The sequence below is a fragment of the Vibrio sp. 99-70-13A1 genome, from assembly GCF_013114625.1.
In the GTDB taxonomy this organism is placed as follows: domain Bacteria; phylum Pseudomonadota; class Gammaproteobacteria; order Enterobacterales; family Vibrionaceae; genus Vibrio.
Genome location: NZ_VTXD01000023.1, coordinates 1 through 57,671 on the forward strand (window position 1 = coordinate 1; position 57,671 = coordinate 57,671).

At 41.9% G+C, this 57,671-nt stretch carries 50 protein-coding genes, 1 tRNA gene and 1 pseudogene (1 of these 52 running past the window's edge); 31 read left to right on the plus strand and 21 right to left on the minus strand.

Annotated elements, in window-relative coordinates:
• The first annotated feature begins 14 nt into the window (after window positions 1-14).
• Together F0226_RS14505 and F0226_RS14510 are read left to right on the plus strand one after the other, a co-directional pair.
• Window positions 15-99, plus strand: a tRNA-Leu gene (locus F0226_RS14505).
• A gap of 149 nt (window positions 100-248) precedes the next feature.
• On the plus strand, window positions 249-1,289 hold the full coding sequence (locus tag F0226_RS14510) for a lactonase family protein (RefSeq protein ID WP_171736310.1): 1,041 nt from the start codon (window positions 249-251) through the stop codon (window positions 1,287-1,289).
• 62 nt (window positions 1,290-1,351) lie between these two features.
• On the opposite strand, the gene F0226_RS14515 is transcribed toward F0226_RS14510, so the two are convergent.
• Window positions 1,352-2,527, minus strand: coding sequence for a 2-octaprenyl-3-methyl-6-methoxy-1,4-benzoquinol hydroxylase (locus F0226_RS14515; protein ID WP_171736311.1), 1,176 nt, complete (start codon window positions 2,525-2,527; stop codon window positions 1,352-1,354).
• A 290-nt stretch (window positions 2,528-2,817) separates the two neighbouring features.
• Here F0226_RS14515 and miaB point away from each other — a divergent pair, with 290 nt between their 5' ends.
• The 5 genes from miaB (at window position 2,818) to lnt (ending at window position 8,730) form a co-directional block, all read left to right on the plus strand.
• A complete protein-coding gene (miaB, locus tag F0226_RS14520) occupies window positions 2,818-4,242 on the plus strand; it encodes a tRNA (N6-isopentenyl adenosine(37)-C2)-methylthiotransferase MiaB (RefSeq protein WP_171736312.1) in 1,425 nt (474 codons plus the stop codon).
• A gap of 163 nt (window positions 4,243-4,405) precedes the next feature.
• Entirely contained in the window at window positions 4,406-5,494 is a 1,089-nt protein-coding gene (locus F0226_RS14525; RefSeq protein WP_171736313.1) for a PhoH family protein, read from the plus strand.
• Window positions 5,495-5,699: 205 nt separating this feature from the next.
• Complete coding sequence (ybeY, locus tag F0226_RS14530) at window positions 5,700-6,161, plus strand: rRNA maturation RNase YbeY (RefSeq protein ID WP_137374867.1); 462 nt, start codon at window positions 5,700-5,702, stop codon at window positions 6,159-6,161.
• Window positions 6,162-6,282: 121 nt separating this feature from the next.
• The gene (gene corC / locus F0226_RS14535) at window positions 6,283-7,173 is read left to right on the plus strand and encodes a CNNM family magnesium/cobalt transport protein CorC (RefSeq protein ID WP_171736314.1); all 891 of its coding nucleotides are present in this window, start codon (window positions 6,283-6,285) and stop codon (window positions 7,171-7,173) included.
• 33 nt (window positions 7,174-7,206) lie between these two features.
• The gene (lnt, locus tag F0226_RS14540) at window positions 7,207-8,730 is read left to right on the plus strand and encodes an apolipoprotein N-acyltransferase (protein WP_171736315.1); all 1,524 of its coding nucleotides are present in this window, start codon (window positions 7,207-7,209) and stop codon (window positions 8,728-8,730) included.
• Between the two features lie 159 nt (window positions 8,731-8,889).
• Here the strand turns inward: lnt and F0226_RS14545 are convergent, their stop codons facing one another.
• Window positions 8,890-9,360 carry a zinc ribbon-containing protein gene (locus F0226_RS14545; RefSeq protein WP_171736316.1) on the minus strand — a complete coding sequence of 157 codons (471 nt, stop codon included), beginning with the start codon at window positions 9,358-9,360 and terminating at the stop codon, window positions 8,890-8,892.
• Between the two features lie 117 nt (window positions 9,361-9,477).
• On the opposite strand from F0226_RS14545, the gene leuS reads away from it, so the two are divergent.
• The 12 genes from leuS (at window position 9,478) to lipA (ending at window position 22,114) form a co-directional block, all read left to right on the plus strand.
• Window positions 9,478-12,054 (plus strand): leucine--tRNA ligase, encoded by a 2,577-nt coding sequence (gene leuS, locus F0226_RS14550; RefSeq protein WP_171736317.1) that lies wholly within the window; start codon window positions 9,478-9,480, stop codon window positions 12,052-12,054.
• Between the two features lie 166 nt (window positions 12,055-12,220).
• The gene (gene lptE / locus F0226_RS14555; protein WP_171736318.1) at window positions 12,221-12,841 is read left to right on the plus strand and encodes an LPS assembly lipoprotein LptE; all 621 of its coding nucleotides are present in this window, start codon (window positions 12,221-12,223) and stop codon (window positions 12,839-12,841) included.
• Between the two features lie 12 nt (window positions 12,842-12,853).
• Window positions 12,854-13,879 carry a DNA polymerase III subunit delta gene (gene holA, locus F0226_RS14560; protein ID WP_171736405.1) on the plus strand — a complete coding sequence of 342 codons (1,026 nt, stop codon included), beginning with the start codon at window positions 12,854-12,856 and terminating at the stop codon, window positions 13,877-13,879.
• Between the two features lie 50 nt (window positions 13,880-13,929).
• Complete coding sequence (gene rsfS / locus F0226_RS14565) at window positions 13,930-14,247, plus strand: ribosome silencing factor (RefSeq protein WP_137374874.1); 318 nt, start codon at window positions 13,930-13,932, stop codon at window positions 14,245-14,247.
• A 3-nt stretch (window positions 14,248-14,250) separates the two neighbouring features.
• On the plus strand, window positions 14,251-14,721 hold the full coding sequence (gene rlmH, locus F0226_RS14570) for a 23S rRNA (pseudouridine(1915)-N(3))-methyltransferase RlmH (protein WP_171736319.1): 471 nt from the start codon (window positions 14,251-14,253) through the stop codon (window positions 14,719-14,721).
• 6 nt (window positions 14,722-14,727) lie between these two features.
• Window positions 14,728-16,620 (plus strand): penicillin-binding protein 2, encoded by a 1,893-nt coding sequence (gene mrdA / locus F0226_RS14575; protein WP_171736320.1) that lies wholly within the window; start codon window positions 14,728-14,730, stop codon window positions 16,618-16,620.
• Window positions 16,620-17,741, plus strand: coding sequence for a rod shape-determining protein RodA (gene rodA / locus F0226_RS14580; protein WP_171736321.1), 1,122 nt, complete (start codon window positions 16,620-16,622; stop codon window positions 17,739-17,741). Before mrdA ends, rodA begins: the two co-directional genes overlap by 1 nt.
• A 3-nt stretch (window positions 17,742-17,744) precedes the next feature.
• Window positions 17,745-18,551: a septal ring lytic transglycosylase RlpA family protein gene (locus F0226_RS14585; RefSeq protein WP_171736322.1), complete on the plus strand. Its 807-nt coding sequence runs from the start codon at window positions 17,745-17,747 to the stop codon at window positions 18,549-18,551.
• Between the two features lie 89 nt (window positions 18,552-18,640).
• Window positions 18,641-19,822 carry a serine hydrolase gene (locus F0226_RS14590; protein WP_171736323.1) on the plus strand — a complete coding sequence of 394 codons (1,182 nt, stop codon included), beginning with the start codon at window positions 18,641-18,643 and terminating at the stop codon, window positions 19,820-19,822.
• Window positions 19,823-20,014: 192 nt separating this feature from the next.
• A complete protein-coding gene (gene ybeD / locus F0226_RS14595) occupies window positions 20,015-20,293 on the plus strand; it encodes a DUF493 family protein YbeD (protein ID WP_171736406.1) in 279 nt (92 codons plus the stop codon).
• A 191-nt stretch (window positions 20,294-20,484) separates the two neighbouring features.
• A complete protein-coding gene (lipB, locus tag F0226_RS14600) occupies window positions 20,485-21,144 on the plus strand; it encodes a lipoyl(octanoyl) transferase LipB (protein ID WP_137374880.1) in 660 nt (219 codons plus the stop codon).
• A gap of 4 nt (window positions 21,145-21,148) precedes the next feature.
• A complete protein-coding gene (lipA, locus tag F0226_RS14605) occupies window positions 21,149-22,114 on the plus strand; it encodes a lipoyl synthase (RefSeq protein ID WP_137374881.1) in 966 nt (321 codons plus the stop codon).
• Between the two features lie 220 nt (window positions 22,115-22,334).
• On the opposite strand, the gene F0226_RS14610 is transcribed toward lipA, so the two are convergent.
• The 3 genes and pseudogenes from F0226_RS14610 to F0226_RS14620 form a co-directional block, all read right to left on the minus strand.
• Window positions 22,335-23,699 (minus strand): sodium-dependent transporter, encoded by a 1,365-nt coding sequence (locus tag F0226_RS14610; RefSeq protein ID WP_171736324.1) that lies wholly within the window; start codon window positions 23,697-23,699, stop codon window positions 22,335-22,337.
• Window positions 23,700-24,015: 316 nt separating this feature from the next.
• The gene (locus tag F0226_RS14615; RefSeq protein WP_171736325.1) at window positions 24,016-24,759 is read right to left on the minus strand and encodes a YggN family protein; all 744 of its coding nucleotides are present in this window, start codon (window positions 24,757-24,759) and stop codon (window positions 24,016-24,018) included.
• A gap of 121 nt (window positions 24,760-24,880) precedes the next feature.
• Window positions 24,881-25,355: pseudogene (locus F0226_RS14620) on the minus strand (GreA/GreB family elongation factor).
• 170 nt (window positions 25,356-25,525) lie between these two features.
• Between F0226_RS14620 and F0226_RS14625 the strand changes: the two are divergent.
• The gene (locus F0226_RS14625; protein ID WP_171736326.1) at window positions 25,526-27,442 is read left to right on the plus strand and encodes a RecQ family ATP-dependent DNA helicase; all 1,917 of its coding nucleotides are present in this window, start codon (window positions 25,526-25,528) and stop codon (window positions 27,440-27,442) included.
• Window positions 27,443-27,484: 42 nt separating this feature from the next.
• On the opposite strand, the gene dinB is transcribed toward F0226_RS14625, so the two are convergent.
• Complete coding sequence (gene dinB / locus F0226_RS14630; protein WP_171736327.1) at window positions 27,485-28,552, minus strand: DNA polymerase IV; 1,068 nt, start codon at window positions 28,550-28,552, stop codon at window positions 27,485-27,487.
• Between the two features lie 158 nt (window positions 28,553-28,710).
• On the opposite strand from dinB, the gene F0226_RS14635 reads away from it, so the two are divergent.
• The gene (locus F0226_RS14635) at window positions 28,711-29,925 is read left to right on the plus strand and encodes a diguanylate cyclase (protein ID WP_171736328.1); all 1,215 of its coding nucleotides are present in this window, start codon (window positions 28,711-28,713) and stop codon (window positions 29,923-29,925) included.
• A gap of 211 nt (window positions 29,926-30,136) precedes the next feature.
• Here the strand turns inward: F0226_RS14635 and nqrM are convergent, their stop codons facing one another.
• From nqrM to bolA, 9 genes are all read right to left on the minus strand, one after another.
• Window positions 30,137-30,391, minus strand: coding sequence for a (Na+)-NQR maturation NqrM (gene nqrM / locus F0226_RS14640; protein WP_171736329.1), 255 nt, complete (start codon window positions 30,389-30,391; stop codon window positions 30,137-30,139).
• A gap of 32 nt (window positions 30,392-30,423) precedes the next feature.
• Window positions 30,424-31,428: an FAD:protein FMN transferase gene (locus F0226_RS14645; protein ID WP_171736330.1), complete on the minus strand. Its 1,005-nt coding sequence runs from the start codon at window positions 31,426-31,428 to the stop codon at window positions 30,424-30,426.
• 173 nt (window positions 31,429-31,601) lie between these two features.
• A complete protein-coding gene (gene nqrF / locus F0226_RS14650) occupies window positions 31,602-32,828 on the minus strand; it encodes an NADH:ubiquinone reductase (Na(+)-transporting) subunit F (RefSeq protein ID WP_171736331.1) in 1,227 nt (408 codons plus the stop codon).
• A gap of 29 nt (window positions 32,829-32,857) precedes the next feature.
• A complete protein-coding gene (nqrE, locus tag F0226_RS14655; RefSeq protein ID WP_171736332.1) occupies window positions 32,858-33,454 on the minus strand; it encodes an NADH:ubiquinone reductase (Na(+)-transporting) subunit E in 597 nt (198 codons plus the stop codon).
• A 7-nt stretch (window positions 33,455-33,461) separates the two neighbouring features.
• The gene (locus F0226_RS14660; protein ID WP_008223083.1) at window positions 33,462-34,094 is read right to left on the minus strand and encodes an NADH:ubiquinone reductase (Na(+)-transporting) subunit D; all 633 of its coding nucleotides are present in this window, start codon (window positions 34,092-34,094) and stop codon (window positions 33,462-33,464) included.
• A complete protein-coding gene (locus tag F0226_RS14665; RefSeq protein ID WP_171736333.1) occupies window positions 34,094-34,861 on the minus strand; it encodes a Na(+)-translocating NADH-quinone reductase subunit C in 768 nt (255 codons plus the stop codon). The genes F0226_RS14660 and F0226_RS14665 overlap by 1 nt, the downstream gene beginning before the upstream one ends.
• A complete protein-coding gene (locus F0226_RS14670) occupies window positions 34,851-36,095 on the minus strand; it encodes an NADH:ubiquinone reductase (Na(+)-transporting) subunit B (protein WP_171736334.1) in 1,245 nt (414 codons plus the stop codon). The genes F0226_RS14665 and F0226_RS14670 overlap by 11 nt, the downstream gene beginning before the upstream one ends.
• 5 nt (window positions 36,096-36,100) lie before the next feature.
• Window positions 36,101-37,441 (minus strand): Na(+)-translocating NADH-quinone reductase subunit A, encoded by a 1,341-nt coding sequence (locus F0226_RS14675; RefSeq protein ID WP_171736335.1) that lies wholly within the window; start codon window positions 37,439-37,441, stop codon window positions 36,101-36,103.
• Between the two features lie 522 nt (window positions 37,442-37,963).
• Complete coding sequence (bolA, locus tag F0226_RS14680; protein ID WP_171736407.1) at window positions 37,964-38,278, minus strand: transcriptional regulator BolA; 315 nt, start codon at window positions 38,276-38,278, stop codon at window positions 37,964-37,966.
• A 174-nt stretch (window positions 38,279-38,452) separates the two neighbouring features.
• On the opposite strand from bolA, the gene F0226_RS14685 reads away from it, so the two are divergent.
• The 8 genes from F0226_RS14685 to F0226_RS14720 all read left to right on the plus strand — a co-directional run bounded on the left by F0226_RS14685 (window position 38,453) and on the right by F0226_RS14720 (window position 46,553).
• A complete protein-coding gene (locus tag F0226_RS14685; RefSeq protein ID WP_171736336.1) occupies window positions 38,453-39,604 on the plus strand; it encodes a methyltransferase in 1,152 nt (383 codons plus the stop codon).
• A 68-nt stretch (window positions 39,605-39,672) separates the two neighbouring features.
• Entirely contained in the window at window positions 39,673-40,242 is a 570-nt protein-coding gene (locus tag F0226_RS14690; protein WP_171736337.1) for a YajG family lipoprotein, read from the plus strand.
• The gene (locus F0226_RS14695; RefSeq protein ID WP_171736338.1) at window positions 40,242-40,790 is read left to right on the plus strand and encodes a peptidylprolyl isomerase; all 549 of its coding nucleotides are present in this window, start codon (window positions 40,242-40,244) and stop codon (window positions 40,788-40,790) included. Before F0226_RS14690 ends, F0226_RS14695 begins: the two co-directional genes overlap by 1 nt.
• Before the next feature lie 57 nt (window positions 40,791-40,847).
• Window positions 40,848-42,206 carry an MFS transporter gene (locus F0226_RS14700; RefSeq protein ID WP_171736339.1) on the plus strand — a complete coding sequence of 453 codons (1,359 nt, stop codon included), beginning with the start codon at window positions 40,848-40,850 and terminating at the stop codon, window positions 42,204-42,206.
• Window positions 42,207-42,759: 553 nt separating this feature from the next.
• Entirely contained in the window at window positions 42,760-43,566 is an 807-nt protein-coding gene (locus F0226_RS14705) for an outer membrane protein OmpK (RefSeq protein WP_171736340.1), read from the plus strand.
• A 110-nt stretch (window positions 43,567-43,676) separates the two neighbouring features.
• Window positions 43,677-44,576 (plus strand): 2-dehydropantoate 2-reductase, encoded by a 900-nt coding sequence (gene panE / locus F0226_RS14710; protein ID WP_171736341.1) that lies wholly within the window; start codon window positions 43,677-43,679, stop codon window positions 44,574-44,576.
• A gap of 60 nt (window positions 44,577-44,636) precedes the next feature.
• Window positions 44,637-45,848, plus strand: a complete 1,212-nt coding sequence (csdA, locus tag F0226_RS14715) for a cysteine desulfurase CsdA (RefSeq protein WP_171736342.1) — start codon at window positions 44,637-44,639, stop codon at window positions 45,846-45,848.
• 108 nt (window positions 45,849-45,956) lie between these two features.
• Window positions 45,957-46,553, plus strand: a complete 597-nt coding sequence (locus F0226_RS14720; RefSeq protein WP_171736343.1) for a LysE/ArgO family amino acid transporter — start codon at window positions 45,957-45,959, stop codon at window positions 46,551-46,553.
• A 79-nt stretch (window positions 46,554-46,632) separates the two neighbouring features.
• Here F0226_RS14720 and csdE read toward each other — a convergent pair whose 3' ends face one another.
• The 4 genes from csdE to F0226_RS14740 form a co-directional block, all read right to left on the minus strand.
• Complete coding sequence (csdE, locus tag F0226_RS14725; protein ID WP_171736344.1) at window positions 46,633-47,079, minus strand: cysteine desulfurase sulfur acceptor subunit CsdE; 447 nt, start codon at window positions 47,077-47,079, stop codon at window positions 46,633-46,635.
• Between the two features lie 135 nt (window positions 47,080-47,214).
• Window positions 47,215-48,021, minus strand: coding sequence for a tRNA cyclic N6-threonylcarbamoyladenosine(37) synthase TcdA (gene tcdA, locus F0226_RS14730; RefSeq protein WP_137374901.1), 807 nt, complete (start codon window positions 48,019-48,021; stop codon window positions 47,215-47,217).
• Window positions 48,022-48,112: 91 nt separating this feature from the next.
• Entirely contained in the window at window positions 48,113-49,225 is a 1,113-nt protein-coding gene (gene mltA / locus F0226_RS14735; RefSeq protein ID WP_171736408.1) for a murein transglycosylase A, read from the minus strand.
• Between the two features lie 82 nt (window positions 49,226-49,307).
• A complete protein-coding gene (locus F0226_RS14740; protein ID WP_171736345.1) occupies window positions 49,308-49,784 on the minus strand; it encodes a DUF2850 domain-containing protein in 477 nt (158 codons plus the stop codon).
• Between the two features lie 161 nt (window positions 49,785-49,945).
• Between F0226_RS14740 and argA the strand changes: the two genes are divergently transcribed.
• Both argA and F0226_RS14750 read left to right on the plus strand, forming a co-directional pair.
• Window positions 49,946-51,283 (plus strand): amino-acid N-acetyltransferase, encoded by a 1,338-nt coding sequence (argA, locus tag F0226_RS14745; RefSeq protein WP_171736346.1) that lies wholly within the window; start codon window positions 49,946-49,948, stop codon window positions 51,281-51,283.
• A gap of 313 nt (window positions 51,284-51,596) precedes the next feature.
• A complete protein-coding gene (locus F0226_RS14750) occupies window positions 51,597-51,779 on the plus strand; it encodes a hypothetical protein (RefSeq protein WP_171736347.1) in 183 nt (60 codons plus the stop codon).
• Window positions 51,780-51,880: 101 nt separating this feature from the next.
• On the opposite strand, the gene recD is transcribed toward F0226_RS14750, so the two are convergent.
• Window positions 51,881-54,172: an exodeoxyribonuclease V subunit alpha gene (recD, locus tag F0226_RS14755; RefSeq protein ID WP_171736348.1), complete on the minus strand. Its 2,292-nt coding sequence runs from the start codon at window positions 54,170-54,172 to the stop codon at window positions 51,881-51,883.
• Window positions 54,172-57,671, minus strand: partial view of an exodeoxyribonuclease V subunit beta gene (recB, locus tag F0226_RS14760; RefSeq protein WP_171736349.1) — the 3' portion only. It continues 169 nt past the right edge of the window; only the last 3,500 of its 3,669 coding nucleotides appear in the window; its start codon lies beyond the right edge, outside the window; it ends in the stop codon at window positions 54,172-54,174. Before recB ends, recD begins: the two co-directional genes overlap by 1 nt.

Below are 57,671 nucleotides of genomic sequence, written 5' to 3' on the forward strand. Positions count from 1 at the left end.
TATAAAGATTTGCTGCGGTCGTGGCGGAATTGGTAGACGCACCAGATTTAGGTTCTGGCGCCGAGAGGTGTGAGAGTTCAAGTCTCTCCGACCGCACCATTATTAGAAACCCAGCTTTTTAGCTGGGTTTTCTTCTATCTGATATCTAGTAAATCTGTAATACACATCACTAATAATTCATACTTTTTAACTCATCAACGACTGCTTTTTATTAGACAATAGCGTTCACATACAAAAGAGTGAATTCAATGAAAAGTATCCCCCTAAATATCGGATGTTACACCGACTCCCCAAGTAAGAGCAAAGGTATCTACCAAGTATTACTTGATTTAAATACAGGTGTACTTTCTGAACTAGAATTAACGGTAGCCTGCAGAAATCCCTCTTTTGTACTTTCCACTCATCTAGGCTTATACGCTATTTCAGAAGTTGACCAACAATCTAGCCCAAAACTTCTACATGTTCCAAGAGCTAGGTCTTCAATCAAAGTAAGCTCTACAGCCATTTCTGGTGATCATCCATGTCATATTGCGATATCTTCAGATCGAAAATATATAATTACATCTCAGTACTCCTCAGGATCCTTCGACATATTTAGCCTTAAGATCAATGGCAGTATAGATAAAAATTTATTGACGCTCTCATCAAATGGGAAGGGACCACATCCTGAAAGGCAGACGAGCTCACATGCACATCAATGTGCGTTTTTAGAATCTGAATCTCAGTTTGTCACCGTAGATCTAGGATCTGATCAAATTAGTTTTTATTGCTTCGATGAAGAACAGGATGAGTTTTTAAAACAGCCAATACAGACAATTGACGCACCTGCAGGCAGCGGTCCTAGACATTTAATATTCAACAAAACAGAAACTACATGCTATGTGGCGTGTGAATTATCTGAAACAATCTTAGTTTTGAGCAAAAAACATGGTCGCTGGGAGCCGATTCAAGAAGTAGACTCTCTCCCGCGAGCGACAAAAGGTGAAGCTGTGGCAGCGATAAAGATCTCACCTGACGGAAGGTTTTTGTATGTTTCAAACAGACATCAATCAGAGATAAGTTGCTTTAAAATAAGCACACAGAGTCAGAAGCTTGATTTTATAGGTAGCTACCCTACCGAAGGGGAATTTCCACGAGATTTCTTGATTACTCAAGATGGTAATTGGCTTGTTGCAGCCAACCAGTATTCAAACAATTTAGCGTCATTTAAAATTGATAAAGACTCAGGGGCTCTTTATTACACCCAGTCTTCACTCACACTTGACGCTCCTGTCTGCATCTCTGATTAAAGATACAAAAAAGGAGAGCTAACGCTCTCCTGACAATATCTAAAGCAACTTTTAATTAAGTATTAAAGGCCTAATGCATATTTTAATACTTTATCTTTAATTGGTCCTGACTGTTCCGCTACCTTTAACGCAGCGTTCCTCACAAATTTTAATGGTCCTATATCATTGCTGAAGGTCTTATAGAAAAAATCCATCCCTCCTTGCATCAATAGATTATCGCCGCGACGACGAGCTTGATAACGCCGTGCCACTAAATCAGATAAGCCGCCCTTCTCTTGGCTGATTTCTAATAATACAGACACATCCTTAAAGCCTAAATTCACACCCTGCCCAGCTAATGGATTAATAGTATGAGCAGAGTCTCCCACCAAAATGCAGTTATTTTTTGAGTATTGCTGTGCATGACGGCGGGTAAGAGGGAAAGAGCCAGACTGAAGAACCTGAATGTCACCAAGTTCAGGTGGAAAATGAGACATAATTTCAGTTCTCAATTGCTCTTTACCCATGTTTGAAAGCTGGCGAATTCTTGAAGGTGAGTCATACCAAACCAAAGAACCTTGTCCTTGTGATTTTTCAGAAACCATTAGTGAAGGAAGAGGAAGAAACGAACGAGGACCAGAGGAATTAAATTGCTGCCAAGTAATATCTTGTTGGGGTAATTCTGTTGCAACATTGATAAGCATACAATGTTGTCGGTAGTCCCAAGCAGTAATACCAATTCCAGCTTGCTGTCGAACTGCTGAATTGGCTCCATCAGCCCCTATTACCCATTTAGCAGACAATTGGGCACCTGATTGAAGCTTAACTATGTTGGTTTCACCAAATTCAATAGCATCGAGTTTTTCAGGACACAATAGTTCTAAATTATCGTAGGCGCAAAACTGAGCCCATAAACCTAATTGAATAAGCCTATTTTCTACAATATAGCCTAGACGTGGTAATTTTAAAGACTCAGCATCAAACCGTGTTCGACACTCTGGATGTTCCCAAGTTTCTAAACGACTATATGAACAAACTCGCATCGACTCAATCACATCCCATGCGCCTAATGCACTGAGCAAATCGACAGACGCTTGTGAGATAGCCGAAACTCGAATATCCATAGGCTGTGATGCTTCAAAAGGTTTAGGAGATAAACCATCAACCACCGCAACCTTCATGCCCTGTTTAGCAAAGCCTATTGCGGTTGCCGCTCCAACCATGCCGCCGCCGACAACTACAATGTCATAAGTATTCATATTGGTACTTTATCAATCTGATTTATTAACTGTTTTTAATTGTACGTTCTCATAACCAAATTGTAACCCAAAACCTTATCTCCCATATGGTCAAAGCCCTTACCTAGTTTGGCGTTAAATAGATTTGAGCCAATCACTAGTCAGTGGGTTTTTAAACCAGTACAATACGCCGCTTGCCGCTGAGCGGTCTGCTATAACAAAGAAATTTATAAAGATTATAGTTAGGCTAAGCGGATATACACTGGGCGATTTGCTCCCTTAAATTAAACTAACGATCGAGCGAACAAAAAATGAGTAAGAAACTGCTAATTAAAACTTGGGGCTGTCAGATGAATGAATACGATTCATCAAAAATGGCTGACCTGCTTAACGCTGCAAATGGCTATGAGCTAACTGAAGTACCTGAGGAAGCAGACGTACTACTCCTGAATACTTGTTCTATCCGCGAAAAAGCACAAGAAAAAGTATTCCACCAGCTTGGTCGTTGGAAAACACTAAAAGATAAAAAAGAAGGTGTGGTGATCGGTGTGGGTGGCTGTGTTGCTACTCAAGAAGGCGATCATATTCGTCAACGTGCACCATACGTTGACGTTATCTTTGGTCCTCAAACACTGCACCGTTTACCAGAAATGATTAAATCATCGCTGTCTAACGAAAAGCCAGTAATGGACATCTCTTTCCCTGAGATCGAGAAGTTCGATAACCTGCCAGAACCAAAAGCGGATGGCGCAACTGCGTTCGTTTCTATCATGGAAGGTTGTTCTAAGTACTGTACTTACTGCGTTGTCCCGTACACTCGTGGTGAAGAAGTGAGCCGTCCAATGGACGATGTACTCTTCGAAGTTGCTCAGTTAGCAGAGCAAGGTGTACGTGAAGTTAACCTACTGGGTCAAAACGTAAATGCATTCCGTGGTCCAACTCACGAAGGCGATATCTGTACATTCGCAGAACTTCTTCGTCTCGTTGCTTCTATCGATGGTATCGACCGCATTCGTTTCACGACAAGCCACCCGCTTGAGTTTGGTGACGACATCATTGAAGTTTACAAAGACACACCGGAATTAGTGAGCTTCCTTCACCTACCAGTACAAAGTGGCAGCGACCGCATTCTTACTATGATGAAGCGTCCTCACACTGCAATCGAGTATAAATCAATTATTCGTAAACTGCGTAAAGCTCGCCCTGGTATTCAAATCAGCTCGGACTTTATTGTTGGTTTCCCTGGTGAATCTAAGCAAGATTTCCAAGATACAATGAAGCTAATTAAAGAAGTTGATTTCGATATGAGCTTCAGCTTTGTTTTCTCTCCTCGCCCAGGTACACCAGCAGCAGATTACCCGTGTGATGTTCCAGCACAAGAGAAAAAAGATCGCCTGTGGGAACTGCAACAGACAGTAAACACACAAGCTATGCGTTTCTCTCGTCTAATGCTAGACACAGAGCAGCGTATTCTTGTTGAAGGTCCATCGAGAAAGAACCTAATGGAACTTCGTGGTCGTACAGAAAACAGCCGCGTTGTGAACTTCGAAGGTTCTGCTGATCTTATCGGTCAATTCGTAGATGTGAAGATCACAGAGGTATACACAAACTCGCTGCGTGGTGAGTTAGTTCGTACTGAAAAAGACATGGGTCTACGCGTTGTAATGACTCCAACAGAAATGATGGAAAAAACCAAACGTGAAGACGAGCTAGGTGTAGCGACATTTACGCCATAGCCAATACAACTGTTTGAGCACAAAGCGCAAACACAAAGCTTGAAATTACCTAACTAAGTGACCATCTTAGAAATAGGGATATCACCATCAGAAGCCCGGTCTAAATCGGGCTTTTTGCTCTTTTTTATATTTAAGAGTGAGTGGCACAAAATGAGAGGCTAATTTGAGCAATAAAACCGTTACCTTAGAGATAAATCTAGAGCCAGCAGACAACAAGCGTTTAGCAAGTTTATGCGGACCATTCGATGACAACATCAAGCACCTTGAGCGTCGTCTCGGTGTTGAGATTAATTACCGTAGCAACTTCTTCACGATTGTCGGTAAGCCTCACACCACAGCCGCAGCTTTAGACATCATCAAGCACCTCTATGTGGAAACCGCTCCTGTCAAAGGCAACATAATCGATATCGAACCAGAACAAGTGCATCTGGCGATCACTGAGTCTGGCATTTTGGAGCAGCACGCCGAGTCTGAAATTGACTACGGTAAAGAAGTAACCATAAAGACAAAAAAAGGCGTCATCAAACCTCGTACGCCAAATCAAGCACAATACTTAATGAACATGGTCACCCATGACATCACCTTTGGTATTGGTCCCGCAGGTACAGGTAAAACTTACCTAGCCGTTGCGGCAGCTGTCGATGCACTTGAACGTCAAGAAGTTCGTCGAATTCTACTGACTCGCCCTGCTGTTGAAGCCGGTGAGAAACTTGGTTTCCTACCGGGTGATTTAAGCCAAAAAGTAGACCCATATTTACGTCCACTTTACGATGCACTGTTTGAGATGCTTGGCTTCGAGCGTGTTGAGAAGCTGATTGAACGTAACGTGATTGAAGTTGCACCATTGGCTTACATGCGTGGTCGAACATTGAATGATGCATTTATCATTCTTGATGAGAGCCAAAACACTACGGTAGAACAGATGAAAATGTTCTTAACCCGTATCGGTTTTAATTCACGCGCGGTAATCACGGGTGATATTACTCAAATCGACTTACCTCGTGGTGCTAAGTCAGGTCTGCGCCACGCCACTGAAGTGCTTAGTGAAGTGGATGACATTAGCTTTAACTTCTTCATGTCTGAAGATGTCGTTCGCCACCCTGTGGTTGCTCGTATCGTCAACGCTTATGAAAAATGGGAAGCCAAAGATCAGAAAGAACGTAAAGAGACTGAAAAACGTCGACGTGAAGAACGCGAAGCAAAGTTAGTAGAAGCTCAAACAGTACACGCTCAATCGGATACAAGTTTATAAATCGGTCTAATGATGACTCATTCATTGATGAGTAAAGCTGTGAATGAGTAGGATTAACATGAACCATAAATAAATCTCTTTGTGGTTCATGGAGTTTGTGTTTTAAAAATAACGAGCCGCAATAGACGTAACGTTACCGATTGATACAAAATATAAATCTGCAAAGCAGAATAAAATGATAAAAGCTGGAACAAGGTGATACACAATGTCTATTGAACTAGATCTGCAACTTGCAGTCGAAAATGAACAAGATCTTCCAACAGAGAAAGATATACAACTTTGGCTTGATAAAACGATCACTGCATTTCAGCCTGATGCTGAACTAACTGTTCGTATTGTTGATACTAAAGAAAGCCACCAGCTAAACCACGAATATCGTGGAAAAGATAAACCAACCAATGTGTTATCTTTTCCTTTTGAAGCGCCTCCGGGTTTTGAAATCGACCTACTTGGTGATCTTGTTATCTGTAAGCAAGTAGTCGAAAAAGAAGCTAAAGAGCAAAATAAGCCTCTGCTAGCACACTGGGCTCATATGATTGTACACGGCAGTCTCCATCTGCTAGGTTATGATCATATTGACGATGACGACGCTGAAGAGATGGAGTCACTCGAAACAGAAATCATGCAAGATATGGGTTTTGAAGATCCTTACATTCTAGAAAAGTAAATTGATTCTAGTAAAGTAAATTGCAGAGAAACAATAGCTCATCGAACTTATAATGAATCATAAGAATCTGAGTTGTTATGTGTGCTATCACACATTTGATAGCGTTATTTTTTGAGAAATCATGAACGAAGGTATCCCCCCCTCATCTGAGGGAAGTAAAAAATCTGAAGGTCCGAGTAGAAAGTCCTTCTTTGAACGCCTAGGCCAACTATTTCAAGGTGAAGTAAAAGATCGCCAAGAGCTTGTAGATGTAATCCGCGACTCTGAAATTAATGACCTTATTGACCATGACACCCGAGATATGCTTGAAGGTGTAATGGAAATATCCGAGATGCGAGTACGCGATATTATGCTACCTCGCTCTCAGATGGTTACAGTTGAACGCACCGATGATTTAGATACATTAATCGGTCTTCTTACTGATGCTCAGCACTCTCGCTACCCAGTGATTAGTGAAGACAAAGACCATGTAGAAGGCATTCTATTAGCGAAGGACCTACTTAAGTATTTAGGCTCAGACAGTGCCCCATTCGACATAGAGCAAGTGATACGCCAAGCAGTGGTTGTTCCTGAAAGCAAGCGAGTTGATCGCTTGTTGAAAGAATTCCGCGAAGAGCGTTACCACATGGCTATCGTAGTCGATGAATTTGGCGGTGTTTCTGGTCTAGTAACCATTGAAGATATCCTCGAAGAAATCGTTGGTGAAATTGAAGACGAATTTGACGACGAAGAAGAGCTCGATATCCGCAAGTTAAGTAAGCATACTTTTTCTGTAAAAGCTTTAACGACCATTGAAGAATTTAACTCGACATTTAATACGAGCTTCAATGATGACGAAGTGGATACAGTGGGTGGCATGGTTATGACTGCATTTGGTCATTTACCCACTCGCGGTGAAATAGTAGAACTTGAACGCTACCATTTCAAAGTAATGTCAGCAGATAATCGACGAGTCATTCAACTCCAAGTCACTATCCCTGACGAACAACCTCTTCCAACGGTCGAAGAATAACGTATTCTCTGTATCAAGAGACAAGAAAATTAGATGACTAAACTATTTACTCATCGCCTACTACGGCCGCTTGCGGCCGTTTTTGTTGGCGCTTTAACAACCCTCGCGTTCGCTCCTTATCAAATCTGGCCGATTGCCATTCTTAGCCCTGCCCTGCTTCTATTATTTATTAACAATCAAAGTGCTAGGAGTGCATTATGGATAGGCTACGCATGGGGATTTGGTCAATTCGCTTCTGGTATCAGCTGGGTTTATGTCAGTATTGATGGCTTTGGTGGAATGCCACTTGCCGCCAATCTTTTCTTAATGGCACTGCTCGTTGGCTACCTCGCCATTTACTCAGGTCTTTTTTCTTGGGGGCTTAATCGATATTTCCCAAGCAATAATTTATCTCGCTTCTTTCTTGCAGCCCCTGCTCTGTGGTTAATCACTGACTGGTTACGTGGTTGGGTAATGACAGGCTTCCCATGGCTCTGGCTGGGGTACAGCCAAATTGATGCCCCTATGGGCTCATTTGCACCGATTGGCGGTGTTGAACTAATCACACTCGCTATTATTATTTCGGCATCCGCTATTGCTTACAGCGCCATAAATAAATCGTGGTCGCTACTTTTGATCCCTATGGTTATTTTAAGTGCGGGTTTTGGCATTCGGAATGTTGATTGGGTAACCCCTAATCCTGAGAAGACAACTTCTATTGCGCTCATTCAAGGTAATGTCGACCAAGATTTGAAATGGTTACCAAGCCAACGCTGGCCAACCATCATGAAATATACGGATGCCAGTCGCCAAAACTGGGATGCTGACATCATCATTTGGCCAGAAGCCGCAATACCTGCTTTCGAGCTAGAAATACCATCCTTTTTAAGGAACCTAGATAGCGCGGCTAAAATGAATGATAGCGCCATCATCACTGGAGTATTGAATCAGTCAGATGACAGTAAGTACTACAACAGTATTCTCTCGCTAGGGGTTAACCCTTACGGTGACTACACTTACGATCCAAACGAACGTTACCACAAACACCATTTATTGCCCTTTGGTGAGTTTGTACCCTTTGAAGATATTCTGCGCCCATTAGCACCGTTCTTTAACTTGCCAATGTCTTCTTTTAGCCGTGGCGATTTTGTTCAAGAAAATGTAGTCGCGAATGGTCGTCATCTTGCTCCAGCTTTATGTTATGAAATCATATTTAATGAGCAAGTCAGACAAAATATTACCGATGACACGGATTTCATTCTGACTCTTTCAAATGATGCTTGGTTTGGTCGCTCGATTGGTCCTTTGCAGCATATGGAAATTGCGAGAATGAGAGCCCTAGAACTGGGTAAGCCTGTTATTCGTTCGACAAACAATGGCGTAACAGCCGTAACTGATCACAAAGGTAAAATCATAGAGCAAGTACCGCAGTTTGAAACCGCAATCTTAAAAGCGGAGTTAACCTCAACTGACGGGCAAACGCCTTATCGAATAGTCGGTACCTGGCCTCTCTATATCTGGGTAGCTTTAAGTATGGTGATTGCTTTTATGAACCACCGGAAAAAGGTCACTACATAAAATGATCAAAAAACGGCTCCTAGTACATGGTCAAACCAAGTTCTAGGAGCCGTTTCTATATGATTAGCTTTATATCTGAGCTCTTAGCTCCTGCATTCCTGCATTCCTGCATTCCTGCATTCCTGCATTCCTGCATTCCTGCATTCCTGCATTAAAAGACTAAGGCTTTAAAGCTTTTCGAGTAAAGGCTGTTGAGTGACACTTAGTACAAGGAATAATTTGAGTCGCGTGGTTATAGTCGGTTTGATGCCCGCATTCATCGCAAATTAACGTCCCTAAACCAATGACTTCCCCACTTTGGTACAAACCTTGATGCTCTAAGTCTTGGAAGAGTTCAACCCATTCAACTTTGGTCCTATCAGTAATATCGAGTAAACCCTGCCAAACTGAATCTGCAATCATCAAATAAAATGGACCACTTTTGCTTTCTTCATAGCTGTCAGAGAACTCTTTAAGATCCGATTTAACATAAGCTGAAATGAGTGATATTTCATCTTTAGTCATGTCATTGGCGGCTTTAGCAAGTTGGCTAGAGGTATCTAGCTTATTGTTAAACTCTTCAGGGCTATGTTTGAGTGTCTCTATTACATCTTCCATTAACTCTTCATAAAGCGCTTTTTTCTTAGGCATAAGCCACCTCCATAGCATTGACTATTGTTGTACTACGTTCCTTTAGGTATTCTATGACGATCTGTAAGATTCTGTTCTAACCGAACTCACAAATTCCAAGATAACCGGATACCATCGATGCAAGAACAATATAACCCGCAAGAGATTGAACAAAAGGTTCAACAACACTGGGACAACAACGAAACCTTCGTTGTAAGTGAGGACCCAAATAAAGAAAAATTCTACTGTCTTTCTATGTTCCCTTATCCAAGTGGTCGACTGCACATGGGTCACGTGCGTAACTACACGATCGGTGATGTGGTATCTCGCTTCCAACGTCTACAAGGCAAAAACGTAATGCAACCTATCGGTTGGGATGCGTTTGGCCTTCCTGCTGAAAACGCAGCAGTAAAAAACAAGACAGCTCCGGCACCATGGACTTACGAAAACATCGAGTACATGAAAAACCAACTTAAGCTTCTTGGCTTTGGTTACGACTGGAAACGTGAATTCGCGACTTGTACTCCTGAGTACTACCGTTGGGAACAAGAGTTCTTCACTAAGCTTTACGAAAAAGGCTTAGTTTACAAGAAGACTTCTTCTGTTAACTGGTGTCCAAATGACCAAACTGTACTTGCAAACGAGCAAGTAGAAGACGGTTGCTGCTGGCGTTGTGACACTCCAGTAGAGCAAAAGAAAATTCCACAGTGGTTCATTAAAATCACTGAGTACGCTCAAGAGCTACTAGACGATCTAGACAACCTGGAAGGTTGGCCTGAAATGGTTAAGACCATGCAGCGCAACTGGATCGGTCGCTCTGAAGGTGTTGAGCTATCTTTCGCTGTTAACGGTGAAGAAGCGCCACTAGAAGTGTACACAACTCGTCCTGATACACTAATGGGTGTTTCTTACGTGGGTATCGCTGCAGGTCACCCACTTGCAGAGAAAGCATCGGAGAACAATCCAGAGCTTGCAGCATTCGTTGAAGAATGTCGTAACACTAAAGTGGCTGAAGCAGAACTAGCAACGATGGAAAAGAAAGGCATGGATACTGGCTTAACGGCTATCCACCCTCTTAACGGTCGTGTTGTTCCTGTTTACGTAGCAAACTTCGTTCTTATGGATTACGGCACAGGTGCGGTAATGGCGGTTCCTGCTCACGATCAACGTGACTACGAGTTCGCAACTAAGTACGGCATCGATATCATTCCAGTAATCAAGCCAGAAGATGGTTCTGAGCTAGATGTTTCTGAAGCAGCTTATACAGAGAAAGGCGTACTGTTCGATTCTGGTGAATTCGATGGTCTTGCATTCCAAGAAGCATTCGATGCAATCGCTGCGAAACTTGAAGCGGAAGGCAAAGGTAAGAAGACAGTAAACTTCCGCCTACGTGACTGGGGTGTATCTCGTCAGCGTTACTGGGGTGCTCCAATCCCGATGGTAACCACTGAAGATGGTGAAGTTCACCCAGTACCAGCAGACCAATTGCCAGTTATTCTTCCAGAAGACGTGGTGATGGATGGTGTGACTAGCCCAATCAAGGCAGACAAGTCTTGGGCTGAAACAACATTCAATGGCGAACCAGCTCTACGTGAGACTGACACATTTGATACGTTCATGGAATCTTCTTGGTACTACGCACGTTACTGTTCACCACAAGCTGACGACATTCTAGATCCTGAGAAAGCAAACTACTGGTTGCCAGTTGACCAATACGTTGGTGGTATCGAGCACGCATGTATGCACCTGCTTTACTCTCGCTTCTTCCACAAGCTTCTTCGTGATGCGGGTTACGTGACATCTGATGAACCGTTCAAGCAACTTCTATGTCAAGGCATGGTTCTAGCTGACGCGTTCTACCACACGAACGAGAAAGGCACGAAGGAATGGATTGCTCCAACTGACGTAACGATTGAGCGTGATGGTAAAGGTCGTATCGAAACAGCAGTGGATAACGAAGGTCGTAATGTTGAACACTCAGGCATGATCAAAATGTCTAAGTCGAAAAACAACGGTATTGATCCACAAGAAATGGTAGACAAGTACGGCGCAGATACTGTCCGTCTATTCATGATGTTTGCATCACCTGCAGACATGACCCTTGAATGGCAAGAGTCTGGCGTTGAAGGCGCAAACCGCTTCCTTAAGCGTGTTTGGAAACTGGTTCACACTCACTCTTCTAAAGGTGCTGCTGAATCTGTTGATCCTTCAGCTCTATCTGGTGATCAAAAAGCGCTTCGTCGTGACGTTCACAAGACTATTGCTAAAGTAACGGACGATATCGACCGTCGCCAAACGTTCAACACGGCAATCGCTGCGATCATGGAGCTAATGAACAAACTTGCGAAGGCTCCTCAAGAATCAGCACAAGATCGTGCAATCCTTGATGAAGCACTGAAAGCAGTAGTTCGCATGCTTTACCCAATGACTCCGCACATCTCTTACGAAATGTGGATCGCATTAGGTGAATCAAACGTAGACTCAGCTACATGGCCAACTTTCGATGAGAAAGCGCTAGTTGAAGACGAGAAGACTATCGTTGTAATGATCAACGGTAAGCTACGTGCGAAACTAACAGTTGCAGCTGACGCAACAGAAGAGCAAGTTCGTGAGCTTGGTCTAAACGACGAGAATGCCAAGAAGTTCCTAGATGGCTTAACGATTCGTAAAGTTATCTTCGTACCTGGTAAGCTTCTTAATATCGTTGCTAACTAATCGTATTGAGCGAATTTAGTTAAACAGCTTAAAACGAACTTATTTCATTTTTAGCTGTCTGTAGACAGGGTATTTATGCCCTGTCTACTTATTTAAGTGCTTTAAAACATGTCTAATATTTAAAGCACTTAAATAAGTATTCTACCTTCATGAGAGCCATAAAATAATGCGCCTGATTTCATTATCTTCATTCAAAGTTACTGTTATTGTTTTAACTGCCAGTTTGCTTAGTGCGTGCGGCTTCCACTTACGTGGCGACTATTCAGTGCCAGAAGAACTTAACAAGATTTCAGTATCCAGCTACGACCAATACAGCACCTTCACGAGAATGGTCAAAGGCCAACTGCGTATGAATGATGTAGATATTGTTCCCCCATCAAGTGTTACACCAAATCTGCATCTGATCAGTGAAACCATTAGCGAGCGAACGTTATCCCTTTATCAAAATACTCGTGCAGCAGAAAAAGAACTGACGTTTAATGCTTCTTACCGCGTGACAATACCGGAACTGGGTGAAAAAACATTCTCGACCAGTGTGACTCGTAGTTACCTAGATAACCCGTTAACCGCTTTAGCTAAATCTGAAGAACGCGACATGATTGAAGATGAAATGCGTAAATTAGCGGCAACCCAGCTTCTTCGTCAAATGGCGCGCTTAAAGGCCAACATTGCAGCAAATGAAATGAACTTAGAAGAGCTTGAGCAAATTCAGGTGAAAGAGCTAGAAAAACAGTACAACATTAAAAATGTTGAAGTTACGCCTGGCTCAACTGAATCAAACCAATAATAGGCTCAAATGATGCGTATTTTTGCCGACCGCTTAACCGAACAGCTCAATAAGCAACTGAGTCAGGTTTACCTTATCTTTGGGAATGAGCCTCTTCTACTTCAAGAAAGCCGAGAAGCTATCCAAATAGCAGCAAAGCAACAAGGTTTTGACGAACGTCATAGGTTTGCAATTGATAACAGTATGGACTGGAATCAAGTCTACGACTGCACTCAAGCTTTAAGTTTGTTTTCCAGCCGTCAGATCATTGAATTAGAGTTACCAGAATCTGGTGTAAATGCTTCTATTGCAAAAGAGTTACTCGCGCTATCAGATCATTTACACGACGACATTATGCTCATTGTAGTCGGCACTAAACTGACGAAAGCTCAAGAGAACGCGAAATGGTTTAAAGCCTTATCAAACCAAGGTCACTGGGTCAGCTGCTTAACACCCGATGCTCAGCGCCTGCCTCAATTTGTTCAGACTCGTTGCCGCGCTATGGGTTTATCTCCCGATGCTGAAGCCACTCAAATGCTGGCTCAATGGCACGAAGGTAACTTATTTGCGCTCACTCAAAGCTTAGAAAAATTAGCGCTTCAATATCCAGATGGTCAGCTCACGCTTGTTCGCTTAGAAGAATCACTCAGTAGGCACAACCATTTCACACCTTTTCATTGGATAGATGCACTTCTTGCTGGAAAAGGAAACCGTGCTCAGCGTATACTCCGCCAACTTGAAGCAGAGGGCGTAGAAGCTGTGATTTTACTGCGTAGCTTACAAAGAGAGCTAACTCTTCTTTTGCAAATGCAACAGCAATTGAAACAGATGCCAATCGGACAGGTCTTTGATAAATACCGTATATGGCAATCTAAGAAAGCGCTTTATAACACTGCGTTAACAAGGGTGTCGCATAAACAGCTACACTCATTGTTTGCTTTGCTAACCCAAGCTGAATTGTATGCAAAAACGCAATACGAGCATTCTCCTTGGCCACTAATTCATCAGTTGAGCGTGGAGTTCTGTCTCCCATCAGCTTCGATACCATACCCAGCTTAAAAGCATGGTATGATCCAAACAATATTGTATTAAGATTTAAGGAACACCAAGTGTTACGTGAAGAATTAAAAGATTTTCTTGCTGATAAAGCCGACGACATGAAAGCCGAGTCTATTGTTACTATCGACGTAGAAGGCAAATCAAGCGTTACAGATTTCATGATCGTTTGTACTGGAACATCGAAACGTCACGTAGCTTCCATTGCACAGCACGTTGCAGATGAAGTTAAGAAAGCAGGCCTAGATCCTTTAGGCATGGACGGAGAAAAAGAAGGTGAGTGGGTTGTACTAGATATGGGTACAAGCATGCTTCACGTAATGCAAGCAGAGCACCGTGAGCTATACCAACTAGAAAAGCTTTGGGGCTAAGTTTTGAAGATACAGCTAATCGCAGTTGGCACTAAAATGCCAAAATGGGTTGAAGAAGGCTTTCAAGAATATCGCCGACGCTTCCCACACGATATGCCACTTGATCTAATTGAAATCACAGCTGGTAAACGCGGAAAAAATGCGGATATTGCTCGTATCTTACAAAAAGAAGGAGAAGCAATGCTAGCCGCTGTACCAAAAGGCAACCGCATTGTGACTCTGGATATCCCAGGTAAGAAGTGGGACACCCCACAACTTGCAGAACAACTTGAAAACTGGAAATTAGACGCTCGCGATGTGTCTATTTTGATTGGTGGTCCAGAAGGACTGTCTCCTGCATGTAAAGCTGCAGCAGATCAAAGCTGGTCTCTTTCTGCTCTAACGCTTCCACACCCATTAGTGCGCGTTATTATGGCAGAAAGCTTATACCGAGCTTGGAGTATCACAGCCAATCATCCGTATCACAGAGAATAGGCTTTAATGTTACGCAGACGTAGCCAAATCCGTGATTACAAAGCAGAAGCACGACTATTTACTAGCCGTGCTTTTGTTGCGTTTATAGGCATTGTAATCATGATGGGCACCTTGGTTGCCAACTTGTACAATATCCAAGTCAACCAATATCAAGACTATAAAACTCGCTCAAATGACAACCGAATTAAAGTTGTGCCTATTGCCCCTAATCGCGGGCTTATTTACGATCGTAATGGGGTTTTATTAGCGGAAAACCGCCCTGTTTTTAACCTAGAGCTCACCCCAGAAAAAATTAAGAATATGGACGAAACACTCGTCCGTCTTCAAGCACTTCTCGATATCACTCCTGAACGTATTGAACGCTTTAAAGAGCGACGTTATTCGCGCCGCTTTAAGTCTGTCCCATTACTCACTCAGTTAACAGAAAAGCAAGTCGCCGTATTTTCGGTTAATCAGCACAAATTCCCTGGCGTGGAAGTCACTGGTACCTTAAAGCGCTTCTACCCATTCGGTGATGTACTGACGCACGTTATTGGCTATGTTTCACGTATCAATGATCGCGATATTCAGCGATTAGTCAGAGAAGAAAAAGATGCGAATTATAAAGCTACTCGTGACATAGGTAAGCTTGGGATCGAGCGTTACTACGAAGACATGCTGCATGGTACTGCTGGTTATCAAGAAGTCGAAGTAAACAGCCGTGGTCGAGTAATCCGCACCTTAAAGTTTGTCCCGGCAATTCCAGGGAAAGATATTGTCTTAAATTTAGATATCGACTTACAGCTTTATGTACATAATTTATTAGATGATAGAAGAGGCTCTGCGGTTGTTCTTGATCCTAAAGACAACGGTGTTTTAGCCATGGTTTCTAGCCCAAGCTATGATCCAAATGCTTTTGTACATGGTATTTCAAGCAAAAATTACAACGCCCTGCTAACCGATAATGATCGACCTTTGGTTAACCGTGCGACTCTTGGTATCTATCCTCCGGCTTCAACGATCAAACCGTTTATCGCAGTTGCAGCCTTACAAGAAGGTGTGATTACGCCAAACACAACTCGTAATGATCCTGGTTACTGGAAAATACCTAATTCAAAAACAAAACCGTTTCGAGACTGGCTAAGATGGGGACACGGAAAAGTCAATATAAGAAAAGCTATCGAAGAATCTGTTGATACGTTTTTTTATCAGATCGCTTTTGATATGGGTATCGATCGCATATCTTCTTGGATGATGATGTTCGGTTTCGGTGACTACACCGGCATCGATATTCACGAAGAAAGTAAAGCCAACATGCCGACTCGAGATTGGAAAATGGCAAGGCACCGTACACCTTGGTATCAAGGCGACACCATTCCTGTGGGTATCGGACAAGGTTATTGGACAGCTACTCCAATGCAAATCGCTAAGGCGACCTCTGTACTCGTTAATGATGGCGCTGTTATTGCACCACATTTGCTGCGTTCAACTATCGAGAATAGCCAAGCATTTACTACACAAGAATTATCAGAAGTGGAAACCTACCCTCCTGTATCTGGTGTACCTCAAGCATACTGGAATATCGCCAAAGATGGCATGATGCTGGTAAACCACGGTAAGAAAGGGACAGCTCGTCGTTCATTCCAAAAAATGTCGTACTTAACGGCAGGTAAATCGGGTACAGCACAAGTCTTCGGTCTTAAAGAAGATGAAGAGTACAACGCTGATGAAATAGCGGAACATCTGCGAGACCATGCCTTATTTACCGGTTTTGCTCCTCTTGAAGACCCTGAAGCGATTGTCACTATCGTTCTTGAAAATGCTGGTGGAGGATCTTCAAACGGAGGACCATTGGTGAGACGGATATTCGACCATATTATTCTTGGCTCAGATAAAGCCAAAGATAAGGCGACAAAATAATGAAACTTGATCCCTCAACCGGGCAAAACCGAGCTTTTTTCGAACGCTTCCATGTCGACCTGCCATTGCTACTTGGCATTCTTGTGCTTATGGGCTTTGCGCTATTAATTATGTACAGCGCCAGTGGTCAAAGTTTAGCAATGATGGACCGCCAAGCAATGCGAATGGCTCTATCACTTGGAGTTATGCTGATACTGGCTCAGGTGCCTCCTCGCACTTATGAAGCTCTCGCTCCAATCTTATTTGCTGGTGGCGTCATTTTGCTACTGGGCGTTCTCTTTTTTGGTGAGGCGTCAAAAGGGGCACAACGTTGGTTGAATTTAGGATTTGTTCGTTTTCAACCATCTGAGCTACTTAAACTAGCCGTTCCTCTAATGCTTGCACGCTTTATCGGTAAACGTGCATTACCGCCAACATTACAAACTCTAGCCATATCTTTAGTGATGGTTTTTGTACCGACAATACTAATTGCAAAGCAACCCGATCTTGGTACTTCAATTCTAATCGCAGCATCCGGTATTTTCGTTATTTTCCTAGCAGGCATTAGCTGGAAAATAATCACAGGTGCTGCTTTAGCTTTAGGGGCATTCATTCCTGTTCTATGGTTCTTCTTAATGAGGGAGTACCAAAAAGTACGAGTGAGAACCTTATTTGATCCAGAATCTGACCCTCTGGGTGCGGGATACCATATCATTCAAAGTAAAATTGCGATTGGATCAGGCGGTATCTCAGGAAAAGGTTGGCTGCAAGGCACTCAATCACAATTAGAATTTCTGCCCGAGCGACACACCGACTTTATCTTTGCTGTTATCGCGGAAGAGTGGGGAATGGTTGGAATACTATTCTTACTTTCCATTTACTTATTTATCATTGGTCGTGGATTAATTCTTGCCAGCCAAGCTCAAACGGCTTTTGGTCGCATGATGGCTGGTAGTATTGTACTAAGCTTCTTCGTCTATATTTTTGTAAATATTGGCATGGTAAGCGGCATTCTTCCGGTAGTAGGTGTACCGCTGCCATTAGTCAGTTACGGAGGCACCTCTATGGTGACCTTGATGGCAGGCTTTGGCATCTTAATGTCAATCCATACACACAGAAAAGCATTTTCAAAGGCGACTTAATCCATGCTAATAAAAAGAGCGTCTGCTAAGCAATGGGCGATAATTTCAGGTTTAGTGGTTTTAGTTAACGGCTGTTCTTCACCGTCAGGTCGCTACTCGATTGATTCAGATATCGCACCAGACGCACCAATTTCAGTCGAACATCTAGAAGATGCGCACCCGAAGTATGAACCTTATAGCCTTGGTGGTAACACGAATTACAACCTGCGTGGCAGTGATTACACCATAGTAAAAGATACAAAAGGCTTCACCGAAAAAGGCAAAGCATCCTGGTATGGCGAGAAATTTCATGGTCACCTTACTTCAAATGGTGAGATCTATGACATGTACTCAATGTCAGCAGCCCATAAAACTCTGCCCATCCCAAGCTATGTAAAAGTCACTAATGCAGATAATGGAAAAACAACCATTGTACGCGTTAATGACAGAGGTCCATTTCACGAAGGCAGAATCATTGACCTAAGTTACGCAGCGGCGTATAAGTTAGACGTATTAAGAACAGGCACAGCCAACGTTGAAATTGAAGTCATTACTGTTGAGATGCCAACTGATGAAAAGAAGAAAGCCGCTCTCCCGCAATACATAATTCAAATCGCAACATCACCTCACAAAGAGCGAACCGAACGTTTGGCAATCGATATGAGTGAGAAACTGTCAGTTGGAAGCTTTATTCAATCGGAAGATGGCAAACATAGACTCATGTTAGGTCCATTTCATGACTATGCGCTAACTCAAGAAACGCTAGAAAAAGTTAAAGTAGCCGGCTATCCGTCAGCTTTCATCAAAAAACAAACTATGACGCGTCAATAATCCAAGAACAACTTCTGGCATTCCCCACACTGGTGTGACAGAGTGATTCTGGTAAGATACCGTCAGTTAACCAAAAAATTGCATTTAAAATGACTAATACTACTAAAATTGTTAAATCTATTTTCGCTACTTCCGTTGCCCTTTCTGCAACTTTAGCTTCATCGTCATTCGCAGCACCAATAGTAACGCCTGATGCGCCTCAAATTGCAGCTAAAGGTTTTGTTCTAATGGATTACCATTCAGGTAAAATTCTTGCTGAAAAGGAGATGAACACTAAGCTTTCCCCAGCTAGCTTAACTAAGATGATGACTAGCTACGTAATCGGTCAAGAACTGGAACGTGGCAACATCAACCTAACGGATGATGTAGTTATCAGTGAAAATGCTTGGGCTAAAAACTTCCCTGATTCATCTAAAATGTTCATCGAAGTGGGCACAACAGTAAAAGTTGATGACCTAAACCGCGGTATCATCATTCAATCAGGTAACGATGCTTGTGTAGCAATGGCTGAACACATTGCAGGCTCTGAAGATGCATTTGTCGATTTAATGAATGCGTGGGCAAGTTCAATTGGCATGAAAGACACCAATTTTGCCAATGTTCACGGCCTAGATAACGATAACCTATACTCGACTCCTTATGATATGGCTTTACTTGGTCAAGCGCTAATCCGTGATGTGCCAGATGAATACCGTATTTACTCAGAAAAAAAATACACATACAACGGCATTACACAATACAACCGCAATGGTTTGTTGTGGGATAAGAGCATGAACGTTGACGGCATTAAAACCGGTCATACAAGTAACGCAGGTTACAGCTTAGTTAGTTCTGCCACTGAAGGTAAGATGCGCCTAGTTGCTGTTGTTATGGGAACGAAAAATGCGAATGCTCGTAAAACTGAAAGCAAAAAGCTGCTTAGCTATGGTTTCCGTTTCTTCGAAACAGTTGCACCTCATAAAGCTGGCGAAACATTCGTTGATGAAAAAATCTGGATGGGTAACAAAGACACGCTTGCTCTAGGTGTCGATGAAGATACATTTGTCACTCTTCCTCGTGGTCAAGCTAAAAACCTGAAAGCAAGCTTTGTACTTGAAAAAGAACTTGAAGCTCCGATCAGCAAAGGCACGCAAGTTGGTAAACTATACTACCAAGTAGATGGCGACGATGTAGCTGAATACCCATTATTGGCTTTAGAAGACGTTGAACAAGGCAGCTTATTTAGCCGTCTTTGGGATTACCTAGTTCTTCTATTCAAAGGCTTGTTCTAAATAGAATTACTTAATTTAGCCCTGCTAATTTAAGTACCCAACTAAACAAAAGCCGCCTAATGCGGCTTTTGTTGATCTTGAGTTCAATGAAGTTTACCAGTAATATTCCGCCCTTATTACTGAGGCTTCAAGACCTCACACGCTTTATCAACGTTCTGCTGAAGTAGCATATCGTCTTTCATTTTGGAGCCAATCATGAATATCAATTCTGATGCAAAACTAAAAGATCTCTTAGAGTTCCCTTGTTCATTCACTTACAAGGTTATGGGTTACGCTAAACCTGAGCTAACGGAATTAGTACTAGAAGTCATTCAACGCCACGCTCCTGGTGACTACAGCCCAACAGTTAAACCAAGCGCAAAAGGTAACTACAACTCTGTTTCAATCAATATCACTGCGACTTCAATTGAACAAGTTGAAACGCTGTATAAAGAGCTGGGTGAAATTGAAATAGTAAGAATGGTTCTGTAATTACAGAGTTCATAAAAACAGCGGCTTTATGCCGCTGTTTTCATTTTTAGCCCTAAAATATTAAAGGTTGATTCAACTTTAATTTCAATAAATACAAAGAAAGTTGAAAAACCTTGCAGTCCGTCTGTAGTTAGAATCAAGTTTCGCGTTTATAATGCGTTCACTTTATTAATCCTTGAGGAAATGCTGATTTGCAAAATAAACTAATCGTAAAAAAATTAGGTCGCCAGGATTACGAACCTGTATGGAAAGCCATGCATAAGTTCACTGACGAGCGCACAGCAGAAGATGTAGACCAAGTTTGGTTGGTCGAGCATAACCCTGTATTTACTCAAGGACAGGCAGGAAAAGCTGAACACGTATTGAACGCCGGAGATATCCCTGTAATTCAAAGTGATCGGGGAGGACAAGTGACATACCACGGTCCTGGTCAGCTTGTTGCTTACTTCCTAATCAACATCCGCCGAAAAAAAATAGGAGTGAGAGATCTCGTTACACATATTGAGAACCTCGTAATCAACACTCTGAAAGCATACAATATCGAATCTGCCGCACGACCAGATGCCCCAGGGGTGTATGTCGACGGTAAGAAAATTTGTTCTCTAGGTTTACGAATCCGTCGTGGCTGTTCATTTCATGGGCTAGCACTCAACGTTGATATGGATCTTTCTCCTTTCCTACGAATTAACCCATGCGGTTACCAAGGAATGGAAATGATCCAAGTAAGCCAACTAGGTGGTCCAGAACGACTAGAATTAGTAGAACAACAACTCATACAAGAGCTTGTTACCTTATTAGGTTACGACCAAGTAGACATTCAAGCCACCAGCAACATTACAGCAGAAGCATAAAATCATGAGCAAACCAATCCAAATGGAAAAAGGCGTTAAATATCGTGACGCTGATAAAATGGCATTAATTCCCGTAAAGAATATGCCTGCTGAACAGAAAGAAGTTTTGCGTAAACCGGCTTGGATGAAGATCAAACTTCCTTCAGACAGTAAGCGTATTCAAGAAATCAAATCAGCAATGCGTGAAAACAACTTACACTCTGTTTGTGAAGAAGCTTCGTGCCCTAACCTTGCAGAATGTTTTAACCACGGAACGGCAACCTTCATGATTTTAGGTGCCATCTGTACACGTCGTTGCCCTTTCTGTGATGTTGCCCATGGTCGCCCTGTGACACCTGAAGCTGAAGAGCCTCAAAAGCTTGCGAAAACCATCAAAGACATGAAGTTAAAGTACGTTGTTATCACTTCTGTTGACCGCGATGACCTTCGTGACGGTGGAGCAAAACACTTCGCTGACTGTAACCGTGAAATTCGTGAACAGAACCCAAACATTCGTATTGAAACTTTAGTACCAGATTTCCGTGGTCGTATGGACGTTGCTCTTGATCTACTAAAAGACAACCCGCCAGATGTATTTAACCATAACTTGGAAACTGCACCTCGCCTTTACCGTAAAGCTCGTCCAGGTGCGAACTATAAGTGGTCACTACAACTACTTCAGAAGTTCAAAGAGCAGCACCCAAGCATCCCAACTAAATCTGGTGTAATGATGGGGCTAGGTGAAACAAAAGAAGAAATCATCCAAGTATTAAAAGATTTACGTGAACATGGCGTAACTATGCTGACTCTTGGTCAGTACTTAGCACCAAGCCGTCACCACTTACCAGTAGAGCGCTACGTGCCGCCTTCTGAGTTTGATGAGTTGAAAGAAATTGCATTAGAGCTAGGCTTCACTCACGCGGCTTGTGGTCCATTTGTACGTTCTTCATATCACGCAGATCTACAAGCTCAAGGTATGGAAATTAAGTAAACTCACTTTCCATCTATAGCTAGGGGCTTCTTTCTGAAGCTTCTATCCAGCCTAGCCCTAAATTAGTTATATAAAAAGGCGCGGACCATTATTTGGTCCGCGCCTTTTATTTTTCTTTTTATTAAGTTCAAGATTCAACACTGCTTTTAGGTGAATGACCTTGAAAGTATTTTCTACGCTAGAGGTTGGTCAATAATGAGTTAACCAATTCAATACCTGTTTAGCCAAATGAAGCCCAAATGACCGTTGCCACCAATACTGGGCAAACAAACTTCACATAGACAGGCCACACTTTGCCAAACCAACCTTGCTGAAATTCAGGGCAGCCTTGCTCCAATTCCATAATCTTTGAGTTTCGGTTCCAAATCCAGCCACCATACAAACAAAACATAAGCGCTGCCATTGGTTGTAAGTACTGGGTTGCAATCATCGCAACCAAACCAAACATCGCAGAGAAGTTGTAAACAATCACAATACTAAACAAAGCAATCGCTCCTCCTAATACCCAACTTGTAGACGCTCTCTTAGTATTAAAACGTTCGCTAACCAGAGCTACAGGGCACTCAAGCATAGAAATAGAAGAAGTTAATGCCGCAATCGTAAGCAGTAAAAAGAAAACAATAGAAAATATCTGCCCAAGAAGCCCTAGGCTATCAAACATTAGGGGTAATACAGTGAAGACTAGAGTATCTGAGCTCAGTAAAGAGCCATCTTCAGCATAGATTTGAACCCCTTTTTGCATTGCAACAAACATTGCAGGCATGACGACTAGACCAGCAATGAAAGCAACAGCGGTATCCAAAAGAGTGACATTCAGAGCCATCTTTGGCAGGTTTTCTTTTTTGCTTAAGTAAGATCCGTAAATCAACATTGAACAACCACCTATCGTCAATGAGAAAAAGCCTTGCCCCATTGCCGCTAAGATTAATTTTTTGTCCCATACTTTTTCAAAATCAGGCACCAAATAATGCTTTAAACCTTCCATTGACCCTTGTTGAGTCATGATATAAATGAAGAGCAGTCCAAAAAGAACAAATAACGCAGGCATCAGACGAGTAGACCACTTTTCAATACCTTGTTTTACACCGCCTTGCACAATTAAAACGGTTAAAACATAAAACGTAACCGTGCCAAATACGTTTCGCTCAACACTAAACCCTTTAAACCACTCTGCTATTTCTGAAAAGCCTACAAGATCAGCAATCGCTCCCAAAAGAAAGCAAATCAGCCATCCGCCGACGATGCTGTAAAACGCTAAGACTGCACTTGGCACACTTAATCCAACCCAGCCTACAAGTGCACCTGCTCTTTTTCCAAGTGGATGACTTGTTAATGAACGCATGCTGTCTACAGGATTAGCTTGCCCATGACGACCGATTGCCATTTCCACAACCAGCATGGGAAATGCCACGACAAAAATCATAAATAAATAAACTAGCAAAAACGCGCCACCGCCGTTGCTGGCAGCTTGTGTAGGAAACCCCCATATGTTCCCTAAACCGACAGCCGCTCCGGCAGCCGCTAAAATAAAACCGAGGCGAGAGCTAAAATGCTCTCTTGTTGAGTGTGAAGTTTGTTGGTTCATATAATCCGCAATTTATATCAGTGAACTAGCTTGGTAGTACAATACTGAAACACCCATAACTTCTCAATAGTTGATAACCACATAAACCTAATAAACTAATTTAAACAGGTTTATTTAACTAAATGATAACCATAAAGCAGATATACAAACTAACCAGAAGAGAAAAATAAACATTATAATTCACATAAAAGTATCTAATACCTAGTTAAAGCTTCCATTCAGTCACTCTTAGAACTCTCTACCCACAAAAAAAGCACCATCAGGTGCTTTTAATTCTGCCTTTAAAAGGCTGGCATGTATAAAAACTCAAATGCAATTAAATGGTGAACACTTGATAATCTTTTAAGTTAGGAATCGATTTATGTAGCTGCTGTTCTTGCTCTGCCATGTCATCTAAAGAGTCACAAAACTCTTCAGTTTCTTTTTCAACTTGTTTTGAATGTTCGGCAAATCGTTCTTCAACTTTCTGTTTAAGTTCAGCCATGTCTTCAGTTAACTGAGACAAGTTAAGCCCACCTTCTTTCGACATTTTTTCTGACATCGCATTAAAGGCACTAGTAATAAATTCTTCATTAAAGATCTCCATGGCTTTATCAAGATCTTCAGACCAATTATTTGCCATCGAATCGAAGCTCTCCGCAGGAAGAACTAAATCCCCATCTTTATAATATCGAGCTTCAAGATCGGCAAAAAATGTTTCCATTGATTGCTTAACATTATCGAATGCTTCTGGTGAGTCAAAACTCGCGGCAATATCATCAACCACATCATTCGCAAGTGTCAGGCCTTCACGAGCCATTGCCTTCGCTCGTGGTAAATATTCAGTCATACTTTCACGGTATTTTTCTACTGCGGCTTGTTGGTTATCATCAAGCTCAATTTTTTCACCATGGATAAATAGGTTGTTCTCAGCATCAAATACAGCAGTGTCACCATTGGTTTGGTGGATTTCAACTTGCTGTTCATCAATATGTATTTCATTCTTTAAATCAACATGGCACTGAGCGGCTAAAGCTGGCTGGCTGAGTAAAGCCGATACGATCAATACAATTCTTTTCATAACACACTCTCGTTTGGCAACATCTTAATCATACCTATTCTCTATATCTGAATGTCAGAGAAACGTTCACAGGCAATAGTCACCATTTCACTACTGTAATAGGACTTTCTCATATTCACCTTTAAAGGATGCGTAAAACCTCATAAATATATGAGGTGCCTGAAACATTAAATTCAGCCTCATCCCCCACTTGTTTTCCCATTAATGCCTGACCAAGAGGAGCATTAACGGTCAATATAGAGACATCATTCCCTTCCCACTTAACCGATAGACCACCCGCATTCGGACCAATAAAAAAATGCTTTTCATTGTCGTCTTCATCAACGACAACGAGATAACTCGTCATCGTGATAGATTCACTTTCACGAAACACTAATTCTCGGTAACTACGAATATCGTCTTCACATTCTTGAACTCGAATAGCTTGCCCATGAGCCAAATAAGAAGCTTCCAAAGCCAAGGTGTCGTATTTATGCTCTGGTACGGTTTCTTTCATCAGTTGCAGCGTCAATGGCTCTCTGAGTCGCAGATAAGGCAACTTGTAAGCGCTGTTCAAGTTTGTTTAATATTATTTGTCGAAGATCGGATTTATTCATACTTTTGCTGGGCTTTTTTTAGGGGTTACAGAATAGAATTAGGTACAATCAGGTGCAAGCATTATGGTTGGAACAATCGTAGATAAAGGCATTAACGTACACAGAAGTGTTCAGTTCTCTGAATATTTCACGCGAATACTTATCTTGGTAGCAAATCAATAGGAATAAAAATGATAGAGCAGACATTAAAACAAGTCTTTGGCTTTGATTCTCTTCGTTATGGGCAAAAACAGGTCATAGACAATGTGCTTGAAGGCAACTCAACTGCGGCTATCTTTCCTACTGGTTCAGGGAAATCTCTTTGCTATCAATTGCCAGCCCTAGAATTGCCTCATTTAACTTTGGTGATCTCTCCCCTACTGGCTTTGATGAAAGATCAGTTGGCTTTTCTGCACAGTAAAGGCATCAATGCGGCTGCTATTGAATCTAGCCAAAATAGACAAACGACTCAGCACGTAATGCAAGCTGTACGAAATGGTGAGACTAAAATCCTCATGATCTCTGTAGAGCGCCTTAAAAACGAACGGTTTCGTCAGTTTATATCTCAAGTTCCTATTTCATTATTGGTTGTTGATGAAGCTCACTGTATCTCTGAGTGGGGACATAACTTCCGACCTGATTATCTCAAACTGCCTCACTACCAGCGTCAGCTCAATATTTCCCAAGTATTATTATTAACGGCAACGGCTACCAGCTCTGTTATCGAAGATATGAAGTCTAAGTTTTCGATAGATGAAAAGAACGTTGTGGTTACGGGCTTTTACCGACCAAACTTAGACTTATCTATTCAACCCTGCACCGAACCAGTAAAGCTTGAAACCTTATGTGATGTTGTGAATAAAGCAGCTCAACTGCCAACCATTGTGTATGTCACTTTGCAGCAAACCGCTGAAGGGGTGGCGCAACAATTACGAAATGTAGGTATCAATGCCATTGCTTATCACGCAGGTTTGAAACCTGAAGTAAGGGACAGCATCCAGAAGCAATTTATGAATGATGACATTCATTGCATCGTTGCCACTATCGCATTTGGAATGGGGGTGGATAAATCGAATATCCGCCGAGTTATTCACTTCGATTTACCAAAGTCGATAGAAAACTATTCTCAAGAAATCGGGCGAGCAGGAAGAGATGGCGAACGCTCTGAATGCATTCTACTTGCTAATAAAAATGGTCTCAGCACATTAGAAAACTTTGTCTATGGCGATACACCAGACAACATTGCGATACATTCTGTATTAGAACAAATTTATCAACACGAGCAGCAATGGGAAACCATGTTGAACCAACTGTCTAGAGAAACCAACATTAGGCAGTTACCACTAAAAACTCTTTTAGTTTACCTTGAGTTAGCAGGTGTCATTGAGCCCAAATACAGTTTTTTTGCGGATTATCGATTTAAGTTCATTCGTTCTAAAGACCAAATCCTCAATAAATTCCATGGCGAACGCAGAGACTTTGTAGAAACGATATTTCAATGTTCCCCTCAAGCTCGGGTTTGGTGCCAAATTGACTTCGAGACTCTATGGAATCACTTTCAAGCAGATCGACAACGAGTAATCGCCGCCATGGATTATTTCCATGAACAAGGCTGGATAGAACTTGAGAGTAAACAAATCACCGATGTCTACGCGGTGAAAAATACAACGTTAGATATCCATACTCAATCAGAACAACTAACCGAGTTATTCAAAATAAAAGAAAACAATGAAGTTGAGCGATTAGCTCAAATGCTCAACTTCTTTGAAGCCGATACATGCTTAAGCTCACGACTGGCCAGTTACTTTGCCGATGATAAAGCGCCAACGCAATGTGGGCACTGCTCAGTTTGTCGTGGAGACATTGCTTCTTTGCCTGGACACCTTGTCGACCCTATTGATGAAGAAATAGCGCAACAATGGATAAGTGAGTTTTTAGCTAATGCGACACAGTTAATTACCGATGAAGCCATTGCACGTTTTCTTAGTGGAATCGCAACACCCTTATCAACCAAGATGAAAGCCAGTAAAATGATGGGATATGGAAAGCTAGAACAGTACCCTTTCAGCAAAACTTTACAGCTAGTCCAGCGTTTAGAAAGAATCTAATCGTCATAAGTACACCCATGAGAAGTGAACGCTTCTCATGGGTTAGAAAAAGCTAAGTTGCTTCATTTGCTCTTTGGGTTGCAACATAACATTTAACCCTAGTAAGCGAATCTCTCGCCCTTCTTGCCGCTTCAGTATCTCTTCAAGCAATTGTTTGAAGTGTTGTAAATCAAGGGAAGTTTGAATATGTTCAATCGTGGTTTGTTGGAAGTCTGCAAACTTTAACTTAACCCCCTGCTTGATGATCAACTTACTCGGGCTCGCCTTTTCCAGCCGGCGTTCTAATTCGGGGAAAAGCACCTCCTCGATCACTTTCCAGCATTCAGAATACGTTGAAATATTTTCGCTAAACGTTCTCTCAACACCAACTGACTTTCGTTCTCTTTCAATAACAATTTCTCTGTCATCAATTCCATGGCTTCGTTTCCATAATGATGCGCCTTGTCGACCAAACTTAACGAGTAAATTGCGATAATCACTATGCTTAACGTCTTTACAGGTATAGAAACCAGCTTGATTTAGCTTCTCAATGCTGACCTTCCCGACTCCGGGTATCTTTTCTAACGGTAAGTCATCAATAACATTTTGAACTTCATGCGGGGGGATAACAAATTGCCCATTTGGCTTATTCATATCTGAAGCCACTTTCGCTAAAAATTTAATAGGAGCCACACCTGCGGAAGCAGTAAGGTTCAGCTCATTCCAAATATCACGGCGAATAGCTTCCGCAATCAAAGTGGCAGAACCATGGCACATAGAAGAATCAGTCACATCAAGGTAAGCTTCATCTAACGACAGAGGTTCAATCAGTAAAGTATAGCGAGAGAATATCTCTCGTATTTTTTTTGATACTTCCTTATAAACTTGCATTCTCCCCGGAACGACAAGTAAATGAGGGCAAAGTTGTAAGGCTTTTCCTGTCGGCATAGCGGAGCGAATACCAAACTTACGAGCTTCATAATTACATGTGCTCAACACGCCACGTTGTTTTTCATGCCCACCAACAGCAAGAGGGCGATTTCGATATGAAGGGTTATCTCTCATTTCGACCGCTGCGTAAAAACAATCCATATCGACATGGATGATCTTCCTCACAACACTTAGTTCCATAACTGCCACTTACAAACTGTACAAATAAACAGTATACATCTAAAGAAAAAGAATGGAAATAACCTCGACTAGAGCCCAAAAAACTTTATCTTCTATAGATATATCAGTATCTGATATTATTATTAGATGAGTATTTGATCGATAAGTAGGGATAGCTTTTGAGTAACAAAATACTGGTCGTTGAAGATAGCCGAGCTTTTAGAAATTACCTCTATCAGCAACTTAGCAGTAACGGTTATGAAGTCGCAATGGCAGAGTCAATTGAGGAAGCAAAATCAATTTTAGCGCATGACACGGATTTTCTATGTGCTGTACTCGATTATTGCCTCCCAGATGGGCAAGATGGTGAGATTATTGATTTAGTCCTTAGCCACAAACATAAAATCATCGTATTAACGGCAATGTTCAACGATGACGTTCGTGAAAGTGTGCTTGCCAAAGGGGTTTTAGATTATATTTTGAAAGATAGCATGGCTTCTGTTAGCTATTTACTGCCCCTCGTCAAACGAATTACCAATAATAAAAACCATAAAGCCTTAGTGGTTGATGACTCTTCTGTTGTCCGCCGCTATGTTGTTCAACTTCTTGAACATCAGTACATACAAACCGTTCAGGCAGTTGATGGTGAAGAAGCTTTAAGCATTTTACAAAACGACCCAGATATTACCTTTGTGGTGACTGATCACGATATGCCCAAGAAAGATGGCATCTCAATGATCCGAGATATACGTGTCCATCATGATCGCCACCGACTCGCGATTCTTGGCCTTTCAGGCAGTGATGACCGTACTATGACGGCTCGATTCCTAAAAGCTGGCGCAAATGATTTCCTATATAAGCCTTTCAACCAAGAAGAGTTTTTCTGTCGAATCCATCAGTTACTCGATATGAAAGAAGCCTCTAATGAACTATTTAGACTAGCGAATGAAGATTCACTAACCGGCTTATGGAACCGTAGGTTCTTATTTAACCAAAGCTGTAAAGGATGTGACCACCGCAATGTTGCGATGATGGATATCGATTTCTTTAAAAAAGTTAACGATACCTACGGGCATGATGGTGGAGACCGCGTCTTAGTTGAAGTCAGTAAAATTATTAAAGATTTTTTTAAAGATGAAGTCACCGTTCGATTTGGTGGTGAAGAGTTTTGCATCCAATCATGCAAACCGCTTGATGAATTCATTACCGTGTTAGAAGCGATGAGACAAGCAATTGAAAACGCTGAAATTAGCCATGGGGATACCATAATCAAAGTCACGATAAGCATTGGTGTTACAGGCACAGAAGCGACGTTAAATGAACAGATAAAAGAAGCCGATGATAGGCTGTATGTCGCAAAAGGAAATGGTCGAAATCAAACCGTTAGCCAGTAAAAACTTACGGCATACAATTTTTGGTACTACTTATAAGGCAGTAAAAGCCAATCAGTGATGAAGGGCTCAATGCACTTAAGGTTCATGCTATAAAAACAGAAAAGCTCAAGATAATACCTTGAGCTTTTTATTGGGTTGTTTGTAGCTTATGCTTCTATGAAATTACGGTGTCTATAAGATTAATCATTCAGATACCAAATCATTACACACATTAAGCTATGCGATCTTTTTCCCAAGCTGCTACTTGCTCATCACGAGCGGCTAACTTCTCAGCACGGTAAGCTTCACGAGCTTCACGTTTTTTACGAGCATCACAAGGCTCAGGGCAGTTACATACTTTATCAATACCCACAGCGCCTAAGCCGCCACAACTGCCTTTCACTACTTTTTTCTGCACGATGTAACCAATTGACATCGCACAAATTACTGCAAGAAAAACACCGAATGTAATTAGAAATGTATTCATAACTCTCTCGCTAATTATTATTAGAGCAAGCTCTATTTATTTAAATATGATTTAAAAGCTTCTGAAGACAACTCTTCAAAACCTTCAGCAGTTTTAACCACCATTAATACTGGAATATCATGCTGGTTTGCTATTTCCATACCTTTATCTTCACCTAAGACCATAAGACCTGTAGATAATCCATCTGCCGTCATTGAAGATGGAGCTAAAACGGTTACGGATACCACCTTATGGTTGATCGGCTTGCCCGTTTCAGGGTTGATAATATGCGAGTAACGAATACCATCATGTTCAAAGTAATTACGATAATCACCTGATGTAGCAACAGCCATATCACCCGGTTCAATAATTTCTTGAATAGTGCGTTCATCGATACTTGGCTTCTCAATGGCAATACGCCAAGCCACACCTTCACGGTTTAAACCTTTTAAGCGAATCTCACCACCGACTTCCACCATGTAGTTATGGATACCTAAAGATTCAATATAATCAGCTACCACGTCGACTCCCCAACCTTTAGCAATAGTTGATAAATCAACATACAAGTTAGGCATATCTTTCGTTAAGGTCGTCTTAGTAGCACTTAAATGATGAATACCAATTTTAGCTTTACGTGCGCTAAGCTCCTCATCAGTAGGGACAACTTCTGGGCGAGCTTCTGGACCAAAACCCCACAGGTTCACTAATGGACCAACCGTCACATCTAATGCACCTTGAGTAAGACCGTTCAAACGTATCGCTTCTTTCACAACGATAGCGGTTTCTTCTGATACTGGAAATTCATCATTCCCTTGGTATTGATTAAAACGGCTAAGCTCTGAGTCCGGACGATAAGTCGACATTTGGTCATTCACTTCTTCAAGTAAACGATCGACTTCCGTATGAACATCCTTAGATTCCGGAAACTCTTCACCAGTAATGTATTTAATATTATAGCTAGTGCCCATTGTTGGACCACTAAGATGAACTTGCTCTCTAGGCTTTTCACAGCCAGAAAGAAACATTAAAGAAGCTACTGCAACAAGCCAAATTTTCACTTGCATACTCCTGCTATAGTTGAGGGATTTATATAATAAAAAGCCAACTCAGAAAGAGCCCTTTTTGTTATATAAACCGTTAATTGCATAAACCAATTATATCTAAGATAAGCCTTAGAAAAACAAATGGCTGACTCATGAGAGCCAGCCATAATATCAATCACTTAAATGGATTAACCACCGAAGTCATCTAGAAGAATGTTCTCATCTTCTACACCTAGATCTTTAAGCATGCCGATAACAGCTGCGTTCATCATAGGTGGACCACACATGTAGTACTCACAATCTTCAGGAGCTTCATGATCCTTCAGGTAGTTTTCGTACAATACGTTGTGGATGAAACCAGTGTAACCGTCCCAGTTGTCCTCAGGTTGAGGATCAGACAGTGCACAGTGCCACACGAAGTTTTCATTCGTAGCCGCTAGACCATCGAAATCTTCAATGTAGAACATCTCACGCTTAGAACGTGCACCATACCAGTAAGACATCTTACGAGTAGAGTTAAGACGCTTAAGTTGGTCAAAGATGTGTGAACGCATTGGCGCCATACCAGCACCACCACCGATGAATACCATTTCATTGTCTGTGTCTTTAGCAAAGAACTCACCAAATGGACCAGAAATAGTACATTTGTCGCCTTCTTTAAGAGACCAGATGTATGAAGACATCACACCAGGAGCTACGTCAGGGTTGTTTGGCGGCGGAGTTGCGATACGCACGTTAAGCTTGATGATGCCTTTCTCTTCTGGGTATGAAGCCATAGAGTAAGCACGAATCGAATGCTCTTTAACGATAGACTCGTAACGGAACAAGTTAAACTTATCCCAGTCACCACGGTATTCCTCAGGAATATCGTAATCTGCGTATTTCACGTGATGCGGTTCAGCTTCAATCTGAATGTAGCCACCCGCGCGGAACGGAACTTCTTCACCTTCAGGGATAGCCAGAGCAAGCTCTTTGATAAAAGTAGCTTCGTTATCATTAGAGATAACAGTACATTCCCACTTTTTAACACCAAAGATATCTTCGTCTAGTTCAATCTCCATGTCAGTTTTCATAGCAACTTGACATGCAAGACGTTCGCCTTCGCGAGCTTCGCCTTTTGTGATGTGATCAAGTTCTGTTGGTAGAATATCGCCACCACCAGACTTAACTTTCACACGACACTGACCACAAGAGCCACCGCCACCACAAGCAGAAGATACGAAGATGCCTGCACCAGCAAGAGCACCAAGTAGCTTACTACCAGGTTGAGTAACGATCGCCTTCTCAGGGTCGCCGTTTACAGCAATAGTGATGTCACCTGATGGTACTAGCTTAGATTTAGCGAAAAGAATCACTAGTACTAGAGCCAATACAATAATGGTAAACATCGCTACGCCAAGAATAATGCTTTGCATTTGTTATTCCTTATTACTGGGTGCTTACCCTACAGTTGAACACCAGAGAAAGACATAAAGCCTAACGCCATTAAACCAACTGAAATAAACGTAATACCTAGACCACGAAGACCTGGAGGTACGTCTGAATATTTCATCTTCTCACGAATACCCGCAAGAGCGACGATAGCTAACATCCAACCCACACCAGAACCGAAGCCGTAAACAACAGATTCAGCAAAGTTGTAGTCACGCGTTACCATGAAAGATACACCACCAAAGATTGCACAGTTAACTGTGATCAATGGAAGGAAGATACCAAGTGCGTTGTACAAAGGTGGGAAGAAACGGTCTAAAACCATCTCTAGGATTTGTACAAGTGCCGCGATAACACCGATGAATGCGATGAAGTTAAGGAAACTTAAATCGACACCGGCAACAAGCGCGTTTTCTTTTAGGATGTGTGTGTAAACAAGGTTGTTCACAGGAACAGCGATTGTAAGTACTACAACTACCGCAACACCAAGACCAAAAGAAGTTTTAACTTTCTTAGATACCGCTAGGAATGTACACATACCTAGAAAGAAAGAAAGCGCCATGTTTTCGATGAAAATCGATTTAACTAGCAGACTAATATAATGTTCCATGACTACCTTACCCCTTCGCTTCTACTTGTTCTGGTTTGAACACACGAATTGCCCAAATCAAGAAACCAATTAGGAAGAATGCAGAAGGTGCTAGAAGCATCAAGCCGTTTGGCTGATACCAACCACCGTTGCTCACTAGTGGTAAAACTTCCATACCGAATAGTTTGCCAGAACCTAGCAACTCACGGAAGAAACCAACAGTGATAAGAACGAAACCGTAACCAAGACCGTTACCAAGACCATCGATTAAAGATGGGATTGGCGCAGACTTCATAGCGAATGCTTCAGCACGACCCATTACAATACAGTTAGTAATGATTAGGCCTACGAATACAGACAACTGCTTAGAGATGTCGTATAGGTATGCTTTAAGTACTTGGTCTACCACGATTACTAACGATGCAATGATTGCCATCTGAACGATGATACGCACACTGTTAGGAATGTGGTTACGGATTAAAGAAACGAAGAAGTTAGATAAAGCAGTAACAAACATTACCGCGATAGTCATAACAAATGCTGTTTCTAGTTTAGTGGTTACCGCAAGAGCAGAACACACACCAAGAACCTGTAACGCGATCGGGTTGTTGTCCAACACCGGCGCTAAGATGCTCTTTTTAATCTCTTTTGCACTAGACATTAGTTCAGACCTCCGTCACGAACTTTTGCTAGGAACGGACCAAAGCCCATTTCGCCTAACCAGAAGTCAAATGTGTTTTGAACGCCAACACTAGTTAGTGTTGCACCCGAAAGACCGTCAACACCGTGCTCAGAACCAGCAGGAGCACCACCTTTAACTACTTTAATAGCAGGTTTGTGGTTTTCGTCGAATAATTTCTTACCAACGAATTGTGCGCGCCAAGTTGGGTTTTCAACTTCACCACCAAGCCCAGGAGTCTCACCTTGCTCGTAGTAAGTGATACCAGAAACAGTGTTGCCATCTGTTTCTACCGCAACGAATGCGTACATCATCGACCACAGACCGTTACCGTGAACAGGGATGATAACTTTAGAAGTTTCAGCACCATCTTTCACTAGGTATACAGTACCTGTGTTAGCACGACGAAGGATCTTAGCGATGTCTTCTTCAGAAGAAAGCTTAATAGACTGTGCAGGATCTTTTGCTGCTTTACGTTGGTCGTATGCAGCAGCATCTTGGTCGATGAAATCACCAGTAGCGAAATCAACTAGACGAGGTACGATATTCTCTGCGTAAAGCGCCGGAATATCACCTGCAAGGTCAATGCCTGCAACTTCAAGGATCTTAGTTTGCTGATCCAGAATTGCGTTAGCTTGTTGCTTAGGTTTAAGAACAACTGCAGCTGTTGAAACGATGATTGAGCACACTAGGCTCAATGCGATAACAACAAACAGCGTCTTTTTAATGCTATCGTTATTACTTGCCATAGCGCGCTAGTCTCCGCTTAATGTTCTTCTCGATTACAACGTGGTCAAACAGAGGAGCAAATAGGTTTGCGAATAGAATCGCAAGCATCATGCCTTCTGGGTATGCAGGGTTAACTACACGGATCATTACACACATTGCGCCGATTAGGATGCCGTACCACCACTTACCTTTGTTGGTAAATGAAGCTGATACTGGGTCTGTCGCCATAAAGAACATACCAAATGCGAAGCCACCTAGAACTAGGTGCCAGTGCCAAGGCATGCTGAACAATGCATTAGTGTCAGAACCAATCACATTGAAGAGCGTAGAGACTGCAATCATACCGATCATTACACCAGCAATGATGCGCCATGAAGCGATACGCATGTAGACGATCATCGCAGCACCGATTAACAGTGCTAGAGTCGAAACTTCACCGATAGAGCCTGGAATGTTACCAATGAATGCATCCATCCAAGTGATTGCTTCACCTGTTGTTACGTTCATTAGTGCACTACCACCGCCTTGAGCCCATTGGCTAAGAGCAGTTGCACCAGAGAAACCATCTGCAGCAGTCCAAACTACGTCACCTGAAATCTGCGCAGGGTATGCAAAGAATAGGAACGCACGACCAGCAAGTGCAGGGTTCAAGAAGTTACGACCAGTACCACCAAAGATCTCTTTAGCAACAACAACACCAAAGGTAATACCTAGTGCTGCTTGCCATAGAGGAAGTGTTGGCGGAACGATAAGCGCGAATAAAATAGAAGTAACAAAGAAACCTTCGTTAACTTCGTGCTTACGCACCATACAGAACAGAACTTCCCAGAAACCACCAACAATAAACACTGTTGCGTAGATAGGTAGGAAGTAGGTCGCCCCTAGTAGCATTTTACTGCCAACACCTGCATCAGCACCTAAGGAGGCACCAAGCATTTCGGTTAACCAGTAGTGCCAGTTACCAGCAATTACAGAAGCTAATTCAGCGCCTGCATACATGTGGTTAAGAGCAGCAATAGCTTGGCCACCTGCGTTATACATACCCCAGAACATTGCTGGGAATACCGCGAACCAAACCATGATCATGATACGTTTTAAATCAACGCTATCACGAACGTGTGAGCTTTTTTTCGTTACAAGACCTGGCGTGTAAAACACAGTCGCTGCCGCTTCGTAAAGCGCAAACCACTTCTCGTGTTTACCACCTGGCTCGAAATGATGCTCGATGTCCTCAAGAAACTTTTTAAGGCCCATGAAAATTACCCTTCCTTCTCAATTGTATCTAGGCATTCACGAAGTAGTTGACCGTACTCGTACTTACCTGGACATACAAAGGTACACAATGCTAAATCGTCTTCATCTAGCTCTAACGCACCCAGTGCTTGTGCACTGTCAATGTCGCCAGCACATAGATCACGAAGCAGCAATGTAGGTTCCATATCTAGAGGCATTACGCGTTCGTAGTTGCCGATTGGAACCATTGAGCGATCACTACCGTTTGTAGTCGTTGTCATATTAAACAACTGACCTTTAAACAGGTGACCAAGGAATGAACGAGTAACAGAGAACTTATCTTTACCAGGCATAGCCCAGCCAAATAAGTCTTTATCACGGCCTTCACGCAAAACAGAAACTTGCTGGTGGTAACGACCAAGGAAAGCATGAGGACCTGTAGCTTCAGTACCCGAAAGTACAGAGCCAGAAATCACACGAACTTCGCCTGGAATCAACTCACTGTCAGTTAACTCTTCAAGGCTAGCACCAAGCTGAGTTCGAACTAAACGTGGGTTATTAACCACAGGGCCAGCTAAAGAAACAACACGATCAGTGTAAATCTCACCAGTAAGGAATAACTTACCGAATGCGATAACATCTTGATAGTTGATGCTCCACGCTACAGTTCCTGCATTTACCGGGTAAAGGTAATGCATGTGAGTACCAGCAAGACCTGCTGGATGTGGGCCATCAAAAACATGCTCTTCAACGTTTGACTTAGATGAGCGAGGCAGGCTAGTGCCTTTCTTACAAACGTAAACTTTACCGCTAGTCAGAGTTGAAAGGAGGTCTAAACCAGCAACGAAAGCATCAGACTGCTCGTTAATGATTAACTCTGGCTCAGCTGCTAAAGGATTAGTATCCATAGCAGTTACGAAGATAGCCTGAGTTTCAGAATCAATAGCTGGAACCTTGCTGAACGGACGAGTACGCAAAGCAGTCCATGCACCAGACTCGACTAGTTGAGCTTTAACCGTTTCACGGTCAAGATTTGCTAGTTGGTCAGCTGCATAGTTATTGAACGTGATTTGCTCATTGCCTGCCACTTCAATCACTACAGATTGAAGTACACGCTTAGCACCACGGTTAATTTCAATAACTTTACCACTTGCTGGAGAAGTAAATACTACACCTGGGTTCTTTTTATCAGCAAAAAGAACTTGGCCTTTCTTCACTTCATCATCAACGCGAGCATGCATCGTAGGACGCATACCAACGTACTCTTCGCCAAGCAAGGCGACTTTAGTGATGGACTTACCATCATTAATCACCTGGGATGGAGTTCCTGCGATAGGAAGATCCAAACCCTTCTTTATTGTAATCATACGCACTTGCACTACTTTATCGGGAAAAAGATTCTTTAATTGCGTAAATTCAGGGTGTTATAAATTCACCCTTAGACACGACATTACAGTGTCCGGTTCTGATGTGTTTAAAACATCAAAATCGCAACAATTTCTTAATAAACTCACCACAAGAATGGATTGAGATTTATCAGGTGCGGTAGTCTACCATTTTTTGGGAACTTGATGCCATGACCAATAACTTGAATAGCGGTTTTATTTGCTGGGAATTGAAGTATATAGCCCTTTGAATGTCTATATTTTTGACATACCGCACAGATGAACCAGTCATATAACCTGTTTTAAATACGGAGTTTAACACTCTGTCACAACTTGAAATTTACATACACTTGTTGAAACACTGTTAATAAAAACATTACTCATTGTGGGTATTTGTAATGTTCATTATCTCGACATAAATAGGCTAAATATGTCGCGTTATTATCGATTTGAAAATGAAAAAGGCGGCTAAACCACCTTTCATATTCAAACGTTGTTAGTAATTTAGTCGGCCTTGCTTCCGCCCATGCACATCGGGCTATCTGGTACGCTATTAAACTGTTCTTGCCATTCACTTTTAGTATAAGTATGAATAGACAGTGCATGAATATTATTAGCCAACTCTTCAGATAAAGCTTTATTCACAGCTCTATGACGACCAATCAAGCGCAATCCTTCAAAGGCATCACTCACTACAACAACCTTAAAATGACTTTCAGAACCAGCCGGAACATTGTGCATATAACTTTCGTTCACAACGTTTAAATGTGTTGGATCAAACTCATTGTGCAGTTTTGTCTCAATAATTTCTTGGATCATCATGATTCCTTTATTGCGCTCTCATATTGTTTATATATCCAGTATAAACCTAAACATGCAACCTGTCTGACAAATTATTCTAGAGTGAGTGCGCTTACCTCCAGTTTTTTCTATCTTGTTGAAACAGCATTTGAGACAATATCCTTGTTATTTCTCATATAAGTATCCCAAATAATGAAAACTGAATTTACTTTTAACAGCAGAACGCTGGCTTTACACCGCTTTCCAAAGCGTTCAAATGAAACGCTTCAAGCTTGGGATGCTGGAGATGAATACCTCATTCAACACGTAGAAGAGTTAGACTTAGAGCCCGGTAAACACATTTTAATTCTAAATGATCACTTTGGTGCCCTTTCAGCTTGGTTCTCTGAAAAGCATGATGTCACCATGATGAGCGATTCTTTCATCTCGCAACGTGGCGCACTTAAGAATCTACAAAGAAATCAATGTAACCGTGTGACTTTCCTAAACACCATGGAAGAAATCCCACATGGTATTGATTTAGTACTCATGCAGTTACCAAAAACAAACCGACACCTTACTTGGCAATTAAGTCAGCTTCGTAAAGCTTTACCTGAAACTTGCCCCATTATTGGTGTCAATAAAGTGAAAGAGATTCACACTTCAACTTTGAATCTCTTTGAAAAATACTTAGGTGTGACGACCACTTCTTTAGCGAAGAAAAAACACCGTCTTATTTTCTCCTCAGCAAACTGCCAACCTATTCACGACATTGACCCATACAATGAATGGGAAGTGGATGGAGAAAATATAAAGCTAAAGAACTTACCAAATGTTTACTCAGGTGAAAGCCTAGATCAAGGTGCTCGCTACATGCTTGATCATATCCCTCAAGATCCTGAGCTTCGCCACATTATTGATTTAGGGTGCGGTAATGGTGTACTCAGTGTTAAAGCGGGGCAATTAAACCCACAAGCTCGAATTACCTGTGTTGATGAAAGCTTCATGGCTGTCGAATCTGCTCGCCAGAATGTCATTGATAACCTTGGAGAAGAAGGCAATTTCCAGTTCATCGCAAACAACTGTTTAGACGGCTTCAAGAAAAATAGTACTTACTTAGTAATGTGTAATCCTCCATTCCACCAACAGCAAGCAATTACAGATCACATTGCGTGGCAAATGTTCTGTGATGCAAAGCATGTTCTTAGTAACGGAGGGAAATTAATTGTTATTGGTAACCGACACCTCGGATACGATGTAAAACTCGCGCGCCTATTTGGTGAAGCGAATGTCGAGACTCTCGAGTTAAACCAGAAGTTTGAGATTTTACAAGCGACTAGAGAACCTGCTAACTTTAATAAATAGCATTGAAGACTGAATCAAAGAATGATCACAAATACCATTTGTAATGCGTATTTTAAAAGGATAGAAGAATGAAAAAACTCGTTTTGGCTGCATCACTTGTTGTACTCACGGCTTGCTCTGCTCCTCAAAAGGAACAAATTAGTGTTATCCCTGAAGCGTCGTTAAGCACAAGTAATCTAGTAGAAAATAAGACTTACACACTTTCCAGTAAAGATGTACGTGCTGCTCAATATGTTGCTTTAGTAGATAGCGGTCGTTCGAATATTGAACCTATCCATGCTCAGCAAAATATGCGCATCACTTTAGAAAATGCCATCGCTCAGCAGTTTGAATCTCAAGGTTATCGCGCAAGTGTAAACAGTGAAAACTCAGTGGTACTAGAAATTCAAGAAGCACTAGTGACGGTAAAGCACACCATTATGGAAAACCAAATGGATGGTAAAGTGACTTTAGAAGTAATCGCTGAAACCCCTCAAGGTAAATTAGTCAAAACCTTTAAAGGTACAGCCGTTCGTACTGGCACGTTGAGCGCTTCAAACGAAGATATTTCAATGGTATTAAACGATGTGATTAACCTTGTTTTGGCTGACATCTCAAATGACCAAGAGTTACAAAACTACATGAAGGAGCGCTTCTAATGCTTCGTCTAGTATCATCTATTGCTCTACTTGCATTCAGCGCGGCTTCTTGGGCAGGTCCAAAAGTTTCAGTGGAAACTACTTTAGGTAATTTCACTATCGACCTAAACCAAGAGAAAGCACCAATTTCCGTCGCTAACTTTCTGTCTTATGTAGAAGATGGCAGCTATGTGGGCAGCCAATTTCACCGAGTTATTCCGGGCTTCATGGCACAAGGTGGCGGTTTCGATAAAAACATGAACCGCCTGCCAACGAATGCGCCAATCAAAAATGAAGGCTACAACGGTTTAAGAAATGAACCCGCTACGCTTGCTATGGCTCGTACCAACAACCCAGACTCAGCAACTCGTCAGTTTTTCATCAACTATTCTGACAATGGCTTTTTAAATGCTGAGCAGTCTCCCCCTGGCTATGCCGTATTTGGCAAAGTGGTTGAAGGGTTTGATGTTGTAGAAAAGATGGCAATGATTCCAACAAAACGTATTGGCAGAATGTCAGACATTCCAGTAGACCCAATCGTCATTACAAAAGTAACCCTTCTTAAGTAAACGCTTCCAACGCCCTTAACATCCGTCAAGGGCGTTTTTCTTCGCAAGGACGTTTTTATGTCATCAGGTTCGCCATCCCTATCGTGGATGCAAACTTTCCGTAGCTATCTTGATAAACGACTGCTTTGGGTATTCATGCTGGGCTGCTCGAGCGGCTTTCCTTGGGTGCTCATTGGTTCAAATATGTCTGGCTGGTTGAAGGACGCAGGGCTAACACGAACCGCTATTGGTTATTTCGGCAGTGTCTTTGCTGTTTACGCTATTAACTTTTTATGGGCTCCACTGGTTGATCGAGTGAAATTACCAGTTTTGCATGCCATTTTAGGTCAAAGGCGCAGTTGGATATTTTTCTGCCAGAGCTTTGTTCTTGTCTGTACCTTCTTCATCGCAGGAGTCAATCCTGCTAATGACCTTGTGCTCACATCAATGCTTGCCCTAGGCGTAGCCATTGCTTCAGCCACACAAGACATCGCGATTGATGCTTACCGTATTGACAGCTTTCCCAAGTCTGAACCATCTAAACTTCCACAAGCTTCCGCAATGGCCGTTATTGGTTGGTGGACAGGGTATTCATTGCCTGGTTACTTCGCTTTTATTAATGCCGACTCTATTGGCTGGAATGGCGTTTATTACGGTATGGCAGGTGTTGTTGCTATATTAATGCTATTCACATTACTTGTGGGTGAACCTAAAACTCAACGAGAAGAACTTCAAGCGCAAGCTCAACAACGACACAATCAAGTCGTGGGTTCTAAAATGCTAGCTTGGTTTACCGTTACGGTTATTGAACCATTCTATGATTTCTTTAAGCGTAATGGTGTTCAGGTTGCTATCACTCTATTGCTATTTGTTTTCCTCTTTAAGATAGGCGAAGCGTTCTTAGGAAGAATGTCGATCACCTTCTACAAAGAAATAGGCTTTAGTAATGAACAGATTGGTCACTACTCCAAATTGATTGGTTGGGGTGCCACTATCTTCTTTACGTTATTAGGCAGCGTCTTTAACGTGAAGTTTGGTATTGTCCGCGGTTTGATGATTGGCGGTATTGCAATGGCAGGAAGTAACTTAATGTTTGCTTGGATAGCTCAAGCTGGTCCAAGTGAAACTTTGTTTTTGGCAACAATCATTGTCGATAACTTTACTACTGCATTTTCAACGGTTGCTTTTGTTTCCTTTTTAACCCTGCTGACTGGGCAAGCCTTCTCAGCGACTCAATACGCTTTACTCGCTTCATTGGGTAACTTTGGGCGAACAACGTTGGCTTCTTTTAGTGGCGAGCTTGTTGATTACCTTAATGACTGGTCAACCTTCTTCATCTTAACGGCATTAATGGTTGTTCCTAGTTTGATCATGCTTTATTCATTAAGACACTTCTTCTCGAAGTTGCTCGATGACGCTCGTAACCAAAAAGACTAACTAAAGAGCATAATCGATAACTACGTTTGTCGATTATGCTGCCCTTCTGTAGTCTACTTTCAACTCTCCACCCTGAATTTATCATCGAGTGAGGTTTAATAATTTTATACCCTCAATTAAAGATCTCACATTGTCTCGATAAACTTTTCACAATCTTCCATCCATACCCAGCTATTACTCTTAACTTCACATTTTGATATTAAAAAAGTTCAATAAATGGCAGCCCCAAAAGCCAACAACTAAACTCTGTTGTTTACACATCATGCATCACATAATTTAACTAAATCGTTTGCTTTGAATATAAAACAATCAAGAGAGCGACAAAATAACCAGGCTTCACACGTTCAATAGAAAAAGAGGAGCATCAGAATGCATATGCATTTAAAAGTTCCGCCATTTAGATCATTAGTGTGATGAGTGTCACCATAATAATTTTAATTTGCACTCTTTCTCACTTTTAATTGAGAACAAAATCGCTATCATGCTCGGCATTCGGACAAATCAAACACGCATGGATAGCGGGTTACTTACTTTTAATATAGAGAGTTCCATTATGCGCAAATCACTTTTAGCTCTTGGCCTAATGGCTGCGGCTTCTGCACCAGCTATGGCTGCTGATTATTCAGACGGCGACATCCACAAAAACGATTACAAGTGGATGCAATTCAACCTTATGGCTGCAATTGATGAAAAAGGCTACTCAGAGTCTTCTCACGATTACCTAGAGATGGAATTCGGCGGTCGCTCTGGAGCTTTCGATCTTTACGGTTACGTTGACGTATTCAACCTTGCTTCAGATCCTGGTAGCGACAAGAATGGTGGCGAAAAAATCTTCATGAAATTCGCACCACGTATGTCTCTTGACGCAGTAACAGGTAAAGACCTTTCTTTCGGTCCAGTACAAGAGCTATACGTTTCTACTCTTATGGAGTGGGGCGGTAACGCTGACGTAAACACTCAGAAAATCGGTCTTGGTTCTGACGTAATGGTTCCATGGTTAGGCAAAATTGGTCTTAACTTCTACGGTACTTACGATTCAAACATGAAAGACTGGAACGGCGTTCAAGTTTCAACTAACTGGTTCAAGCCTTTCTTCTTCTTCGAAAACGGTTCATTCATTTCTTACCAAGGTTACATTGATTACCAATTTGGTATGGATGACCAAGACAGCGGTCGTGCAAGCAGCGGCGGCGCAATGTTTAATGGTATCTACTGGCACTCAGATCGTTTTGCTGTAGGTTACGGTCTTAAGCTATACAACGATGTATACGGCTTTAAAGATGGCGAAGCTCTACCATGGGGTCATGAGCCAGAGTCTTCAGGCGCAGGTCACTACGTAGCAGTTACTTACAAGTTCTAATAGAACTGATAAGAAAACTTCCTAAATGGCACCCTCGGGTGCCATTTTTATTGCTTTCATTTTTTACCCCGCTATTCTTAAGTTCCAAAGCATTTCTCTAAGGTATCCCTATGAATATTGGTATCGTCGGTCCCGGCGCTATTGGTTCTTTATGGGCAATAAAACTTTCTCAAGCTGGGCATAATGTCGCGCTATATAGCCGAAAAACAGACTCACAGCTGTCAATTACATTAGATCAGCAGCAGCCAGTGGTATTCACGAATAATAACCGTCAATTACTAAACCAGTGTGATCTCATTATCGTCACCGTCAAAGCATGGCAAGTAGAGAGTGCTATCACTCCCCTTCTCGCAACCCTACATCGTGATACCATTTTAATGTTCATGCATAACGGCATGGGAGCCGTTGATTCGCTCTCCAATGATATTCATCACTTTCCTATTGTATTAGCGACCACAACCCAGGCAGCGTTTAAGCGTAGCCCTGAAAATGTGCTTCATACCGGTCAAGGGGCAACACAGTTGGGGGGATATAATGCATCGGGTGAACAGTGCACTTTCCTCTGTGAAGTATTGAACCATGCATTGCCTGAAGTAAAATGGAATCAGTCCATTCAAAAAGCCTTATGGCAGAAGCTCGCCATCAACTGCGCGATTAACCCGTTAACAGGTCTGAATCAGATAAAAAATGGGCAACTGGCAGAAGCTAAATATCAAGAAGAGTTGCAGCCGCTGATTACAGAGTTAGAAGCAGTCATGACTGCTGAAGGTATTCCAACAAGTAAGCGTGAATTACAAGAAACAATCAATCATGTTATCCATGCTACTGCTCAAAATAACTCTTCAATGAAACAAGATATGCTTTATCATCGCCCGACTGAAATCGACTTTATTACTGGCTACCTGTTGAAAGCAGCTGCTAAGCATAATATTGACGTTCCCGCGAACTTAGCTTTGTACAACCGCGTTAAGCAAGCCGAACAGTATTTAGAGAAAAACAAACAGTATTAAGAACGCATTTTTCAGCACCATATCTGCATTAATAAAAGAACCATACATTTAGGTAAGCCCATGTTTGACATCAATAATATACGAGCTCAATTTCCCGCTCTTAACCAAAAAATCAATGAACAATCATTGGTTTACCTAGACAGTGCAGCCACCACTCAAAAACCTCAAGTCGTCATTGATGCCATCAGCCAATATTATTCAAAACAAAATGCCAATGTTCATCGAGGTAGCCACAGCTTAACTGCGCAAGCCACCAGCCAATTTGAAGCGGCTCGCGACAATGTTGCTCAGTACCTTGGGGCAAATTCGAGTAAAGAAATCATTTGGACGAGAGGCGCAACTGAAGCTCTGAATCTTATTGCTCAAACTTATGCGAGAAGCACGCTAAAAGAAGGCGATGAGATACTGGTCAGCGAAATGGAACATCACGCTAACATCGTTCCTTGGCAAATCGTTGCGGAGCAAACTGGTGCTAAGGTTGTAAAACTACCAATGGATGACAACTGCCTGCTAGACTTTGCTGAATTCGAAAAACGTTTAAGCCATAAAACGAAAATAGTGGCGGTTGCCCATATTACCAACGTGACCGGCACTCGATTACCCGTTGAGAACATCATCAAGAAAGCCCATCAAGTTGGCGCTATTGTTGTTGTCGATGGTGCGCAAGGCATCGTGCATGAAACACTTAATGTGAATGCCTTAGACGCCGATTTTTACGTATTCTCTGGGCATAAATTATATGCTCCAGCAGGCATTGGCGTACTCTACGGAAAGTTAGAGCTATTAGAATCAATGCCACCTTGGCATGGTGGCGGAAAAATGGTGGAACGAGTCTCTTTCGAGGGAACCACCTACTCGGAACTGCCAGGAAAATTTGAAGCTGGCACTCCTAATGTCGCAGGCGCTATTGCTTTGGATACAGCAATTGGCTGGTTAAATCAGTTTGACCAGCAATCTGTGGAAGCTCACATCCATCATCTGCAAAATAAAACTTATGCCGCTTTATCCAAGATTGATGATATTAAGGTGCTCGGCTACCAAGAAAAGGCAAGTGTAATTACCTTCGTGATGGATGGTGTACATCACCAAGATATTGCCACACTTCTAGATCAGCAAGGCATTGCGGTTAGAGCGGGTCACCACTGCGCCCATCCACTTATGGATAAGCTGAATGTGAAAGGAACAGTAAGAATTTCGTTTGGAATCTATAACACTGAAGATGATGTGAATAAGCTCATTTCAGCAATAGAGAAAGCTGTCGATATGCTTTAAAGGCAAATATCCCATACAAAGATCTAACTTGGATTCATTCTCGATTACCAACCAAGTACTGATCGCGATGGCACATAGCAAATACTTAAATAAAGGCAATAACGGATTATGCTGGCATACTTTTCAGGTTTCACATTAGGGTTATCACTCATTTTAGCGATAGGCTCACAAAATGCCTTTGTATTAAAGCAAGGTATAAAAAGGCATCACGTTTTTATAATCTGCCTGATTTGTGCCTTATCTGATGCTATTTTAATTTCACTTGGGGTGGCAGGGTTTGGATCGATTGTTACCCAGTATCCAAACATAGAAGTATTCGCTCGATATGGTGGAGCGGCATTCCTTGCTGTCTACGCTTTCCTGAGTTTTCGTTCTGCATTTACAGTTTCTCACGCGATAGGAAACGAGCAAGTAGAACAGACTTCAGCGATGAAAACGGCAATGATCTGTTTGGCTTTTACTTGGTTAAATCCACATGTGTATCTAGACACTGTTGTTCTACTCGGGTCTATATCCACTCAGTACCAAGGGCAACAGATGAACTTTGCATTAGGGGCAATTACGGGGTCATTCGTGTTTTTCTTCAGCCTAGGTTACGGAGCAAGATTACTCGCTCCCCTATTCTCAAAGCCTACAGCATGGAAAATCCTAGAATTTTTTGTAGGATGCATGATGACATTCATCGCTCTATCTTTATTGATATAGCGATGAATTAAAGTTGTGCAGGAATGAGTTTATTTGCGGATAAGACTATTCTGCGGATACGGCTATTCTACAAACAAGGTTATACAGCGGAGTTTTTGATCGGCTCAATGCTTTTGATTTGTGCAATGATAGCTTTAAGCCCATTACCACGTGATGGGCTTAAATGCGTAATCAGCCCTAACTTTTCAAAATAGCCATCAATGTCGAACGATTCTATTTCAAGAGCCGTTCGTCCATCAAACGCAGCCATAACCAAAGCGATTAAACCTCGAACGATTCGTGCATCTGAGTCCGCACAGAAAAACCATTTCTCATCAATTTTTTGACTGACTAGCCAAACTTGGCTTTCACAACCAGCAACGGTTACTTGATCGCTCTTTAAGTCGTCAGGCATCACAGGAAGCTTTTTCCCCCACTGTATCACTTGACGATATCTATCTTCCCACCCAGAAAAAGACTGCATTTTTTCTGCTATGTCTTGATGAGTAATTTCAGTGCCAAAAGGCGATACTGGGAATTGAGTCATTGTTTTATCCAATCAAACGAAATATCTAATTTAACGAAAAGGCGGGGGTATTTCTTGTTCAAATTAATCAAGTATCCGTATTAAAATCTATAGAAGACAACATCTTAAAAGCTATGCATTAAACTCAGGGAAACTTTAGCTGTGCTTCTGAACGATTCTTTCAACAATACGAGAAACCGCAACAAAACCAAATGAAGCCGTTACTACTGTTGCCGCACCAAAACCAGTCGCGCAATCCATACGTTTTGGACCTTCAGCCGTCGCTTTTGCTGCACAAACACTGCCATCAGCTTGAGGGTATTTCAATTGCTCGGTAGAGAAGACGCAATCAATACCAAACTTACGTTGTGGGTTTTTCGGGAAGTTATGATGACGGCGTAAAGTATCTTTCAGCTTTTTCGCTAAAGGATCTTGAATGGTTTTCGTTAAATCAGCAATTTTAATCTGTGTTGGGTCAACCTGGCCACCAGCTCCGCCAGTCGTAATCACCTTGATTTTATTACTGCGGCAGTAAGCAAGCAAAGAAGCTTTTGCCTTCATACTATCAATCGCATCCAGTACATAATCAAAGTCTTTAGACAGGTATTCAGCTTGGTTATCAGGACCAATAAAGTCATCAATTAAGTTGACCTTACATTCAGGGTTAATCAGCTTAACGCGCTCTGCCATCACTTCAATTTTACTTTTACCAACAGTGCCCGACATAGCGTGTATTTGACGGTTAATATTCGTCACACATACGTCATCCATGTCGATCAACGTTAGCTCGCCTAAACCAGTACGAGCCAATGCTTCAACCGCCCATGAACCTACACCACCAATACCAATTACACATACATGTGCAGCTCGTAAGATGTCCACTTCACTATTACCGTATAAACGTCGTGTACCGCCAAAACGTTGGTCGTAATTTTCTGAAGCTGGAGTGGTTAATTCACGCATGTTGCCGCCAATTTTATTCGATGGAAAAAGAAAGAGTGCGTTTTATACGCACTCTTGGTTTAAAAGTCTAGGTTAAGCATCGGACCTTTTACTATTCAGCTTTCTCTGGGGGCATCGCCCAAGGTGCTTCAGTCGCACTCCCATTTAAACCCAGTTTCCAAACGCGACCAAAATGTTTGTAGTGACCGGCTTCTGTTCCAGCTCTAGGTCCCATCCCGTGGTACAAATCTAGGTGATTCTGTTTTACAGCCCCACCTGTATCTAACACAAGAAGCAAGCGAAGTTGATGCGCCCCACTCCATGTACCATCGGCATTCAACAGTGGAACTTCAGCCAATACAGGCGTCCCCATAGGAAGTATAGAGCGATCACCCGCTACCGCAGCCATTGGCAATAATGGAATTCCAGCACTTCCTATTACCGATAGATCGTCTTTTGACTGGAAGAAGACAAACGATGGGTTTTGCTCTAGCAGTTCTTTCACCACTTCAGCTTCATTCGCGAGTACCCACTCTTTAATCGCTTTCAAAGACATTTTTTCACGAGGAACTAGCCCTCTTTCAATCAGTACTCTACCAATACTGACATACGCCTTATTATTTTTACCTGCATAAGCAAAATACTTAAGTGTGTCGTCATCACCAAAATGAACAAAACCACTGCCTTGAACTTCCATCATAAATGGATCAATTCGATTAGCTGCGTAACCTAACTCTAAACCCTGCCCTTCTAAAGCGCCGTCGTAAATCTCAGCGCGGGTTGGGCATTCTTTATCGCACTCAGGGAGAGAATAAACAGGGAATCGATATTCAGCATCCGTTTCATGACGTAATTCAATAACAGGAGAGAAATAGCCAGTGAACAGCACATTACCATTATCATCACCACCGCCAAATTGAGCCGCTTCTACGCCATAATTTGCAAGTTCGGTAGGATCACCACTTTGCAATGCCCAAGCTTCAAGCTGCTGGTACAGTGGTTGGAAGATATTTGCCATTGAGGGTGATTTATTCACAACCATTTCGGCTTGCTTTGAAAATGCCGTGTAGTCTCTTGGGACATTAGATTCGACTTGTTCAACTTTATTCAAAGTTTGAGGAAACTCACCATCTAAATACTGTTGAGCTCGTTCGGTAGGTTGTGCACAGCCAAAAAGAAAAGAAACCGCAATGGCTGGAAATAGTTTTTTAATCACAAGAGTTATCCTAAAAATTCTATCCTTTGAGGATGACAAAATACCTTGGATAACACAATCTTAGTTTGTAAGACTTTACGATAAGTTAACCTTATCTCAGTGCATTATTCTCGCTGCCTTCTAACTTAAATAATGGGTTGTAATAGCCATCTGAATCTAAAATCATCTCTGTATTTTCAGCATTAATCATTCTAAAACGATACGTTTTATCACCAGCGTTGTATTCAAAGTGGTTACCATCAAATTTAAAATCTGTGGCAACAATAGAGCCAGAAACGGACACACCTCGTTCGCTTAATACAAACTCATCCTTTGCATAATGAGCCACTTTTTGCTCTACCCAAGTCCCATAAATTACATTCTTAGGGATGTCTGATTGATTCATTCTGGTTAGTACTTCAACGAACAAAGTTGCGACGGCAATCGACCCAACCAAAGCTAGTAGCATTAAGCTTCTTTCTAGCAGTTTTCGTTTGAATGCTGATTTAGCCTGAGCTTGCTTGTTCGCTTCATCATATAAGCTTTTGGTTACTTCATTTATCTTATTTTTTTTCACTGATACTGACATGTCATGCACTGAGTAGAACGTTCCATTGATATTCTACACGTAGTTAAAATACAGAATAAAGTATGTTTTGATAACTTTGCACTTTATTCCAAAAAACAACTTGTCAAAAATTAATTATAAATGCTAAATTTGAGAATAAATATGCAAAATGGATTTTAACTGTGAAAATTAGAAGTACTGCGCTAGTAAAAGGGTTCCGACAGTCCACACCTTATGTCAATGCTCACCGAGGCAAAACCATGGTCATCATGCTTGGTGGCGAAGCCTTTGCAGATAAAAACTTCGGCAATATTATCAATGATATTGCCCTGCTTCATAGTTTAGGCGTTAAGATCGTCTTGGTTCACGGTGCTCGCCCTCAGATAAACCAGATCCTAGAAAAGCAAGATTGCCATACCCCTTATCACAACAACATTCGTGTCACTGATGAACATGCATTAGGGTTAGTTATGCAAGCTGCAGGTCAATTGCAATTAGCCATCACAGCTCGCCTATCAATGAGCCTAAACAACACGCCAATGGCCGGAACCCAGCTTAACGTCATGAGTGGTAACTTCGTTACGGCTCAGCCATTAGGAATTGATGACGGCACAGACTACTGTCATAGCGGACGAATTCGTAGAATTGATATCGAAGGTATTAACCGAACATTAAGCCAAGGTTCCATTGTTTTACTCGGTCCTATCGCCAGCTCAGTCACTGGTGAAAGCTTTAATTTGCTCTCGGAAGAAGTCGCAACTCAAGTCGCCATACGCCTTAAAGCCGACAAACTCATTGGCTTTTGTTCCGAGCAAGGTGTGATAGGTGAAAGTGGCAATGCGCTAGCTGAGCTATTTCCAAAAGATGCCCTTCATATTTTAGAAAACCTCACCACAACCCAAAACCCAACAGAAGACCACAGTTCGGGGACTTTGCGTTTTCTGAAAGCCGCAGTGGCAGCTTGCCGAGCTGGTGTACCTCGATGCCATTTAATCAGCTACAAAGTGGATGGCGCGTTAATACAAGAGCTGTTCTCATTAGATGGGATTGGAACACAAATCGTGATGGCTAGTGCCGAACAAGTGCGCCAAGCACAAATTGATGACATTGGAGGAATATTCGATTTAATCCGCCCTCTTGAAGATCAAGGCATTCTCGTTCGTCGATCTCGTGAACAACTGGAACAAGAGATCCATCGTTTCACTATTATAGAAAAAGACGGGCTGATTATTGGCTGCGCTGCGCTTTATGCTTACCCGAAAGATCATATGGCAGAAATGGCTTGTGTGGCTATTCATCCAGATTATCGCGACGGTAACCGTGGGTTGTTGCTACTTGATTACATGAAGCATCAGTCTAAGTCTAATGATATCGACCAGATATTCGTACTCACGACTCACAGCCTTCATTGGTTCCGAGAGCAAGGTTTTTATGAAATAGGTGTGGATGAATTGCCAATGGAAAAGCAAGGTCTGTACAACTTCCAAAGAAAATCAAAAATCTTGGCATTAAATGTCTAGGTGGTTTCAATATTTCTGTCTTACTGCTCGTGAAATACTGTGAAAATAAAGTAAACACTCTAAGTCTCATTTTTAAGACGAGTTTGTATTAAATGTAATCGTTTACCGCTTGTTTTTTATAAATTATGCACTTTCATTCACAAGCAAGTTTGTATAGAATTTACTCGTTTTTGAGGGGGCACCCTCATAATTGGAAAAGACAACTCAACCAGAAGTTGTTACTGCACGGATTGCTAAAAACATTAACTCACTGTTTTCAAGATGTAGTAGTGAAGGCTAGCGTTAATAACTATAAGCAAAAAGAGCAAATTTTATGAGAACCATTATTTGTAATTCGCTGCAAAGCTTTTGGGATATGGCTGATAACCAATTTTTAGAAGGCTTAGATGTACACTGTGTTTTTCCTGCCAGTGATAACCTAAAAGAGTTTATTTTGAACTGTCAAAACCAGTACAAAATAAACCACATATCATTTACGCGAGCACTTACTGGTTAACGAAACCTAAGTAAATGCTCGAGTGAGTAGCCAGGGATGGTTACTTAGCTATATGTTACTTAGCTATATTGTCCTATCGATATACGCACTATCTATATTCTTCAGTTCACAAGGCGGCTAACCAGCCCACTCATTCGCTCTGTTCTCACTTTAATACCACGCTTTAACACTCCAGTATCACTGAACATCATTAAACGACTTTTTGCTCGTGTGATGCCGGTATAAATCAATTCGCGAGTTAAAATCGGGCTAAACTCTGGCGGTAAAATCATTAAGGTCAGATCAAATTCACTACCTTGAGATTTATGAATTGTCATCGCATAAGCGGTTTCATGATCTGGAACTCGACTAGGTAGAATAGATTTCACACTACCATCAGGTAATTCAAAATACACCTTCAATCGAGCAGCCTCTCCTTCTCGGCTATCGTCTGTAGCATCCAGCATACAGATCCCAATATCACCATTATAGAGACCAAGACCGTGATCGTTTCTTGTTACCATGACAGGACGACCGTGATACCAAAGTTCATCATTATTAGGTTGAATCAATCGCCTTGCTGCTAATGCTTTTTCAATACGGTGATTTAACCCCGAAACACCAAAGTCACCTTCTCGAATAGCACACAACAAGCGGCACTGACTGAATAGATCAAGAACAGATTTTGCTTTTTGATCCTGTGCTTTCACTCTTAATTCTTGTTCTTTTTGCATCTCGCTGAGATCTTCAAAAGCGAGATCACCTGAAGCCGATTCTTTTTCACTAACATTCAAAGCTATTGTATTTAATGGCTCATCAATTTTATTGAGATAACGACCATATTCTGTCACTAGTGTGCGGAGCATTAAGTTATAGCTATCACTCGACAACATATGATTTTCGATGTCATCAAACCCAGCATTAAATACTTTATCAACTTGATGAGAGCTTCCCATATTGATGGCTTTCGCTAACTGACCAATGCCTGAACGAGCGTCAAATCGATAACTCTTTTGCAGCATACATAAGCTATCAGCAATGGATGGATGCTTAGCCAGCTTAGACGCTTTATTCAAAGCCTCAAATCCTGTCAGTGACGCAATCAGCGCACCTTGTGACGAGCTATATCCAGACTCCGTAAACGAGCATATATCGCCAAGAATTGCCCCCGCCTCTACAGAAGCAAGCTGATCTTTATCACCGAGTAATATTAGCCTTGCATGATCAGGTAAAGCATCCACCAGCTTATACATCATGGATAGATCAACCATTGAAGCTTCATCAACCACTAATATATCGAGGTGCAATGGGTTATTGCGATTATGACGGAACTCAGCACGGTTCGGGATGGCACCTAAAAGGCGATGTAGCGTGCTAGATTCTGTCGGAATGTTATTTTTCACCTCAGGTGAAATCGGTAATTGCTCAATGGCTTTACCAATAGATTCGGTCAAACGTGCGGCTGCTTTTCCTGTTGGAGCAACTAACTTGATGTTTGGTAAGTTGCCAACCTCACCCTTATTTTCACCTAAGCTTTGCTCAACCATAGCGGCTAATAGCTTAGCAACGGTTGTGGTTTTCCCGGTACCAGGACCTCCAGAAATAACGGTAAACCTGCGGCTTAATGCCACCGCCGCTGCCACTTTTTGCCAATTTAAACAAACTGACAATGGTATTAAAGTATCAAGAATTTGCAGATCAGGCACTTGAGTTGCATTTTGTAACTGCTCATCAATCGCAGCCCAGTTCAATGACGACTCTTCAACAACATCAAGATGATCACACACAAGTTGTTGTCTCAACACTTGAGTACTTTTATGACTTGCTGCCGCTTTAGCTAATGCATTAAATAAGAAATGATAGCTTCGAGAAAAGAGACGATCTAACGTTTGGCTTAAAGCTTGATTTTGATCAGAACTGAATTCAACTGGCTTACTTAAGCGGTTTAAAGTATTGGCTAAAACAACCTCATAATTCCAGTAACGGTGTAGGTAAACCCTTTGTCCATCAAACATCAAAGGCTTAGCATCTGCAGATTGGTCAAGCCCAACAAGATGAGAGTCACTTAGGATGCTCAGCCAATCAATATTTATTAACCTTTGGTTAAGTTGTAAGGCAGCCTCACCATATAGCCCAAGCAAATGAGCAAAGTCGACATAAGCACTTGATTTAGAATCTGAACCTTTACTGGAGTTAAAAAGGCAAAGTTGGACACAGATATTACCTTTTCCTAATTCATTACTGACCACTCCAGCGATAAAACCAAGTTCTTGGGAATATTGTGCCCCTTGCTGCTGGGATTGCTGAGCTATAAATCGTGCGAATTGATAATCCAGCTGACGTAAAGACCCTTTACCAGCCAACAGTTTTAAAATGTCGAGCAATGAAGCCGTACTAAAATCAATAGGTGTCATTATAAAAGCTCCATTTGTCCGGCTTCGTCATCATTTAAAAGTGCATCTCGTCTATCAATGATTTTACCATCAATCAATTGATCCATTTCCTCTAGTAGCTCAAGAGAAGGTTTAGCTGAAAATATCCCTTGCTGTGATTGCCCATCAATACCACGTAAAAATAGGTAATACACACCACCAAAATGAGTATCATATCGGTAGTTAGCCACTCGACTTCGAAGGTATCGATGAAGTGCAAGTGCATAAATTTGATATTGTAAGTCGTATCGGTGATCAGCCATTGCCGCTTTCAAGGCTTCACCATGATAAACGCTCACATCGTCACCTAGATGGTTAGATTTCCAGTCCAATACGTAATATTTGCCTTGGTGCTCAAAGACTAAATCAATAAAGCCTTTCAGCATTCCTTGCACTGTTTGAAAGCCTAAATCCCCAGCTTTAGCCGATAAAGGATCGTGATATTGAATTACCCTATTCAATTCTGAAGAACTAAGCACTTCTATCGGCAACAGGAATTCCATCTCAACCAACCGCTGAGATTCTCCTTTACTGGATAATTTTAAATCTTTTCCATCAAGTGGAGTATTAAGAACGGTATCGACCAACTCTTGTAAAATTGGTAACCATTCGGCTTCATATTGCTCAGATTCAAGTAGCTGTAAAATGACCTGTTCATTACGTTCTGAAGTCGCAGGTTCAGTGAATTCCACCTCTTCAAACAAAGTGTGTAAAAACGTTCCGGGGCGAGCGCCTCTTGGGAAAGTAAAGATGGAGCGTTCTGGTTCAATAAGTTCCGACTCATCTTGCTCATCAGCGGAATCAACATCGAGCCCTGACACTTCAATAGTCGCATCATGACTTGCACTATGATGACCTTGTTTTACTAACCCTGAGTAACTTGTAATTCGCCACCCTCGATCTATGTGAGTCTGTAAAATTCTGGCTTCTAATGCTTCAGGTTGCTCTTCATTAGCTTTGAAAACATCATCATGAGCAGTTGGAACGTCTGCTAAAATAATACTTGAACCATTCGTTTCTAAACCCGCTAGTTTTTGCGTAAGTTCTGCAATGCCTAGCTCTTCACCATTTTGTACCAAATGCCCCATTGCACTTAGGTGAACGCCAGTAGGCTCTTTCGTTGAGCGACCTTTCCTCAAAGGTGCCATGCCGATGTAACACCCGTAAACAGCACGTGTAAGCGCTACGTAAATTAAGCGTAAATCTTCAGCTAAACGTTCTTTATCTGCTTGAGCTAAGGCTTGAGGGCTACCTGTAATATCTAATACTGTTGAGTCAGTTTCATGGTCATAGTATTTGCCTTCACTTGCTTCGCGGTAACTAGTAACAAAAGGTAAAAATACTAAGTCATATTCCAAGCCTTTAGACTTATGAATCGTAACAATCTGAACGAGATTTCTCTCTGATTCAAGACGTTGAATATCGTCTTCATTGCCACCTAAACCATTTTGAGCGTCGATAATAGATTCTGCCAACCAGCGCAGTAAACCATAGTCACTATCAAGCTCCTGCCTTGCTTGCTGTAAAAGTTCACCGATGTGCATTAAGTCGGTAAGTGAGCGCTCACCATTTTCTTCTTCCAATAATCTTTCTGCTAAATGGCGCTTACTAATAACACCACGTAACATGGGTAGCACACCTCGGATTTGCCAAAGCTTGCGGTATTCGCGGAATTCATTCACCACGTTTTCCCACACCACTTCATCATTATTCAATTCATCAAGTGAGGCTGCATCCAATGCAAAAAGTTCTGAAGCTAAGCTTGCTCTAAGCGCTCTGTCATTTTCAGGAGTCAGAACTGCTTGTAATAAGCGTTGGATATCTTGCGCGACAGAGCTAATGAATACACTGTCTCTATTTGATAGGTACACACTTGCGATACCTTGCTCAGCTAATGCATTTTTAACCAACCTACCTTCACTTCCGGTACGCACCAGTACCGCAATATCCCCAGCGGCAATAGCATGTTGCTCTTTACCTGAATCAAAGAAAGCTTGCCCTTGCTGAGAAGCGGTAAGAATAGTTTGAATTTCACTCGCGGTCGCTTCTGCCATCGCCTTATGGTATTCACCTTTTGGCAATGGCTTATCGTCTGCTTCTTGTAGCCAAAAGGTCATGGCTTGCTGAGTTTGACCATTCATAACCCAGTTTCTTTTATCGGCACTAGGACTCGCCGATACCGATAAAAAAGGGATATCTTGATCATAGATGAAAGGGCTATCTGGTGTTGCGAACACTTGATTCACAGCACTCACCATATCAGAACTTGAGCGCCAGTTTGTCCCCAACGTATAGTGAGCACTAACTTGGTTACGAGCTTTAATGTAAGTAAAAATATCCGCCCCACGGAAGCCGTAGATCGCTTGCTTGGGATCTCCGATCATAAACAAGCCGCATTCTGGGCTGTCTAAATAAATACGGCTAAAAATACTGTATTGAAGGGGATCGGTATCTTGGAATTCATCGATCATTGCAACTGGGTATAAGCTTCGAATTCGTTCAATTAACAGTGATTGCTCATCCATATCAATTGAAGCAGATAACTGAGTCAACAAGTCATCAAAAGACAACCATTGCTTTTGCTGCTTAGCCTTTGCCAACATTTCTCTACAATGTTGAATTGCGTGTGCCAATAAAGGCGCTTTAAGATCCGCTGGATTCGCTAAAAAGTCCTCGATAGCTTCGAAAACAGCATGTTGAGGCGCTGTACCTTTTGGTGTTTTTTCATTTAATGTACTTTGAGAAAACTTCTCAAGTTTATCCGGAACAATGTAATCGTACGTTTCACTGTTCGCCCAAGCTGTAACGGCTTCAAGCCAAGTGGGTAGTGACTTTTTGGTATAGCTTCGCTTATTAACATCAGACCCAGATATTAGCGCTAAAAAGTCAGCCTCTGAGTCTAGCCATAGCTTTTTCAAGGCTTTGATTTTATCTAGGTTCTGATTATGTAGGCTTTGCAAGTCACCGCTCATCGCTTCAACAGTAAGTTTAAGTGGAGAGCCAGTCAGATAACGGTTTACATCAGCCAGTAAAGCCGAAGGTGAGCCCCAGATATTACGAACCTCACCAACCAGTTGCATCGGCAGTGGATAAAACTGGCGTCGCCAATAATCCGCGACCACTTGAGCTTTCAAATGACTTTCATCAGTGACAAATTCATTGTCAAAACGGCTGCCAGATTCGAAAGCATTTTGCGTTAGCATTCGCTGACAAAAACCGTGGATCGTATAAACCGCAGCTTCATCCATTTGTCTCTCAGCCTGCAACAAAATTGACGCAGCTTGAGGGTGATTGGGGATTTCTTCTAGTAGCGGAGCAATAACAGGGTCATGACTGACGCCGCGAGCAAAAGCAATTCTGGCATCATGAATTCTAGAACGAATACGGTCTCTTAGTTCTGCAGTTGCCGCCTCGGTAAAGGTCACGACTAATATTTGATCGACGGTCAAAGGTTGCTGGTGACGTGTGCCTTCTGATTCTT

Coding starts and splice junctions, on each gene's coding strand:
- F0226_RS14665 (WP_171736333.1), bottom strand. CDS start 34,861: ATGGCAAGTAATAACGATAGCATTAAAAAGACGCTGTTTGTTGTTATC.
- lnt (WP_171736315.1), top strand. CDS start 7,207: ATGACTAAACTATTTACTCATCGCCTACTACGGCCGCTTGCGGCCGTT.
- bolA (WP_171736407.1), bottom strand. CDS start 38,278: ATGATCCAAGAAATTATTGAGACAAAACTGCACAATGAGTTTGATCCA.
- F0226_RS14590 (WP_171736323.1), top strand. CDS start 18,641: ATGACTAATACTACTAAAATTGTTAAATCTATTTTCGCTACTTCCGTT.
- F0226_RS14695 (WP_171736338.1), top strand. CDS start 40,242: ATGCTTCGTCTAGTATCATCTATTGCTCTACTTGCATTCAGCGCGGCT.
- F0226_RS14625 (WP_171736326.1), top strand. CDS start 25,526: ATGATAGAGCAGACATTAAAACAAGTCTTTGGCTTTGATTCTCTTCGT.
- csdA (WP_171736342.1), top strand. CDS start 44,637: ATGTTTGACATCAATAATATACGAGCTCAATTTCCCGCTCTTAACCAA.
- tcdA (WP_137374901.1), bottom strand. CDS start 48,021: ATGCGTGAATTAACCACTCCAGCTTCAGAAAATTACGACCAACGTTTT.
- lptE (WP_171736318.1), top strand. CDS start 12,221: ATGCGCCTGATTTCATTATCTTCATTCAAAGTTACTGTTATTGTTTTA.
- F0226_RS14720 (WP_171736343.1), top strand. CDS start 45,957: ATGCTGGCATACTTTTCAGGTTTCACATTAGGGTTATCACTCATTTTA.
- F0226_RS14610 (WP_171736324.1), bottom strand. CDS start 23,699: ATGAACCAACAAACTTCACACTCAACAAGAGAGCATTTTAGCTCTCGC.
- mrdA (WP_171736320.1), top strand. CDS start 14,728: ATGTTACGCAGACGTAGCCAAATCCGTGATTACAAAGCAGAAGCACGA.
- lipA (WP_137374881.1), top strand. CDS start 21,149: ATGAGCAAACCAATCCAAATGGAAAAAGGCGTTAAATATCGTGACGCT.
- F0226_RS14705 (WP_171736340.1), top strand. CDS start 42,760: ATGCGCAAATCACTTTTAGCTCTTGGCCTAATGGCTGCGGCTTCTGCA.
- nqrE (WP_171736332.1), bottom strand. CDS start 33,454: ATGGAACATTATATTAGTCTGCTAGTTAAATCGATTTTCATCGAAAAC.
- panE (WP_171736341.1), top strand. CDS start 43,677: ATGAATATTGGTATCGTCGGTCCCGGCGCTATTGGTTCTTTATGGGCA.
- F0226_RS14510 (WP_171736310.1), top strand. CDS start 249: ATGAAAAGTATCCCCCTAAATATCGGATGTTACACCGACTCCCCAAGT.
- miaB (WP_171736312.1), top strand. CDS start 2,818: ATGAGTAAGAAACTGCTAATTAAAACTTGGGGCTGTCAGATGAATGAA.
- ybeY (WP_137374867.1), top strand. CDS start 5,700: ATGTCTATTGAACTAGATCTGCAACTTGCAGTCGAAAATGAACAAGAT.
- corC (WP_171736314.1), top strand. CDS start 6,283: ATGAACGAAGGTATCCCCCCCTCATCTGAGGGAAGTAAAAAATCTGAA.
- F0226_RS14675 (WP_171736335.1), bottom strand. CDS start 37,441: ATGATTACAATAAAGAAGGGTTTGGATCTTCCTATCGCAGGAACTCCA.
- F0226_RS14670 (WP_171736334.1), bottom strand. CDS start 36,095: ATGGGCCTTAAAAAGTTTCTTGAGGACATCGAGCATCATTTCGAGCCA.
- F0226_RS14685 (WP_171736336.1), top strand. CDS start 38,453: ATGAAAACTGAATTTACTTTTAACAGCAGAACGCTGGCTTTACACCGC.
- dinB (WP_171736327.1), bottom strand. CDS start 28,552: ATGGAACTAAGTGTTGTGAGGAAGATCATCCATGTCGATATGGATTGT.
- rodA (WP_171736321.1), top strand. CDS start 16,620: ATGAAACTTGATCCCTCAACCGGGCAAAACCGAGCTTTTTTCGAACGC.
- F0226_RS14690 (WP_171736337.1), top strand. CDS start 39,673: ATGAAAAAACTCGTTTTGGCTGCATCACTTGTTGTACTCACGGCTTGC.
- holA (WP_171736405.1), top strand. CDS start 12,854: ATGCGTATTTTTGCCGACCGCTTAACCGAACAGCTCAATAAGCAACTG.
- F0226_RS14740 (WP_171736345.1), bottom strand. CDS start 49,784: ATGTCAGTATCAGTGAAAAAAAATAAGATAAATGAAGTAACCAAAAGC.
- F0226_RS14615 (WP_171736325.1), bottom strand. CDS start 24,759: ATGAAAAGAATTGTATTGATCGTATCGGCTTTACTCAGCCAGCCAGCT.
- recD (WP_171736348.1), bottom strand. CDS start 54,172: ATGACACCTATTGATTTTAGTACGGCTTCATTGCTCGACATTTTAAAA.
- csdE (WP_171736344.1), bottom strand. CDS start 47,079: ATGACTCAATTCCCAGTATCGCCTTTTGGCACTGAAATTACTCATCAA.
- F0226_RS14515 (WP_171736311.1), bottom strand. CDS start 2,527: ATGAATACTTATGACATTGTAGTTGTCGGCGGCGGCATGGTTGGAGCG.
- leuS (WP_171736317.1), top strand. CDS start 9,478: ATGCAAGAACAATATAACCCGCAAGAGATTGAACAAAAGGTTCAACAA.
- nqrM (WP_171736329.1), bottom strand. CDS start 30,391: ATGAATACATTTCTAATTACATTCGGTGTTTTTCTTGCAGTAATTTGT.
- F0226_RS14660 (WP_008223083.1), bottom strand. CDS start 34,094: ATGTCTAGTGCAAAAGAGATTAAAAAGAGCATCTTAGCGCCGGTGTTG.
- F0226_RS14585 (WP_171736322.1), top strand. CDS start 17,745: ATGCTAATAAAAAGAGCGTCTGCTAAGCAATGGGCGATAATTTCAGGT.
- F0226_RS14750 (WP_171736347.1), top strand. CDS start 51,597: ATGAGAACCATTATTTGTAATTCGCTGCAAAGCTTTTGGGATATGGCT.
- F0226_RS14545 (WP_171736316.1), bottom strand. CDS start 9,360: ATGCCTAAGAAAAAAGCGCTTTATGAAGAGTTAATGGAAGATGTAATA.
- F0226_RS14700 (WP_171736339.1), top strand. CDS start 40,848: ATGTCATCAGGTTCGCCATCCCTATCGTGGATGCAAACTTTCCGTAGC.
- nqrF (WP_171736331.1), bottom strand. CDS start 32,828: ATGCAAAGCATTATTCTTGGCGTAGCGATGTTTACCATTATTGTATTG.